The sequence below is a fragment of the Hydrogenophaga sp. genome, assembly GCF_050250835.1.
Taxonomy (GTDB): Bacteria; Pseudomonadota; Gammaproteobacteria; order Burkholderiales; family Burkholderiaceae_C; genus Hydrogenophaga.
In genome coordinates, this window is sequence record NZ_JBFWNX010000014.1 from 1 (window position 1) to 56,446 (window position 56,446).

At 66.1% G+C, this 56,446-nt stretch carries 50 protein-coding genes (1 of these 50 cut by a window edge); 20 read left to right on the forward strand and 30 right to left on the reverse strand.

Features of this window, described 5'->3' with window-relative positions; genetic code table 11:
• Positions 1-1,818, reverse strand: a 1,818-nt coding sequence (locus AB7F11_RS16345) for an Ig-like domain-containing protein (protein WP_428290985.1), incomplete at its 3' end; no start/stop codon positions are given.
• A gap of 406 nt (positions 1,819-2,224) precedes the next feature.
• Between AB7F11_RS16345 and AB7F11_RS16350 the strand changes: the two genes are divergently transcribed.
• The 7 genes from AB7F11_RS16350 (at position 2,225) to AB7F11_RS16380 (ending at position 11,817) form a co-directional block, all read left to right on the forward strand.
• The gene (locus AB7F11_RS16350) at positions 2,225-3,649 is read left to right on the forward strand and encodes an STAS domain-containing protein (RefSeq protein ID WP_428290986.1); all 1,425 of its coding nucleotides are present in this window, start codon (positions 2,225-2,227) and stop codon (positions 3,647-3,649) included.
• A gap of 160 nt (positions 3,650-3,809) precedes the next feature.
• A complete protein-coding gene (locus AB7F11_RS16355; RefSeq protein WP_428290987.1) occupies positions 3,810-5,120 on the forward strand; it encodes a TolC family protein in 1,311 nt (436 codons plus the stop codon).
• Positions 5,121-5,136: 16 nt separating this feature from the next.
• On the forward strand, positions 5,137-7,350 hold the full coding sequence (locus AB7F11_RS16360) for a type I secretion system permease/ATPase (RefSeq protein WP_428290988.1): 2,214 nt from the start codon (positions 5,137-5,139) through the stop codon (positions 7,348-7,350).
• Complete coding sequence (locus AB7F11_RS16365; protein WP_428290989.1) at positions 7,347-8,624, forward strand: HlyD family efflux transporter periplasmic adaptor subunit; 1,278 nt, start codon at positions 7,347-7,349, stop codon at positions 8,622-8,624. The genes AB7F11_RS16360 and AB7F11_RS16365 overlap by 4 nt, the downstream gene beginning before the upstream one ends.
• A 115-nt stretch (positions 8,625-8,739) precedes the next feature.
• Positions 8,740-9,498, forward strand: coding sequence for a LytR/AlgR family response regulator transcription factor (locus AB7F11_RS16370; protein ID WP_428290990.1), 759 nt, complete (start codon positions 8,740-8,742; stop codon positions 9,496-9,498).
• The gene (locus tag AB7F11_RS16375; RefSeq protein ID WP_428290991.1) at positions 9,479-11,311 is read left to right on the forward strand and encodes an ATP-binding protein; all 1,833 of its coding nucleotides are present in this window, start codon (positions 9,479-9,481) and stop codon (positions 11,309-11,311) included. Before AB7F11_RS16370 ends, AB7F11_RS16375 begins: the two co-directional genes overlap by 20 nt.
• A gap of 56 nt (positions 11,312-11,367) precedes the next feature.
• Positions 11,368-11,817 (forward strand): toxin-activating lysine-acyltransferase, encoded by a 450-nt coding sequence (locus AB7F11_RS16380; RefSeq protein ID WP_428300793.1) that lies wholly within the window; start codon positions 11,368-11,370, stop codon positions 11,815-11,817.
• On the opposite strand, the gene hutG is transcribed toward AB7F11_RS16380, so the two are convergent.
• The 4 genes from hutG to hutU are packed head-to-tail and all read right to left on the reverse strand — an operon-like array spanning position 11,803 to position 17,262.
• Positions 11,803-12,759: a formimidoylglutamase gene (gene hutG / locus AB7F11_RS16385; protein WP_428290993.1), complete on the reverse strand. Its 957-nt coding sequence runs from the start codon at positions 12,757-12,759 to the stop codon at positions 11,803-11,805. The two genes, AB7F11_RS16380 and hutG, sit on opposite strands and share 15 nt — an antisense overlap.
• Positions 12,756-13,967, reverse strand: coding sequence for an imidazolonepropionase (gene hutI / locus AB7F11_RS16390; RefSeq protein ID WP_428290994.1), 1,212 nt, complete (start codon positions 13,965-13,967; stop codon positions 12,756-12,758). Before hutI ends, hutG begins: the two co-directional genes overlap by 4 nt.
• A 38-nt stretch (positions 13,968-14,005) precedes the next feature.
• Positions 14,006-15,550 (reverse strand): histidine ammonia-lyase, encoded by a 1,545-nt coding sequence (hutH, locus tag AB7F11_RS16395; RefSeq protein ID WP_428290995.1) that lies wholly within the window; start codon positions 15,548-15,550, stop codon positions 14,006-14,008.
• Positions 15,551-15,564: 14 nt separating this feature from the next.
• Positions 15,565-17,262 (reverse strand): urocanate hydratase, encoded by a 1,698-nt coding sequence (hutU, locus tag AB7F11_RS16400; RefSeq protein ID WP_428290996.1) that lies wholly within the window; start codon positions 17,260-17,262, stop codon positions 15,565-15,567.
• Positions 17,263-17,425: 163 nt separating this feature from the next.
• Here hutU and hutC point away from each other — a divergent pair, with 163 nt between their 5' ends.
• Positions 17,426-18,130 (forward strand): histidine utilization repressor, encoded by a 705-nt coding sequence (hutC, locus tag AB7F11_RS16405; protein WP_428290997.1) that lies wholly within the window; start codon positions 17,426-17,428, stop codon positions 18,128-18,130.
• A gap of 5 nt (positions 18,131-18,135) precedes the next feature.
• Here hutC and AB7F11_RS16410 read toward each other — a convergent pair whose 3' ends face one another.
• From AB7F11_RS16410 to AB7F11_RS16420, 3 genes are all read right to left on the reverse strand, one after another.
• Positions 18,136-19,950 (reverse strand): ATP-binding response regulator, encoded by a 1,815-nt coding sequence (locus tag AB7F11_RS16410; protein ID WP_428290998.1) that lies wholly within the window; start codon positions 19,948-19,950, stop codon positions 18,136-18,138.
• A 12-nt stretch (positions 19,951-19,962) separates the two neighbouring features.
• Positions 19,963-21,819 carry an ATP-binding protein gene (locus tag AB7F11_RS16415; protein WP_428290999.1) on the reverse strand — a complete coding sequence of 619 codons (1,857 nt, stop codon included), beginning with the start codon at positions 21,817-21,819 and terminating at the stop codon, positions 19,963-19,965.
• A gap of 160 nt (positions 21,820-21,979) precedes the next feature.
• On the reverse strand, positions 21,980-22,972 hold the full coding sequence (locus AB7F11_RS16420; protein WP_428291000.1) for a LysR family transcriptional regulator: 993 nt from the start codon (positions 22,970-22,972) through the stop codon (positions 21,980-21,982).
• Between the two features lie 140 nt (positions 22,973-23,112).
• On the opposite strand from AB7F11_RS16420, the gene AB7F11_RS16425 reads away from it, so the two are divergent.
• Positions 23,113-24,318, forward strand: a complete 1,206-nt coding sequence (locus AB7F11_RS16425) for a Bcr/CflA family efflux MFS transporter (protein WP_428291001.1) — start codon at positions 23,113-23,115, stop codon at positions 24,316-24,318.
• Position 24,319: 1 nt separating this feature from the next.
• Here the strand turns inward: AB7F11_RS16425 and AB7F11_RS16430 are convergent, their stop codons facing one another.
• The 6 genes from AB7F11_RS16430 to AB7F11_RS16455 all read right to left on the reverse strand — a co-directional run bounded on the left by AB7F11_RS16430 (position 24,320) and on the right by AB7F11_RS16455 (position 30,318).
• On the reverse strand, positions 24,320-24,754 hold the full coding sequence (locus AB7F11_RS16430) for a hypothetical protein (RefSeq protein WP_428291002.1): 435 nt from the start codon (positions 24,752-24,754) through the stop codon (positions 24,320-24,322).
• Positions 24,755-24,771: 17 nt separating this feature from the next.
• Complete coding sequence (locus AB7F11_RS16435; RefSeq protein WP_428291003.1) at positions 24,772-25,245, reverse strand: acyl-CoA thioesterase; 474 nt, start codon at positions 25,243-25,245, stop codon at positions 24,772-24,774.
• Positions 25,246-25,255: 10 nt separating this feature from the next.
• Positions 25,256-26,932 (reverse strand): SulP family inorganic anion transporter, encoded by a 1,677-nt coding sequence (locus AB7F11_RS16440; protein WP_428291004.1) that lies wholly within the window; start codon positions 26,930-26,932, stop codon positions 25,256-25,258.
• 70 nt (positions 26,933-27,002) lie between these two features.
• Entirely contained in the window at positions 27,003-28,334 is a 1,332-nt protein-coding gene (locus AB7F11_RS16445; RefSeq protein ID WP_428300157.1) for a sulfatase family protein, read from the reverse strand.
• Positions 28,335-28,342: 8 nt separating this feature from the next.
• Positions 28,343-29,308 (reverse strand): Bug family tripartite tricarboxylate transporter substrate binding protein, encoded by a 966-nt coding sequence (locus AB7F11_RS16450; RefSeq protein ID WP_428290344.1) that lies wholly within the window; start codon positions 29,306-29,308, stop codon positions 28,343-28,345.
• Positions 29,309-29,352: 44 nt separating this feature from the next.
• Positions 29,353-30,318, reverse strand: coding sequence for a Bug family tripartite tricarboxylate transporter substrate binding protein (locus AB7F11_RS16455; protein WP_428290343.1), 966 nt, complete (start codon positions 30,316-30,318; stop codon positions 29,353-29,355).
• A gap of 108 nt (positions 30,319-30,426) precedes the next feature.
• Here AB7F11_RS16455 and AB7F11_RS16460 point away from each other — a divergent pair, with 108 nt between their 5' ends.
• From AB7F11_RS16460 to AB7F11_RS16475, 4 genes are all read left to right on the forward strand, one after another.
• Positions 30,427-30,957 carry a MarR family winged helix-turn-helix transcriptional regulator gene (locus AB7F11_RS16460; protein WP_428290342.1) on the forward strand — a complete coding sequence of 177 codons (531 nt, stop codon included), beginning with the start codon at positions 30,427-30,429 and terminating at the stop codon, positions 30,955-30,957.
• Between the two features lie 290 nt (positions 30,958-31,247).
• A complete protein-coding gene (locus tag AB7F11_RS16465) occupies positions 31,248-32,777 on the forward strand; it encodes a BCCT family transporter (RefSeq protein ID WP_428290341.1) in 1,530 nt (509 codons plus the stop codon).
• Positions 32,774-33,454, forward strand: a complete 681-nt coding sequence (locus AB7F11_RS16470) for a MarC family protein (RefSeq protein ID WP_428290340.1) — start codon at positions 32,774-32,776, stop codon at positions 33,452-33,454. Before AB7F11_RS16465 ends, AB7F11_RS16470 begins: the two co-directional genes overlap by 4 nt.
• A gap of 71 nt (positions 33,455-33,525) precedes the next feature.
• Positions 33,526-35,601: an ATP-binding protein gene (locus AB7F11_RS16475; RefSeq protein WP_428290339.1), complete on the forward strand. Its 2,076-nt coding sequence runs from the start codon at positions 33,526-33,528 to the stop codon at positions 35,599-35,601.
• Between the two features lie 3 nt (positions 35,602-35,604).
• On the opposite strand, the gene katG is transcribed toward AB7F11_RS16475, so the two are convergent.
• The 4 genes from katG to AB7F11_RS16495 all read right to left on the reverse strand — a co-directional run bounded on the left by katG (position 35,605) and on the right by AB7F11_RS16495 (position 39,426).
• Positions 35,605-37,800 (reverse strand): catalase/peroxidase HPI, encoded by a 2,196-nt coding sequence (gene katG / locus AB7F11_RS16480; protein WP_428290338.1) that lies wholly within the window; start codon positions 37,798-37,800, stop codon positions 35,605-35,607.
• Positions 37,801-37,930: 130 nt separating this feature from the next.
• Positions 37,931-38,539 (reverse strand): DNA-3-methyladenine glycosylase I, encoded by a 609-nt coding sequence (locus AB7F11_RS16485; RefSeq protein WP_428290337.1) that lies wholly within the window; start codon positions 38,537-38,539, stop codon positions 37,931-37,933.
• A gap of 23 nt (positions 38,540-38,562) precedes the next feature.
• On the reverse strand, positions 38,563-38,853 hold the full coding sequence (locus AB7F11_RS16490) for a GNAT family N-acetyltransferase (RefSeq protein ID WP_428290336.1): 291 nt from the start codon (positions 38,851-38,853) through the stop codon (positions 38,563-38,565).
• 9 nt (positions 38,854-38,862) lie between these two features.
• The gene (locus AB7F11_RS16495; RefSeq protein WP_428290335.1) at positions 38,863-39,426 is read right to left on the reverse strand and encodes a GNAT family N-acetyltransferase; all 564 of its coding nucleotides are present in this window, start codon (positions 39,424-39,426) and stop codon (positions 38,863-38,865) included.
• Positions 39,427-39,461: 35 nt separating this feature from the next.
• Here AB7F11_RS16495 and AB7F11_RS16500 point away from each other — a divergent pair, with 35 nt between their 5' ends.
• Positions 39,462-39,947, forward strand: coding sequence for a hypothetical protein (locus AB7F11_RS16500; protein WP_428290334.1), 486 nt, complete (start codon positions 39,462-39,464; stop codon positions 39,945-39,947).
• A gap of 172 nt (positions 39,948-40,119) precedes the next feature.
• On the opposite strand, the gene AB7F11_RS16505 is transcribed toward AB7F11_RS16500, so the two are convergent.
• From AB7F11_RS16505 to AB7F11_RS16530, 6 genes are all read right to left on the reverse strand, one after another.
• The gene (locus AB7F11_RS16505) at positions 40,120-40,947 is read right to left on the reverse strand and encodes an ABC transporter permease (protein ID WP_428290333.1); all 828 of its coding nucleotides are present in this window, start codon (positions 40,945-40,947) and stop codon (positions 40,120-40,122) included.
• Between the two features lie 5 nt (positions 40,948-40,952).
• Complete coding sequence (locus tag AB7F11_RS16510) at positions 40,953-41,768, reverse strand: ABC transporter ATP-binding protein (protein ID WP_428290332.1); 816 nt, start codon at positions 41,766-41,768, stop codon at positions 40,953-40,955.
• 7 nt (positions 41,769-41,775) lie between these two features.
• Positions 41,776-42,801 carry an ABC transporter substrate-binding protein gene (locus AB7F11_RS16515; protein ID WP_428290331.1) on the reverse strand — a complete coding sequence of 342 codons (1,026 nt, stop codon included), beginning with the start codon at positions 42,799-42,801 and terminating at the stop codon, positions 41,776-41,778.
• A gap of 135 nt (positions 42,802-42,936) precedes the next feature.
• The gene (locus tag AB7F11_RS16520) at positions 42,937-43,701 is read right to left on the reverse strand and encodes a class II glutamine amidotransferase (RefSeq protein ID WP_428290330.1); all 765 of its coding nucleotides are present in this window, start codon (positions 43,699-43,701) and stop codon (positions 42,937-42,939) included.
• Positions 43,702-43,706: 5 nt separating this feature from the next.
• Positions 43,707-45,209 carry an MFS transporter gene (locus AB7F11_RS16525; RefSeq protein WP_428290329.1) on the reverse strand — a complete coding sequence of 501 codons (1,503 nt, stop codon included), beginning with the start codon at positions 45,207-45,209 and terminating at the stop codon, positions 43,707-43,709.
• Positions 45,202-45,435: a cysteine-rich CWC family protein gene (locus AB7F11_RS16530; protein WP_428290328.1), complete on the reverse strand. Its 234-nt coding sequence runs from the start codon at positions 45,433-45,435 to the stop codon at positions 45,202-45,204. The genes AB7F11_RS16525 and AB7F11_RS16530 overlap by 8 nt, the downstream gene beginning before the upstream one ends.
• Before the next feature lie 97 nt (positions 45,436-45,532).
• Between AB7F11_RS16530 and AB7F11_RS16535 the strand changes: the two genes are divergently transcribed.
• On the forward strand, positions 45,533-46,276 hold the full coding sequence (locus AB7F11_RS16535) for a GDSL-type esterase/lipase family protein (RefSeq protein ID WP_428290327.1): 744 nt from the start codon (positions 45,533-45,535) through the stop codon (positions 46,274-46,276).
• Here the strand turns inward: AB7F11_RS16535 and AB7F11_RS16540 are convergent.
• Positions 46,221-47,360 carry an acyltransferase family protein gene (locus AB7F11_RS16540; RefSeq protein ID WP_428290326.1) on the reverse strand — a complete coding sequence of 380 codons (1,140 nt, stop codon included), beginning with the start codon at positions 47,358-47,360 and terminating at the stop codon, positions 46,221-46,223. The two genes, AB7F11_RS16535 and AB7F11_RS16540, sit on opposite strands and share 56 nt — an antisense overlap.
• Before the next feature lie 32 nt (positions 47,361-47,392).
• On the opposite strand from AB7F11_RS16540, the gene AB7F11_RS16545 reads away from it, so the two are divergent.
• On the forward strand, positions 47,393-48,202 hold the full coding sequence (locus AB7F11_RS16545; protein WP_428290325.1) for a crotonase/enoyl-CoA hydratase family protein: 810 nt from the start codon (positions 47,393-47,395) through the stop codon (positions 48,200-48,202).
• 126 nt (positions 48,203-48,328) lie between these two features.
• Positions 48,329-49,117, forward strand: coding sequence for a M48 family metallopeptidase (locus AB7F11_RS16550; RefSeq protein WP_428300156.1), 789 nt, complete (start codon positions 48,329-48,331; stop codon positions 49,115-49,117).
• On the opposite strand, the gene AB7F11_RS16555 is transcribed toward AB7F11_RS16550, so the two are convergent.
• The 5 genes from AB7F11_RS16555 to AB7F11_RS16575 all read right to left on the reverse strand — a co-directional run bounded on the left by AB7F11_RS16555 (position 49,059) and on the right by AB7F11_RS16575 (position 53,530).
• A complete protein-coding gene (locus tag AB7F11_RS16555; RefSeq protein ID WP_428290323.1) occupies positions 49,059-49,382 on the reverse strand; it encodes a hypothetical protein in 324 nt (107 codons plus the stop codon). The two genes, AB7F11_RS16550 and AB7F11_RS16555, sit on opposite strands and share 59 nt — an antisense overlap.
• The gene (locus AB7F11_RS16560) at positions 49,355-51,562 is read right to left on the reverse strand and encodes a malate synthase G (RefSeq protein ID WP_428290322.1); all 2,208 of its coding nucleotides are present in this window, start codon (positions 51,560-51,562) and stop codon (positions 49,355-49,357) included. The genes AB7F11_RS16555 and AB7F11_RS16560 overlap by 28 nt, the downstream gene beginning before the upstream one ends.
• 62 nt (positions 51,563-51,624) lie before the next feature.
• Positions 51,625-52,323: a haloacid dehalogenase type II gene (locus tag AB7F11_RS16565; protein WP_428290321.1), complete on the reverse strand. Its 699-nt coding sequence runs from the start codon at positions 52,321-52,323 to the stop codon at positions 51,625-51,627.
• An 86-nt stretch (positions 52,324-52,409) separates the two neighbouring features.
• Positions 52,410-52,610, reverse strand: coding sequence for a hypothetical protein (locus AB7F11_RS16570; protein ID WP_428290320.1), 201 nt, complete (start codon positions 52,608-52,610; stop codon positions 52,410-52,412).
• Positions 52,611-52,783: 173 nt separating this feature from the next.
• On the reverse strand, positions 52,784-53,530 hold the full coding sequence (locus AB7F11_RS16575) for an IclR family transcriptional regulator (protein WP_428290319.1): 747 nt from the start codon (positions 53,528-53,530) through the stop codon (positions 52,784-52,786).
• Between the two features lie 100 nt (positions 53,531-53,630).
• Here AB7F11_RS16575 and AB7F11_RS16580 point away from each other — a divergent pair, with 100 nt between their 5' ends.
• The 3 genes from AB7F11_RS16580 to AB7F11_RS16590 all read left to right on the forward strand — a co-directional run.
• Positions 53,631-54,587, forward strand: coding sequence for a hydroxymethylglutaryl-CoA lyase (locus AB7F11_RS16580; RefSeq protein WP_428290318.1), 957 nt, complete (start codon positions 53,631-53,633; stop codon positions 54,585-54,587).
• A 113-nt stretch (positions 54,588-54,700) separates the two neighbouring features.
• A complete protein-coding gene (locus AB7F11_RS16585; protein WP_428290317.1) occupies positions 54,701-55,891 on the forward strand; it encodes a CaiB/BaiF CoA transferase family protein in 1,191 nt (396 codons plus the stop codon).
• Positions 55,892-55,954: 63 nt separating this feature from the next.
• Positions 55,955-56,446 carry the 5' portion of a LysR family transcriptional regulator gene (locus AB7F11_RS16590; RefSeq protein ID WP_428300155.1) on the forward strand. The gene runs 441 nt beyond the window's last position, so the window shows 492 of its 933 coding nt (coding positions 1-492); it begins with the start codon at positions 55,955-55,957; its stop codon lies off the right edge, out of view.

Consider the following 56,446-nt stretch of genomic DNA (forward strand, 5'->3'; position numbering starts at 1 on the left):
GCTGATGCCGTTGGTGCCGAGCGCGGTGTAGTCGACGCCACCAATGGTCATGCCGGTGACGACACCATCGGCCAGGGTGATGACGACGTCGTTGCCGGTCACGTCCTGGCGGGAGACGTCTGTGGAGATGTTGCTCAAGGTCCAGCCGGACGTACCCATCATGTCGAGGATGCGGATCTGGCCGTCGCTCAGGCTGATGTCCTGGTTGAAGTTGAGCACCAGCGCGGACTTGACGTCGAGGTTGGTCACGCCGTTCAGCGATGTGGTGAGCGCGAGCGGGGTTTCTTCGGACGCGGCCTCGACGACCAGGGTCCGGTCCTCGGCGGTCGCGGCGACGTTGCCAGCCAGGTCGACGAGGTCGGCATCGAGCGTATAGGTGCCGACGGGCAGCGTGGTGCCGGTGTAGTCGAAGCTCCAGGCGCCATCGCCATCGACGGTGGTGTAGCCGACGATGTTGCCGTTCACCTTGACGGCGACGTGGGAGCCAGTATCAGCAGTGGATTCGCCGTAGATTTCCAGCGTCTGGTCGGTGGTGGTGAGGTCGCCCGCCGTGCCGGTGTCATCGGTGACGGCATAGACGGTGATTTCCGCATTGGCGAGGGGATCGGGATCGCCGTTTTCGTCTTCGGTGCCACTGGTGTCGATCACCAGGCTCTGATCGGCGGCGCTGACGGCGACGTTGCCGGCGAGGTCGACCAGGTCGGCGTCGAGCGTGTAGGTGCCGATGGCCAGCATGGTGCCGGTGTAATTGAAGCTCCAGGCGCCATCGCCATCGACGGTGGTGTAGCCGACGATGTTGCCGTCCACCTTGACGGCGACGTGGGCGCCATCGGCCGCCGTGGAGGTGCCGTTGATGACCAGCGCCTGGTCGTTGGTCACGAAGTCGTCGCTGTATGGGCCCGTGTCGTCGCTGATGCTGGAGACGGCGATCTCCTCGTCGGCGATCGGATCGGGATCGCCGTTTTCGTCTTCGGTGCCACTGGTGTCGATCACCAGGTTCTGATCGGCGGCGCTGGCGACGATGCTGTCTTCCGCATCCAGCAGGTCGGCACCGAGCGTGTAGTTGCCATCCATCAGCTCGGTCTCGTACACGAAGGACCAGGCGCCACCCATGACGGTGGCGGTGCCGACGACCTCGTCGTTGACCTTGACTTGCACGGTGGCGCCGTCAGCGGCATTGGAGGTGCCGGAGATGGTCAGTGTCTGGTCGCTGGTGACGAAGTCGTTGTCGTACCGACCGCTGTCGTCGGTGATGCTGGTGATCGCCACTGCCGAAGCAGGAGGGGGGGCGGGCGGCGGGGGAGCGGCTGGACCGCCCCACGAATCCCAATCGTTCATGGCGATCAACGCGCCTGCGCTCAGCAGGCCCCAGTCCCAGAGGTAGAGGAGAGCGTCGTCGTCCTCATCCTCTTCTTCTTCGTCCTCGTACAGTTGTTCGATTTGCGCCCCCTGCAAGTCGCTGCCTTCCGGGGCTTGCGCCAGGTACACGTCGGACATCGCATCGGGTGCCGCGCTGCCCACGGGGGCTTCGGCCACCTGCACGGGGGACTCCGCGCCTTGCTCATCCTGGGTTGCGAGTTCGTCTTCGTCGCCCGGGTCTTTCTCGTCGAGCGCAAGCGTCTCTTCCTGCGATTCATCTGCTGCCGGCAGTTCGCGCTCGGCGGCTTCTTGGGCATTGGATGAAGCATTCGTGGGGGCCGTCGCTGGAAGGTTCCTGGCGATGGGTTCGCTGCCCTGTGCATCCACGTGGACCAGAGCAGCGACCTGCTCGATGTCTTGTTGTTGCAGGCTGCCAGTTACATTGGACTGAGTGCTCATGGGGGTTCCTTTGCTGTGGATGCTCCGTTCCTCGGGAGCGACGGATTTAGGCTTGCAATGTAAGCAGGCGTGTGCTGGCACAAAGTGCAAATTCGCCAGTGGGGCTGTGGGGGTGTCCAGATGTAGGGTCCCGGGAACGAGGCGGGCTGCGGCCTTGCGCCTTGATGCATGAAGAGGAGGGCGGCCAGGCTGTCGTCGTTGAAGCTGCCTGCCCGCGAGACCGCTCCAGCGCTGGCGTCGCCTGCCGCCGGCAGCGTCGATGAGGAATCGGCCCCTGGCTGCGCCTCGTTTCCTCACGCTGCCGATTCGTTCAAAAAAACCTCGCTTTGAATGCCGCGCGTGATGGAGCGGCGGCGCACGCTGTCTACTGCGCCTTGTCGGCAAACCACTTTCCCATCACCCACCCATGGCCCTGAACCTGAAATCGCGCATCGGCGAAGCGTTGCAGGTTCGGTCTGCGGGCTCGGCGGGGGACGCGCAGGACAGCGAGTCGCTGGCGCTGAAGCGGCGGCAGCAGGACGAGGCGCAGAAGCTCTACATGAGGCGGTTGCTGGTCAGGCGCAATCGCGAGCTGGACGAGCTTCGGGTCATCATGTCGCGGCGCCAGAACAGTCCCCAGAGCACCAAGGACAACGGTCGCCACAAGGGTGGCGCGCCCACCCGGCCACCCGGCCTGACCGACGGCGCGCAACTGGTCAGCCTGATCAACGAGCTGGAAGTGAAGGTGCTCTCGGAGCCGATGGGCTTGACGGGATTGCCTCCCCTTCAGGACCCGCTTCCCGTGGATGTCGTCAGAGACAAAGGCTGGCGGTCTCACAGCGGGTCTTCGACCGCGCATCCCATGGACGACGTGGCCCTGATGGTGGCTGCCCAGCGCTGGGGACATGCCGCTGACTTGCTGATCAAGGCCATTCACGCTGGTGATGTGCCCCGTGGGACGGACTGGGCCACGCGCTGCGCCATCGACCTGCTGGAGCGAAGCGGCCAGACCGAGCGCGTGGCGGCGATGCGGCTTCAGTACCTGAAAACCCGTGGCCGCGAGCCGGGCCGAATCGTGCCCCCGAAGCTGAGCGCAGCCGTGTCGGGGCGGGTGCAGGTGGGCGCGCCCGTGGCCTGGACGTGTCCGGCCGACATCGACTCGCAGGTGCCTGTGGCGATGGGCGCGCTCCTGGCAAGCGGCAACGCGGGCGTTCCCGTGGTCATCGACTGGACGCACGTGGTCTCCATCGACGAGGGCGCGGTGGCTGTATTGCATGCGTGTTTCGAGCAAGCCCTGAGTTCGCGGAACGTCTTCGTCCACCTGGGGCTCCCGACGCTGATTCGTGTTGTTCAGCAAGCGCTCCGAAAGCAGGCTCAATCGCATGAAGCCTGGAGCCTGTGGCTCACGCTGCTGAACTGGACCGGCTTTCGCCATGCCCATCGCTCGGCCGTGACGGCGTACGCCAGGGAGTTTCAGCAGGCACCCGCCCAGGGCAGCGTCCGGTGCGTGAGTCAGCCCTTGAGCCTGCCCGCCGGTGGAGTGACGAGTGATCTGGTGTGCGCAGCGCGGTTTCAAGGCGAACTCACGCGGGAGCATGTCGAAGAACTGGACCGGCTCGAGGGTCGCGCTGCCATGGCAGGCCGCCTGGTGATCCTGGATCTTCGGATGCTGGCCTCGCTGGATTTTTTCTTTGGTGCAGACCTTCTCAACTGGGCCATCCGGCGGCATTCCAGGGGCGAGACGGTGGCGGTGGCCTACGCCCACCCGCTGCTGGCGCATTTTCTGCAAATGCTCGGCCTGCACCAGTACGCCAAGCTGCACGGCCCGTCTCTGGTGCACACCTCGAGCTAGGCCAGGGCTGTCCTGATTTTGGGAACAAGTTCAATTCGTTCCCGAAATATGCAGTTGGTGGCAAAAATTCGTTGATTGATGACGCGTTAATTTACGAATGCGTCATTGCCGCGAGGATTGAGGCCATTCAAGCGCCCACATGATCCAGCCGCCCACATCCATGTCCTCCCTTCGTGCTGCTCCACACCCGATCCGTCGCAGGCTGGCGGTGCCCGCTTTTTGCAGGACGGTGCTGTTTCTGATCGCCGGAGCGCTGACCTGGCAAGGCGCTCAGGCCCAGGCCCTGGAGCAGGTGGTGAGGGTTGCACTGGACAAGCACCCGCGCATGGCGGAGTTGCGCCAGGCGGTTGAAGCGGCCCGGGCCGAGGTCGAGATTCCCCAGACCAGTCGAAACCTCCAGATGTTCCTGGAAGGCGGCGTGGGCAGTCAGCACACCAAAGACACAGGCACCTCTTCGCTCGTGAACCCGGCCTTGCGCCTTCGCAAGATGGTGCACGACTCGGGGCGCACCGACGGGGAGGTGCGGTTGCGCGAGGCGCGGCTGGGCGGGGTGCGGAGCACGCTGGAGGCCGGCCAGGAAGACCTGGCGCTGGAAACCGTGACCGCCTATGTGCAGGTGGCTCGCGCCAACGACACGCTGGGCGCCGCACGGGAGTGGCTGGAGGGCCTTCGGGCCATTGCATCCATGACCGAAGAGATTCAGCGCATCGACCGCGGCCGCCAGTTCGACAATGCCCTGGCGGGTAGCCGGGTGCAGCGTGCCAACGCCGAAATCCTGGCTCACACCACTTCGCTGGCCGACGCACGGGCCCAGCTGGTGGGACTGGTCGGGGCGCCGGTCGATGTGGTTTTGCCGCTGCCTGGCTGGGCCCCCAGCCAGGCAGATGGTGCCGGCGCCAGTGTGGCCACGCATCCCCGCATGCGGATCGCCGGCGCGACGATCGAGGTGGCGCGGGAGCAGGCTTCCCTGGATCGGTTGTATGACCGCCCCACGGTGTCGGTGGAGGCATTTGCCGCCAGCGGCCGCGACATGTGGGGTCGTTTCCGCCCGGTGAACAACCTGGGCGTGCAGTTCGTGGGCAATGTGGCTCTGCTGGACGGGGGTACGGGTGCCGCCACCTCCAAGGCCAGCCTCGTGCGCATGCAGGAGGCCGAGCGTGCACGGGAGGCCACGGAGGTGGAGTTGCTGACGGCCCTCTCGCGGCTGAGGTCCTTGCTGGAGGGTCGCGAGGACCGCCGCAAGTCGTTTGATCTGGCCCACAGGCAGGCCGTGGAACTGGCTGCCCGCATGCGCGAGCAGTTCCAGGCGGGCCGCCGTCCGCTGGTGGACCTGCTTTCGCAGGAAACGGAGATTTATCAGACCAGACTGAGCGAGCTGGGGGAGCACTACGACGCGCTCCTGGCTCAGGCCCGCATGGCCCATGCGTCGGGGCGGCTGCTGGCGGCCTTGCGCATTGAGGCACAACCCTGAACCCATGGAGTCGCAATTGCTGGAAGAACTACCTGGCGCTGTGACGCGCGAATCGGATGGGAAGGCCAAAGGTCTGGCGGTGGTTCAGACGACGGTGACGCTGGCTCGGCTCCACGGCGTGTATGTGACTCCCGCCATGCTGCTGGACGAGGCGGGGGTCGCGCAGGACAATTTCGCCTTTCTTCATGCGGTTCAGGCGTTGAAGGGTCTGGGTTTCAAGTGCTCCTGGGCGCAGGCCGATGCCACGCATCTGAGCAATGCCTTCTGTCCACTGGTGCTGGAAATGGCGCCGGACGAAGAGGGCGCCTCCCGAAGCCTGATTGCTACCGCCATTCGGGACGATTTCGTGACGGTGATCGATCCGACCACGCAGGCCGAGAGCGACTTGCGGCTGGCCGAGATCGGAACGGTGGCGCGCATTCTGCTGGTGGCTCCGCCACCCTTGAAGGCCCGGTCGGTCGACTGGATTGATCGCATCCAGGGTGCCGACTGGTTTTGGGGCAGCTTGTTGCGGCACCGCCGCACCCTGCTGGAGGCGGTCATGCTCACGGCGGTCATCAACGTACTGGCCATCGGCATGTCGGTCTTCACGATGTCGGTCTATGACCGGGTCTTGCCCAATTCTGCATTCACCACGTTGTGGGCCCTGGCCCTGGGCGTGAGCATCGCCATGGTGTTCGAATTCGCAGCCCGGACGGTGCGCACGCATGCACTTGACCGCGTGGGCAAGAAGATGGACCTGACGCTCGGGTCCATTGTGTTCCGCCAGGTGCTCATGCTTCGGCTGGAGAAGCAACAAGGCAGTTCGTCGGGCTCGATGGCGCAGGTGATCCGCGAATACGAGTCGGTGCGCGATTTCGTCACGTCGCTGTCCCTCACCGTGCTGGCCGACCTGCCTTTCATGCTGTTTTTCTTCGCGGTCATCTCATACATCGGCGGGCCTCTGGCCTATGTGCCCATCGCTGGGGCGGTTGTTCTGATGGTGACGCTCATCGCCATGCAGTACCCGCTGCAGAGGCTCATGAGTGAACAGATGCGCCAGGGTGCTGCGCGCTCGGGTCTGGTGGTGGAGTCGATCGCAGCGCTGGACTCGTTGAAGTCCTTGCGTGCGGAGGCGCTGATCGTGCGCCAGCATGATCGACTGGCGGCGGAGAGTGCCCAGATTGGTCTGCGGACCCGGATGATCACCAGCTTTTCCACCCATTTCTACGGCCTGATCCAGCAGGTATGCACCGTGGCGCTGCTGGCCTGGGGTGTGTACCTCGTGTCAGAGGGCAAGGCCACCTCGGGCGTTCTGATCGCCAGTGTGATTCTCATGGGACGGGCCATGCAACCGCTGGGCATGGTGGCTTCGCTGGCTTCGCGTTTTCAGGGGGCGCGGACCGCCTTGACGGCCCTCAACAAGATCATGGAGAGCCCTCGCGAGCGTGAGCCCGGACTGAGCTATTTCCATCGCTCGCACTGGGAGGGACGCCTGGAGTTGCGCGATGTCTCGTTCAAGTACTCGAACGAATTGCCCGACGTGGTGCAGAAGTGCACGCTGGAGATCAAGCCCGGCGAACGGGTGGGCGTGATCGGTCGCATGGGCGGCGGCAAGTCCACCCTGCTGCGCCTGATGGCGGGCCTCTACCAGACCACCGGTGGCGAAGTGATGATGGACGGGCAAGACCTGCGCCATGTCGATGTGTCCGATGTGCGCCGGTGCATCCGCATGCTCACCCAGGACGTGCGGCTCATGCGCGGCACGTTGATGGAGAACCTGCGACTGGCGGCTCCGCACGCGGGCGATGACGTGCTGATGCAGGCCGCTCAGGACGCCGGCGTGGCAGATTTCGCCAGAACGCACCCGCTGGGCCTGAACATGCCGGTGGGAGAAGGTGGGCAGATGTTGTCGGGCGGGCAGCGGCAGGCGGTGGCATTGGCGCAGGTGTTGCTCGCCGACGCGCGGTTGCTTTTGCTCGACGAGCCCACCGCATCCATGGATCAGTACAGCGAGAACGCCATCTACAAGGCATTCGAGCAGGCAAGCAAGGGACGTACGCTGGTGCTCGTGACGCACAAGGGCAGCCTGCTCGGCCTGGTGGATCGCCTGGTGGTGATGGATCAGGGCCGGATCGTGATGGACGGACCGCGCGACGAGGTGCTCAAACGGCTGGCCGGGGCGGCGGCTCAGATGCCCGCGCACCCCGCACCGGTGGTTCGCAAGCCCGTTGCGGAGGCCGCACCATGAGTGAAATTCTCGCCACCCCTGTGCCCAGCGCGGCGTCTCCCGCAGCGCGGCGCGTTCAACTGCCGCCGGAGCATCTGGCGCCTTCAACCAGATCACTTCCTTTTGCCGATCCGGTGCTTGAGGCTTCTCAGGACGACCGGTCCAGAGGCTGGCTCCTGTCCGCCGGTCTGATGGTGGCGTTGCTGATGTGTCTGAGCGTCTGGGCGTACTACGCGGTGATTGAGCAGGTGGCTTCTGGCCCCGGGCGTGCGATTGCGGCGCAGCGTGAGCAGGTGATCCAGTCGCTGGAGGGTGGCATTCTCGCGGAGATGCTGGTGCGTGAGGGGGATCATGTGAATGCCGGTGATCCGCTCGTGCGGCTGGACCCGATTCGCGCGAAGTCGTCCTTTCGTGAGGGGCGCAGCAAATTGCTGGCGCTCAAGGCCACGGCCGCGCGGCTCTTGGCCGAAGCCAACGACCGGTCCGTGGTGGATTTTGACGACGATGTGCGTGCCGACAAAGCGTTGGTGGCGCGCGAGCTCTCGACTTTCGAGGCCAGACGGCAGACGATGCAGCAGGTGGTTTCATCGCAGCGCCGCACCCGGGACCTGTTGCAGCGGGAAATTGCCATCACCGAGCCCATGGTCAACCAGGGGCTGGTTGCAGAGGTCGAGTTGTTGCGCCTCAAGCGCCAGAGCAGCGAGATCGACGGGCAGGTGGCCGAGCGATTGAACCGCTTCAAGTCTGAGGCGTATTCGGAGTTCATCAAGGTGATGGGTGAAATCTCGCAGGTCTCGGAGGTGCTCGTGGCCAAGCAGGACCAGGTGGAGCGCACCCTGGTGAAGGCGCCGATTCGTGGCACGGTGAAGAACATCCGGATCACCACGCGTGGCGGCGTGATCCAGCCGGGCCAGGACATTCTGGAGATCGCGCCCACGGGCGACAACCTGCTGGTGGAGGCCAAGATTCGCCCTTCCGATATCGCCTTCATGCAGGTGGGCCAGAACGCCACGGTGAAGATTTCGGCCTACGACCCACAGATTTACGGCTCGCTGCAGGGCAAGGTGCAGTTCATCAGCCCGGACACCCTGCTGGAGGAGCGGAGCCAACAGCAGGAGACCTACTACAAGGTGATTGTGAGGACCGACACGGCGGTGCTGCACCACAATGGCAAGGAGCTTCCCGTGTTGCCGGGCATGACCGCCACCGTGGACATCAAGACCGGCACCACCACGGTGGCGAACTCGTTGCTCAAGCCGGTTCTGCGCTTGAAAGACGCACTCCGGGAGCGTTGAAGAGTTTTGGGGGGACCACGCATCATGCAACCAAGGAAACCCGAGCACCTGATCCCGGCACGCACCATGCCGATTCGTCTGAGATTCCAGGCCTATGAAGTTCAAGGAGTTTGAAATGGGCGCCATCCGTACCGTCATTGCCGAAGACGACATTGTCCAGGCCGAAGGCATCGCGGCCCTGGTCTCGCAACTCAGACCGAGCTGGCAGGTTCAGAACCTCGTTCACGACCGGGCGCAGCTTGCACAGGCGTTGGAGGAGATCGTTCCCGACATCCTGCTGCTCGATCTGCACATGCCGCAGCAGGCTTCCCATTCCAAGAGCGTGCTGGAAATGGTGCGCTCCGCTGCGGCGACACCGGTGGTGATCCTGATCACCGGCGATCCGTCCAAGGCGCTCGAAGCCTACGAGAGTGCGGTGGCCGACTACGTGGTCAAGCCAGTTCGGCCTGCGCGGCTCTCGCAAGCGCTGGAACGCGCAGAGGGCATGCTGTATGCCAGGCGTGCCGGCCAGACTGGCCTGGCGATGATGGCCAAGAACACCGCCGAATCCCCGAGCCGCTGGCTGAGCGGGTCGCGCGGGCGCGACATGGTGATGATCGAGCCGACCGAAATCGTCTACCTCCAGGCTGAGCGCAAGTACACCATGGCGGTGCTGCCCGATGGACCCGTGCTCATCCGTTATGGCATCACCGAAATCGAGGTCAAGCTCGATCCCACTGCCTTCCTGCGGATTCATCGAAGCACGATCGTCAATTTCAAGCGGATTGATTTTCTGCGCCGCGACGAAATGGGTCGGCTGCGCATCCACATGAAGGGACGACCTGAAGGCTTGATCGTGAGCAGGACCTTCGAGTATGTCTTCAAGGGCATCTGAGTCGCAGCCCAGCCTGTCGAGCCTGTCAAGCCTGTCAGGGCATCTCTCACTGCCTGAACTGCCGCCGTCGTCGCTCCTGCACACCCGGGAGCCGGCCGATCAGGCGCTGGTTCTGGCGGGCGGCCAGCTGTTCAGTGTTCTTTTGATGCTGGTGGGCCTGGTGACTTCGCCAGCGCCCGATGCCTCTGCGTTGAGCCGCATCCTGTGGCTTGCAGTGGTGACCTGCATCGTTTGCTTCACCGTCTGGACGTCCGGGCTCGTGAAGCACACCTTGAGCACGACCCTGAACCCCGCGCCCTCGAAGCCGCGGTTTCCTGTCCTTCTGGGCCTGACGGTTCTGTTCGGCCTGGCCTGGGCCGTCCTGGTTCTTCTGCTGCTCAGGTTTGCGCCCGGTACCAGCCTGGAGGCCTTGACCTGGACGGTGCTGGTCTCGCTGCTGTTGTCGTCGCACTACCACGCTCATGGCCCCCTGAAGCGCCCGGCCTGGGTACTGCTCACCCTGCAAACCATTGTGCTCGCCGTGGCCTGGATGCTGCTTCGCACCTCCTTTCAGGCGCACTTCGAGGCGGTGGCACTGATCACGGTGCATTTGTTGTCCTATTCGCTGTCCAAGGTGCGTGAGCGCGAACATGAGTTCATTCAGCGCCGCGCCAGCGAGCGCGTGGAGGAGAAGCGCTGCCTCATGCAGCAGATCGCGTACCTGCAGGAGGCGCATTCTTCCAAGGCCCGTCTTCTGGCGATGGTGAGCCACGATCTGCGTCAGCCTGTGCATGCCCTGGGGCTCATGCTGGGCCGCTTCAGGCAGGACACTTCGTCGTCCATGCGCATCGAGATCGAAGCCGTCAATGACGTGGTCAACTCGCTGTCCAAGTCGTTGACGATGCTGATGGCGGTCACCCGGCTCAATTCGGGACAGGTCGTCGCTCTCCCGGAGGCCGTTTCTCTGGAGCGTCTTTTTCGCTCGTTGGCCAACGAGATGGAGGAGACTGCCACGGCCAGCCGCCTGCAGCTGCAGTTCAGGTCGAACCGGCTGAGTGTCAACACCGATCCCAACCACCTTCGCACCATTCTGGCCAATCTGATCTCCAACGCCATCAGATACACCCCTCAGGGCGGCGTTCAGGTCGTGGCCAAGGTGTGCAACCCGGAGACGGTGAGCATTGAAGTCCGGGACAGTGGCATCGGAATTCCAGAGCAGGAGATCTCTCACATCTTCGAGCCTTTCGTGCGGCTTCACTTTCGCAAGACCTCGGAGGACGGTATCGGGCTGGGCCTGGCCATCGTCAAGCAGACGGCCGATCTCATCAAGGCGCCCATCCGGGTGGAGTCCGTGGTGGGCACCGGCACCACTTTCACGATTGAATTGCCGCTGAGCCAGCAGATCAGCTCGGCCGGGGCGCCGATGCCTGACACCTACCTGCGCGGCCTGAGGGTGGTGGTGGTGGACAACGACAAGACGGTGCTCGACAGCATGGCCAGGACCATGGAAGAGTGGGGCTGCCGCGTGATCGTGGCGGCCGGTTGGGAGGAGCTGGATGTCAAACTGGGCATGACCGTGAGCCCGATCGACCTGGTCGTGACCGACTTTCACCTCGATGGCGGATTCTCCGGCTACGAACTGATCAAGCGCTTGCGCAAGAAGTTGCGCACGCGCACGCCGGCCATTTTGCTGACTGGTGACGTGGAAATCCGGCATGGGCCCGAAAGCACGGCCACTGCGGTGGTGATTGCCTACAAGCCCCTGTCCCGCGAGAAGCTGGCATTGCTCATCTATGACACGGTGTCCACGAACGCCGCGCAGCCTGCGTCATGACCCAAATGCCATGGCAGTTTGAGGCCCCCTGGGTGCAGCACACCGAGCCCCGGACCATGCAGGTCCTGGGTTCGGCGGTCTGGCTGTGGATGCACGACCGGCAACACGGGTCGCACACGCTTCGGGATGTGGAGCATCGTTTGCTGGCGCCCATCGAGGCGGGCCAGTTCATCGTGGCTCGCCAGGCGGACGCGCCCGCCCATCCCCTGGCGTTGCTGCTTTTCGCGCGTTTTGACGCTCGTTCCGAAGCCCGGTACCTGGCCGATCCCGCCCTGAAGATCGCCTATCGGGATTGGCGAAGCGGAGATCGAATCTGGCTGATCGACTGGGTGGCGCCGTTCGGACATGGTCTGGCGCTGCGGCGGCCTCTTGCCGCTTTTCTGGCGGGTCGTCGCGTCAGCCATCTTTGCCGATCCGGCCGCAGAATCTTCGTCAGCGACGAAGAGGAAGCGCAATGGCCTTCGGGCCAGAAGGCCGCACCGAAGCTGGTATCAGCCCTGGGGTGAGCGTGCGCCCCTGGCGATGCGCGCGGCCAGGCGGGCGGCGACGCGTGCGGTCAGGTCGTCGCGGTCCTTGGAGGGATTGAGTTCGGCGATGTCGGCGGCGATCAGCCGGCCTGAGGCCAGGACCTGATCCATCAGCGTCTCGACCTGGTGCAGAGGCACGCCCAGCGGGGCGGGGCCGGAGACGCCTGGCGCCAGGCTGGCGGGGAGAACGTCCAGGCACACCGTGAGGTACACCGCGTCGCAGGCGTCCAGATCGGCGGCCAGCGCCTGTTGGGCGGCCTGGAGTCCTGCCGTGTCCTGAAGGTCTTCGTCCAGCCAGTAGCGTGCGCCGATGGCCTGTGCCCGATCGAACAGGGCTTGTGTGTTGGCGAATCGGCTGACGCCGAAGACGCGGTAGTTGAAGGGCAGTGCCTGGGCTTCGCACCACTGGTGCATCTGTCGCAACGGGGTGCCCGAGTTGCCCACGCGGGCCACGCGCAGATCGAAGTGCGCGTCCAGGTTCACCACCAGCAGGCGCTTGTGCCGTGGCAGTTCCCTGACGATGCCTTGAAAGGTGCCCCAGGCCATCTCGTGCCCACCGCCAAACACCAGGGGCAGGCTCTGGCGTTGCAGCACCTCGGCCACAACGCTGGCCAGGGTCGCCTGGGCCACCTCCAGGTCGCCGTCCCGGCATTCCACGTCGCCGGCGTCGAACAGTTCCGGTTCGCCGAAGGTGGGTATGTTGGTCAATGCGTCGCGCAGGGCTCGCGGCCCTTGCGCCGCGCCCACACGCCCGCCGTTGCGTCGCACGCCTTCGTCTACCGCGAACCCGATCAGCGTGACGCCGCCCCGGGCGCCAGGATGCAGGGCTTGCACGCGCTGATGCCATCGCGTGCTGGGCCCGATCTCTTCGACGTCGATGCGGCCTTGCCAGGGGTAGGGATCGGTCGGCGGGGGGGTCATGGCTGTGCCTGGCCAGACCGGATGGTGCGCAGCATGGCGCTGTGCCCGAACCAGTAGGCCAGTTCGTTGGGGTGGTCGAGGCTCCAGGCGACGAAGTCGGCGCGCTGACCGGGTGCGAGCTGGCCGCGATCGCGCAGGCCGAGTGCCAGCGCGGCGTTCACCGTGATGCCGCGCACGGCTTCCAGTGGGGTGAGGCGGAACAGCGTGCAGGCCATGCTCGCCATGAGCAGCAGCGAAAGGCAGGGCGAGCTGCCGGGATTGTGGTCGGTGGAGACCGCCATGGGCACGCCGGCTGCGCGCAGGGCCGCCACGGGCGGCACCCTGGTTTCCTGCAGGAAGTAGAAGGCGCCGGGCAGGAGCACGGCCACCGTGCCGCTGCGCCGCATGAGTTCGATGTCGGCCTCGCACAGGTGTTCGAGGTGGTCGCACGACATCGCGCCCAGCGAGGCTGCCATGGCCGAGCCGTTCATGTTGGAGAGTTGTTCGGCGTGCAGCTTGATGGGCAGCCCGAGTGCGCGGGCGGCTTCGAACACGCGGCGGGTGTTCGCGGTGGAGAACCCGACGGTGTCGCAGAAGGCGTCCACGGCGTCGACCAGGCCTTGGGCGTGCAGCCTGGGGAGCCATTCGCAGACGGCGTCGATGTAGTCGTCCGGGCGGCCTTCATAGTCGGCGGGCACGGCATGGGCACCCAGAAACGTGGTTTTCACGCTCAGGGGCAGTTCGCGTCCCAGCCGGCGTGCCACGCGCAGGCAGCGTGTCTCGGCTTCGAGCGACAGGCCGTAGCCCGACTTGACCTCCAGCGTGGTGACCCCTTCGGCCATGAGCCTTCGAGCGCGCCACGCGGCGTCGTCGAACAAGGCTTGTTCGGTGGCCGCTCGCGTGTCGCTCACGGTGGAGCGGATGCCGCCCCCGGCCTTGGCAATGTCTTCATAGCTCGCGCCGCGCAGGCGCATTTCGGCCTCGTGCGCGCGGTTGCCGGCGTACACCAGGTGGCTGTGGCAGTCCACCAGGCCGGGCGTGATGAGGGCTGGCCCCAGGTCGTGTTCGGCCACCACCCGTTGCCGCAGGTTGTCGGGCATGTCGCTCACGGGCCCCACCCAGACGATGTGCTCGCCCTCCACGAGCAGCGCGCCGTGGTCGATGAGGCCCCAGCTCTTGCCCGCCAGGGTGGACATGCGCGCACTGCGCCACAGGACCAGGTTCTTCATGTGCATGTCGATCCTTCAGGTGGGTGTTGCCAGCGGCGTCAGCCGGTCCAGACGGGGGTGAACAGGTCTGCGCAGGGCGCGCTGGCCGCGCCCTCGCACACGAGCTTTCTGGCCGCTTCGATGTCGGGCGCGAACAGCCGGTCCTGTGCGTAGTGGGGCACGCGTTCGCGCAGTTTGGCGTGGGCGCGCGACAGCTGCGGCGAAGTGGCGAGCGGGCGGTGGAAATCCACGCCCTGGGCGGCGGCCAGCCATTCGATGGCCAGGATGGTGGCGGTGTTCTGTGCCATTTCATCGAGCCGGCGGCCGGCGAACGTGGCCATGCTCACGTGGTCTTCCTGGTTGGCCGAGGTTGGCAGGCTGTCCACGCTGGCCGGGTGGGCGTGCGCTTTGTTTTCTGAGGCAAGGGCGGCGGCGGTGACGTGCGCAATCATGAAGCCGGAATTCAGTCCCGGGTTGTCCACCAGGAACGCCGGCAGGCCGGAGAGCGAGGCGTCGATCAGCAGGGCGATGCGGCGTTCGGACAGCGCGCCGATCTCGGCGATGGCCAGGGCCAGCGTGTCGGCGGCGAAGGCCACGGGCTCGGCGTGGAAGTTGCCGCCGGAGAGCACTTCGTCGGTGTCGGTGAACACCAGCGGGTTGTCGGTGACGGCGTTGGCCTCGATCAGCAGCGTGCGGGCGGCTTGCACGATGAGGTCTCGACAGGCGCCCATGACCTGGGGCTGGCAGCGCAGGCTGTAGGGGTCCTGCACGCGCTCGTCGTTTTCCAGGTGCGAACGTCGGATGGCGCTGCCCTGAAGGAGTTGGCGCATGACCTCGGCCATGGCGATCTGGCCCGGCTGGCCGCGCACGGCGTGGATGCGGGGATCGAAAGGCGCATCGCTGCCTTTGGCGGCGTCCACGCTCAGCGCACCGGTGACGGCGCCGGTTTCAAGCAGGCGTTCGGCCATGAACAGGCCATGCAGGGCCAGTGCCGTCGACACCTGCGTGCCGTTGATGAGCGCCAGGCCCTCTTTGGCGGCCAGTTTCAATGGCGCGATGCCGGCCTGGCGCAGCGCGGCGGCGGCGGACACGAGCTGGCCACCCATGCGCACATCGCCTTCGCCCATCAGGGCGAGCGTCATGTGAGACAAAGGCGCCAGATCGCCCGAGGCACCCACCGAACCCTTGACGGGAATGAGGGGCACGATGCCGGCGTTCTGCACCGCCAGCAAGGTGTCGATGACGACAGGCCGCACGCCCGAGAAGCCGCGCGCCAGGCTGCTGGTCTTCATGGCCATCACCAGGCGCACGGTTGCATCCGACATGGGCTCGCCGGTGCCGACCGAGTGCGAGAGGATCAGGTTGCGTTGCAGCAGTTCGAGCTGGTCGTCGGGGATGCGGGTCTTGGCGAGCTTGCCAAAACCGGTGTTGATGCCATAGGCCGCATCGCCTTGGTCAACGATGCGCTGGATGGTGGCGGCCGAAGCTTCGATGCTGGCACGGGCGCTGGCGGGCAGAGCGATCGGGAGAGCGTGCGCCCAGAGCAGGCGCAGATCGGCCAGGGTCATCTGGCCGGGGTTCAGGGTGAGAGGCTTCGTGTTCATCTTTCTGGATTTCCTCAGCCGATCATGGGCAGTTTCAGACCGTGCTTCTTCGCCGTGGCCACGGCCAGCTCGTAGCCGGCGTCGGCGTGGCGCATCACGCCCGAGCCGCAGTCGTTGACCAGCACGCGCGCCAGCCGCTCGGCCGCGGCATCGGTGCCGTCGGCCACGATCACCATGCCCGAATGCTGCGAGTAGCCCATGCCCACGCCACCGCCGTGGTGCAGGCTGACCCAGCTGGCGCCACCCGCCGTGTTGAGCAGGGCATTGAGCAGCGGCCAGTCGCTGACGGCGTCGGAGCCGTCCTTCATGGCCTCGGTCTCGCGGTTCGGGCTGGCCACGGAACCGGTGTCGAGGTGGTCGCGTCCGATCACGATCGGGGCCGAGAGCTCACCGCTGCGCACCATCTCGTTGAACGCCAGGCCGGCCACATGGCGTTCACCCAGGCCCAGCCAGCAGATGCGTGCCGGCAGGCCCTGGAAGGCGATGCGCTCGCGTGCCATGTCGAGCCAGCGGTGCGTGTGCGTGTTGTTCGGAAACAGTTCCCTGATCTTCGCGTCGGTCTTGTAGATGTCCTGCGGATCGCCCGAGAGCGCCACCCAGCGGAACGGGCCCTTGCCCTCGCAGAACATGGGGCGGATGTAGGCCGGGACAAAGCCGGGGAAGTCGAACGCGTTCTTCACGCCGTGGTCGAAGGCCACCTGGCGGATGTTGTTGCCGTAGTCGACCGTGGGCACGCCCATGGACTGGAAATCGAGCATGGCTTGCACATGTTGGGCGCAACTGTGCGCAGCGGCCTGGGAGAGGTGCGCATGCTGAGCCGGGTTGCGCTGCGCATGGCGCCATTGCTCCAGTGTCCAGCCGGCAGGCAGGTAGCCGTTGATGAGGTCGTGCGCGGAGGTCTGGTCGGTCACCAGATGGGGCATGAAGCCACTGGCGCGGCAGCGGCGAACCAGCTCGGGCATCACCTCGGCGGCGTTGCCCAGCAAGGCGATCGACACCACTTCCTTTCGGGCGGTGTGCTGCCGCACGAGCGCGAGGGCCTCGTCGATGTCTCTGGCCTGCTTGTCCACGTAGCGGGTGCGCAGGCGAAAGTCGATGCTGCTTTGCTGGCACTCGATCGTGAGCGAGACCGCGCCAGCCAGCGTGGCGGCCAGCGGCTGCGCACCGCCCATGCCGCCCAGACCGGCGGTGAGGATCCAGCGGCCGGCCCAGTCGTTGCCATGATGTTGTCGGCCGGCCTCCACAAAGGTCTCGAACGTGCCCTGCACGATGCCCTGGCTGCCAATGTAGATCCAGCTGCCGGCGGTCATCTGTCCGTACATGAACAGGCCCTTGCGGTCCAGTTCGTTGAAGTGTTCCCAGTTCGCCCATTTCGGCACGAGGTTGGAGTTGGCAATCAGCACGCGCGGGGCGTTGGCGTGGGTCTTGAACACGCCCACCGGCTTGCCGGACTGCACCAGCAGCGTTTCGTCTTCGTCGAGTTCGCGCAGCGAGGCCAGGATCTGGTCGAAGCAGGCCCAGTCGCGGGCCGCCCGGCCGATGCCGCCGTACACCACCAGGTGCTGGGGGTTCTCGGCCACCTCGGCGTCCAGGTTGTTCTGCAACATGCGGTAGGCGGCTTCGGCCACCCAGTTCTTGCACGACAGCGTGTTGCCGCGAGGGGCGCGCACGCTGCGAGTGGGGTCCAGGCGAGGGTCGGTGTTGGTGTTCATGGCAGGCGGCGGCTGGTGTAATGCTTGAGGTCTAAAACACTGTACAAATCTTAGGGTGTTTCCCTAGAGACGTATATACATTATGGCCACAGCTTGTGTGGTTCGTAAATACAATGGCGGTGGTTTTCGGCTTGGTGAAAACCCGCATGCGAAAGGAAACCCGTTGTCACGCGTCCAGGTACCGGCCTATCAGCGCATCAAGGCACATGTCCTTGCCCATATTCATAGCGGGCACTGGAAAGAGGGCGACCTCATTCCAGGCGAGGAGGCGCTGGCGCGGGAGTTCGGTGTTTCGCGCATGACGGTGAACCGCGCCATCCGCGAACTGAGCGACGAACAGACGGTGGAGCGGATCCAGGGCTCGGGCACTTACGTGGCCCAGCAGAAGTACCAGTCCACGCTGGTGGCGATCCGCAACATCGCCGACGAAATGGCCGCGCGTGGGCATGTGCACCGCAGTGACCTGCAGCGACTGGAGCGCGTGAAGGCGCCAGAGGCGCTGGCGCGCCGCTTTCGCATGCCGTCCGGTCATCCTCTGTTTCATTCGATCGTGGTGCATCTGGAAAACGAGAAGCCCATCCAGGTGGAAGACCGTTATGTCAACCCGAAGGTCGCCCCCGACTACATGCAGCAGGACTTTTCCTGTCTCACGCCCAACGCCTACCTGATGCGAGTGGCTCCGCTGCAGGGCGTGGAGTTCGCCATCGAGGCCCGCCTGCCGCCGGCCGACGTGCGCGACATGCTCCACATGCCGGATGGGGAACCTTGTCTCGTGCTGCATCGCCAGACCCAGTCACAAGGCCAGGTGGCCGCTGTTGCCACCATGTGGCACCCTGCTTCGCGCTATCAATTCACCGGTAGCTTCTGACGCGCTCAGGCGCTCGCCAGCATGCCCGAAAGCACCTCGCGCAACCGGGCTGGCCGAATGGGCTTGTGTTCGAGGCGCACATTCTCGGTGGCGGCACGCTGCTGGTGAACGGGGCTGATGTCTCCCGTCAGCACCACCGCGGGCACATGCGTCACACCAGCGATGCGCCGCAACGATTCGATGGCTTCGAAGCCTGTTCCGGCGATGCCCAGGTGCAGATCCGACAGGATCAGGCGTGGCGTGAGTTGCTTCTCTTCCAGCAGTCCCTGCACCAGATCCGGCGTGGGGCCGGCCACGGGCTGGCAACCCCAGTCTCGCAGCATTTCGATCAGGCCTTCCAGGATGATGGGGTCGTTCTCGATGACGGCCACGACACCACTGAGGTCTTCCGCGTTGGCGATCCCAATGGATACCGCGGCATCGAGGGCGACAGGTTCACCCATGTGGATGGAAAAGCGACTGCCAATACCCGGCTCGGAAACCACGGTGACTTGTTGATCCAGCAGCTTTCCACAACGGCGCACGATGCCCAGCCCGAGCCCGATGCCCATGTCAAACCGGACCGCATGCGCGTCGGACGTCACGTAGTCCCTGAAGATGTCCTCGATGTGCTCTGGAGCGATGCCGACGCCGGAGTCTTCCACTTGCAGCACCACCTGGCCGTTCCGTTCCACGACGCGCACTTCTATCGCCCCGCGGTCGGTGTACTTGATGGCGTTGGAAATCAGGTTGAAGAGCATGCGGCGTGTCAGATGGGGATCGGTGCGAACGAACACCGACGTGTGGTTGAACCGCAGAGCCAGCTTCTTGTGGCGTGCCATGGGGGCAAAGATCCGCCCGCAATCGTCGAGCAATTCCTGCAAAAGGACGATGCGCTGGGTGACCGGGAAGTTGCTGCTGTCCATGCGAGAGAAGTCCAGCAGATTGCTCAGCATCTCAGAGAGCGAATCCACGCACTGGTTGGCCATGACCAGGCGTCTTTGCAGGGTCCGGGGCTGCACCGGGCGCTGCAGCGTTTCCATGAGCAGACCCAGGGCATGCACTGGCTGGCGCAGGTCGTGGCTGGCGGCGGCCAGCAGCAGGGTGCGGGCTCGGCTGATTTCTTCCAGCGTGCTGTTGCGCTGGGCCAGCATTCTGGCCAGATGGGCGTTGCGCAGCTGCAGTTCAAACTTCTCACGCAAGCCCCGGTGGTAGTGGCGTGTCATGACCATGAACAGGCCCCCAAGCAGGATCAGGGTGATGGCCATGGGCATGCCCAGCCAGCCGCCCCAGAACAGCCACGGCGTGGTGCCGAGAGCCTGCAAGGCTATCAACAGCGCCACAAACTGAGGCATGGTGAGCAGCCGTGGCGCTCCGGCCACCAGCATGACATGGGCAAGCGTCCACAAGAGCTTGATCTCCAGGGGTGAGCCGGGAAAAGCGATCATGCCCGCAGAACCCCAGAGCCCGCCGAAGACCGAAGAGGACGCGATCATGATGCGGTGCCACGAGCGGTGACGCCGTTTGCGCTCTTCAATGCTCCAGGCTGCGTAAACACGATTTATCTGTCGGCGCGCCAGAATGTAGAAACTGAAGCTGAGCGCCCACAGAAGGCAGGCCGCAGGCGGGGAGAAGGGCAGCATCAGCGCCAGCAGGGCGAAGAGTATGACGATGTAGGGAACGACGACCCCTCGGGCTCCTGCCATCGACTGGTCGATGTCCAGATACTCGAGCTCCGTGGCGAGCTCGGAGTTGCTGAGGCCGAACTGCTGAAGAGCGCTCGCATCGTCAAGGCCCTGGGTCTCAATGGCCTTGAGCGAAGCTGGCTGCGTTGGGGACATGGCGCCAGTTCTCTAAATGACTGGCGGCTCGCGCTGGCTGTTTGTAGCGAGCGGATGAGCTGCTTGCGAGGCCAGCATGGTTTCACCCAGCATTTCGCGCAGGCGAGCGGGTCGCAGGGGCTTGTATTCCAGCCGGATGCGCTCGGCCTTGCATCGCCGCTGAGGGTCGTGGCCGAGGTCGCCCGTGATCATGATGGCGGGCAGTTGCGAAGCGCCTGGCAGGTTTCGAAATGCCGAGATCGCCTCGAAACCATCGGCTTCCTGGCCCAGGTGAAGGTCCACCACGATCAGCTGTGGTTGCAGCTCCAGCGCGTTGAGCATGCGCTGGACCTGACTGGCTGATGCGGCCGCCACGGGGACATAGCCCCAGAGTCGCAACATCTCCACCATGCCTTCCAGGCTGGCTGCGTCGTCGTCGACGAGGGCGACAACCTGATGTTGCTGAGAGAAAGGGGGAGAGGCGCCAGACGCTCGAATGGGGACGGATTCCTGCCCCAGGTGAACGGAGAAGCAACTGCCCTGGCCCAGGCGGGAGCGCACGGAGACCCGATGGCCCATCAGATCGGCGCTGCGGCGGACGATGCCAAGACCCAGACCATGGCCCCGATCAGGGGGCAGAGATTCTGTGTCACCCGTTGCATCGTCTCGAAACAGGGCCTCCAGTCGATCTGGCGCGATGCCGACACCGGTGTCCTTGACGTGGACGGTGATCTCCTGGTCAGCTTGCTCCACCTGAATGTCGATATCTCCGTTGTGGGTGTACTTGATGGCGTTGGACACGAGGTTGAACAGCAGCCGGCGCAGCAGGTAGGGGTCTGAGTGGGCTTGGACCGGACTCTTCAGTGGATGGACCCGCAGGCGCAATGCCTTCTGACGTGCAACGGGTTCGTACATCCGGGCCACTTCGTCCAGGATGCCCTGCAAGGAGGTGGGCTGCATCTTCACGGGAAGCGCGTCGTCTTCCATGCGCGCGAAGTCCAGGAGGTTGGTCAACATGTCGGAGATCACGGCGACGTTCGATGTCGCCAAGTCGTGGCGGCGTCGCAAGGTCTTGGCATCTTTGCTTTGCTTGACAGCCTCCATGAGCAAACCCAGTGCGTGCACGGGCTGGCGCAGATCGTGACTGGCGGTGGCCAGCAGCAGATTTTTTTTCCGCGCCATCAGCTCCATCGCGGCGTTCTGGCGGGCCAGGTCGGCGGTGAGCTGCTCATGGCGGATGTGCAACTCGAACGTATTTCGCTGGTCGCGGGCAAAGTGCCTGGCCAGGAGGAGAAAAGGCACCGCCAGCATGACGAGCGCGGCGGCCATCGTGGAACCCGGTTCGTCGCCCCAGTTCAGCCACGCCACGCAGAGCAACGCCAGGGGTGGAGAAGCCAGCGCGACGAACTGGGGAAAAATGACCAGGCGGGGCGCGGCCGCCACCACCAGGGTCAGGATCAGGGTCCAGAGCAACCGGACCTCGAGCGGAGAGTCGGGAAAGGTGAAGAGCGCGGCGGTGCCCAACAGACTGCCAAAGACGAAGGCGTTGGCCACCGCGACACGGCGCCAGTGCGGGGCATGGGCTTTGCGCTCGGCCACACTGCGCCGGGCGTATTGCGCGTTCATCTGCACACGCACGGCCAGAAAAAGCGCAAAGCCGAGAGTCCACAGCACGCTGGCCCAAGGCGGTGCGTATGGCAACATGAGCCAGAGAAACGCGACCAGCACCAGCAGGTGGGGAACGACCACCCCCCGGGAGAGCGCCATGGCCTGGTCGTTTTCCAGGTACGTCAGCTCCAGTTCCATGGCACCCCGCTCGCGAACAGGAGCGGATGGTCTGTCGGCTTCAAGGGTGAGGCTCGACCATGCGTTGCGGGTGCCGGTGGGCATGTGGCGCGTCTCCTTTGACCAGAAACGACCCTGTGTTTTTATGGCTGTTTCAGGTACCTTTCACCCCTGCTCGATACTCTAGGGCCTATCGTCGCCGGGGCCTAGTAGGGGAAATACCTCAGGGCGGCCCTGGCCCTGTGCTCGATGCCGCGGTAGTCTCTCAGCTGACTTCGGCCATTTCCGGGCGGGTGCGCCGCAGGCCCGCTGCCGCACCATTGGCCGCGACAGCGTTGAACTGGCCGCCCGGCCCGGCGTGCAGGTGGTTCCAGAACCGGTGCGCCGCTGTCTCCTGCACCGACCCCGGTGCAGGACGCCGGCGCAGCAGCCGGACTTCAAGCACCATGTCGAGGTCATCGCCCGCCTGCACGAGCAGACCTTGGTCGAGCTCGGCGCGCATGTACTGTTCAGGAAGGATGGCGATACCCGCGCCGGCCAGCGCCATGGCCTTGAGCGTTTCGAGCGAGTCGGATTCGAACACCCGTTGCAGCTGCGCAGCCTGCGGCTGCCGCCTCAGCGCCGACTCGATGGCGCGCGCCAGCGCGGTGTCGGTTGCGTGGGCCAGGTAGGCCTGGGGCTGGCTTGAATGGCGGGACAGGGCGTGGGTGGGTGCTCCGCAGGCCTGTGGGCGGGAGCATGGCAGCAACCGTTCATGGTCAAGCGAGAGAAATTCGCAGTCGTCGGCTTCACGGGCCCCGGGCAGGTCGTTGCCCGCGTGCGCGAGAAGCAGGTCGCAGCCGCCGTCGAGCAGGTGCTGGAGCCCTGCGCAGGGCTCCAGCACGGTCAGGCGCGTGCCCGCGCCCTCCAGAGCACTCGCCAGGCTGGTGATCCACGCAGGAAAGAAGCCACTGGCGAGGGAGGGCGATGCGGCGAATGCCAGTGTGCCGCGGTGCGACGGCGCACGGGCTGCGAGCAAGGCGTGTGTGCGCCGCAAGGCTTCAGTGAGCTCGGGGATCTTCTTGAGCAGCTCCTGCCCGGCCGGGGTGAACAGCAGCGGCTGGCGGCCGCGCTCGACCAGGGTGGCTTCTGCCCAGTTTTCCAGTGCACGGATGCGGCGCGAGAACGCGGGCTGCGTGATGTGGCGCAACTGGGCGGCGCGGCTGAAGCTGCGGGTCTGCGACAGCGTCAGGAAGTCGGTCAACCATTCGGTCTGCATGGGTCGGCCAGCTTATCGCCGTGCCGGCTATGCGGGCCGCTGGTTCATAAGTTGCACTCCAGCGGCTCCCAGCGAATGCTTTGAGGCCACGCAAGGTGACCAGGGCGTCTGCACACGTCTGCCAGAATCGCTGTCTGCCCATGACCACTTCCACCGCGCTCCCCCGTGCATCGCACGGCGCCCTCGTTGCCAACCTGCTGGCCCAGCTCGCCTTTGGTCTGGTGGCCATGACGATCTGCATTCCTTCCATGCAGGAGTGGGGCGCGCAGTTCGGCTCCAGCCAAGCGGCGGTGCAGCTCACCTTCAGCGTGTACGTGGCGGCCTACGGAGGCTTCCAGTTGATTTACGGCCCGCTGTCGGACCGGCTGGGGCGCAAGAGGGTCCTGCTGTTCGGCCTGGCGCTGACGGGCCTGGGTTCGGTGCTGGGCGCGCTGGCCGCCGATCTCACGCAGCTCATGGCGGCCCGGCTGCTGCAAGGCGCGGGCAGCGCCGCGGGCATGGTGGTGGGGCGAGCGATGGTGCAGGACCTCTTCGAGGGCCCCGAGCGCACGCGCGTCATGGCCTACGTCGGTATGGCCATGGGGCTGAGCCCGCCGCTGGCCACCATCGTCGGCGGACAGTTGCATGTGCAGCTCGGATGGCAGGCGAACTTCGTGCTCATGGCCGTGCTCGCCGGGCTGCTGTGGGTGGCGGCCTGGCGCGGCCTGCCCGGTCACGCGCCCACCACCAGCGCGCAAGCGCACTGGCTGGGCGCCATGCTGGCGGCCTACGCGCGGCTGGCGCGCGAGCCAGCCTTTTTGCTGTACGTGACCATTCTGGCCATGACCACCGCCACGTTCTATGCCTTCCTGGCGGGCGCGCCCATCGTGCTGGGCAGCTACGGCGTGGGGCCAGACCGCATCGGTTACTACATCATGTGCGTGCCGCTGTCTTATATCGTGGGCAACTACCTCATCACCCACATGGCGCACCGCGCCGGCACCCGCACCATGATGCGCCTGGGACAGGCCTCCACCGTCAGCGGGCTCTCGCTCATGCTGGTGCTGGGGCTGGCGGGCGTGGACACGCCGCTGGCGTTTTCGCTGCCGCTGATGTTGCTCGGCCTGGGTCATGGCCTGCTGGTGCCGGCCGCGCTGGTGGGCACCGTGGGCCTGCTGCCAGCACTGGCGGGTTCGGCCGCTGCCGTGGCTGGCCTGGCGCAACAGGTGCTGGGCGCGTTCAGCGGCTATGCCGTGGGGCTGGTGCCGCACGATGGCGCGGTCAACCTGGGCTGGATCATGCTGGGCTTCGCGCTGTGTGCCGCCGTGGCCCAGCTGCTGTTGCACCGCCGCCCGGTGGCGGCCTGAGTCACTGCCACTCGAGGTCGAGCAGTTTCCATGCGTCGCCCTCGCGCCGCCAGCGCAATGTGACGGTGTAGGGCGCCACGCGCTCGGGAATCAATCCCTGAGCACCCGACAGCAACACCTGCGCCTCGGTCTGTCCCGACAAGGGCGTGGCGGGGTCCACCTGGCTGCGGCGCGTCACGCCGACCACCTTCACGCTGGGGTAGCGCAGGAACAGCAGCGTCATGGTGCGCTGCGCCCATTCGCGGTCGAGCTCGGCCTGCGCGCGAAAGCGCGAGTGCAGCATGTCCATCACTGCGCCGGTCTTCCTGGCCTCGATGTGGTCCTGCAACTGCTGCACCGCCGCTTCGAGCGAAGCTTTCGGATCGTCCCGGGTGCAGCCCGCGAGCAAGAACGCCGCGCTCAGCGTCATCACGGCAGATCGGCGGGTGAAGCTCATCGAAGGTTCCTTCTGGCTCAGCGGATGGCGGAGTAGCGTTGTTCCATGTCCTGGCGCATGGCCCGGCGCAACTCGGCTGCGGCATGACGCCGGTGTTCGTCGGGCGTGGCAGGCTTCAATGGCGGCACCGGCGTGGGCTTGCCCTGCGCGTCCACCGCCACCATGGTGAAGAAGCAGCTGTTGACGTGGCGCCTGGCCTGTGTGCGGATGTGCTCCGCGATGACCTTGATGCCCACTTCCATCGACGAGGTGCCGGTGTGGTTGACCGAGGCCAGAAACGTCACCAGCTCGCCCACGTGGATTGGCTGGCGGAACATCACCTGGTCCACGCTGAGCGTAACCACATAGGCGGCAGCGTAGCGGCTGGCGCAGGCATAGGCCACCTGGTCGAGCAGCTTGAGGATGGTGCCGCCGTGCACCTTGCCGGAGAAGTTGGCGGTGTCCGGTGTCATCAGCACCGTCATGCTGAGTTGGTGGCTGGGCAGCTCCATGGGATGCCTTTCAGGGGGAAATGGGCGCGGATTCCTGGGCGGCCAGCGCATCGGTGGCCCGCAGTGCCTCGGCCTCGGTGCGGTACAGGTGCAGCCGAGGGCTCTCGCCCAGGTGGCCGGCGAGCTGCAGCACCTTTTCCACCGGCAGCTTGATGCCGACGAGGTGCAGTTCAATGCGTTGGTCGTCGAGCTGCTCGCGCAGGCGCCCGAAGGCCTCTGCGCCGGTGGCGTCGATCCAGTTGATGGGATGGGCGATCAGCATCACGTGACGCGTGTCCGGGTGCGCGGTCACGTGTTCGGCCACCGCGCGCTCGAAGCCGGCGGCGGTGGCGAAGTCCAGCGCCGCGTCCATGCGCAGCGCGTACAGGTGCGGAGCCAGTGGTGGCAGTTTCCAGAGGTGGCGGTCGCGCAGGCTGCCGTCGGCGTGCAGGCCCACTTCGATGATGCGAGGGTGAAGGCGCAGGTAGAGAAAGTGCGAGAGCGCCATGAGCACACCGGCGATCACGCCCCAGTACAGGCGCGGCGCGGCCAGTACCGTGACCGCGAAGGTGATGGCCGCAATCACCGCTTCGACGCGCGAGAGCTTCCACAGATGCGTGAAGGAGCGCGGCTTGATCAGGCCCATCACCGCCACCAGCACGATGGCCGCCAGCACCGCCAGGGGGACGTGGTGCAACACCGGCGTGAGCAGCAGCAAGGCGAGCAGCACCACCGTCACGGAAAACACCGTGGCCCACCCGGTCCGGGCGCCGGCATACAGATTCAGTGCCGAGCGCGAGAACGAGGAGCTGGTGGGAAAGGCGCCGCTGAAGCCCGAGGCCAGCTTGGCCAGGCCCTGGCCGATCAGGTCCTGATCCTGGTCCCAACGCTGGCCGCGCTGCCCGTTGTCGACCTTCGCGCTGGAGGCCGTCTCCAGAAAGCTCACGAGCGTGATCACCAGGGTGGGCACGATGAGTTGGCCCAGCGTGGACCAGCCTGGCCAGGCCGGCAGGTACGGCACGGGCAGCCCCTGCGGCAACGTGCCGATGACCGCGCCGCCTCGCGCTTCGAAGCCCGCGGCATAGCTGATGGCGGCGCTGCCCACCACCACGGTGAGCACGGTGGGAAAGCCCGGACTCAGCCGGCGTGCCAGCACCAGCATCGCGAAACTCACCACGCCGAAGGCCATGGCAGGCCAGTGCGCCTGGGGCTGCGAGAACAGCACATCCCAGCCCGGGAAACCCAGCAACGCAGGCAGCTGCGACGCGATGATCAGCACCGCTGCGGCCTGCGTGAACGCCATGAGCACGGGCGAGTTCACCAGGTTGAGCAGCCAGCCAAACCGTGCGAAGCCCAGCACGATCTGCAACAGGCCGGTGAGCAGTGCCAGCCACACCGCCAGCGCGATCCACTGGGCGCTGCCCGGCTCGGCCAGCCCGGTGAGCGAGGCGCTCACCAGCAGGCATGTGAGCGCGGTGGGGCCGACCGAGAGCCGGGGCGAGGCGCTGAACAGCACCGCGATGAGCGCCGGCAGCAATGAAGCGTAGATGCCGGTGATGAGGGGCATGCCAGCCAGCGCGGCATAGGCCACGCCCTGCGGAATCACCATCAGACCGACGGTAAGCCCGGCCATGGCTTCGCCGCGCAGCAGTGTCGCATCGGGGCGAGGCCACGAGAGGAACGGGAACAGGCGTTTCAGGCGCGACATGCCCTGATCGTACTTGGGCCGGTGAAAGGGACGCGAGAGAGCGGGAAGCCGCGCAGCGGCGCGGGGGTGCCTATCTGCTCGGCATGTCTTTGACCGAGTAGCCCAGGCTCACGGTGGCGTCCGCGGGAATCGGCGGCACGCTGTCGTTCCACGCCAGCCACTGCGCGCGCATGCGCTCCAGCCGCTCGGGTTCGCGGGCGGCCAGGTTGGCGCGTTCGCGCTCGTCCCTGGCAATGTTGAACAGGTACTCGTGGCCGTCCACCTGCAGGTACTTCCAGTCGCCCTCGCGCAGCGCCCGCTGACCCCGGTGGTTCATGCGCCAGTACAGCGCACGTTCGAAGCGCTGGGCCGGATCGCGCAGCACGGGGAGCAGGCTCACGCCGTCCAGCGGCCAGTCCGGGTCGGCGTGGCCGCCACCGGCATCGAGCAATGTGGTCGACCAGTCCATCGTCATGCAGTGCTGCGTGCTCACCGTGCCGGCCGGGATGGCGGCGGGCCAGTGCGCGATCCATGGCACGCGGATGCCCCCTTCGGTCAGGTCCATCTTGCCGCCCACCAGGGGCCAGCTGTCGGAGAAGCGCTCGCCGCCGTTGTCGCTGGTGAAGACGATCAGCGTGTTTTCTTCCAGCCCTTCTTCGCGCAGCGCAGCCATGAGCTGGCCGATGCCTTCGTCCATGTGGTGGATCATGCGGCGGTAGGTGTGGATGTCCCCGCCGTGCAGGTGAAACAGGTTCTTCGCCACCTCGGGCGCCACATGCGCGTCGTCGCGCGTTTCCCAGGGCCAGTGCGGTGCGGTGTAGTGCAGGCTGAGCAGAAAGGGTTGGCCCGCTTTCGCATCGGCTGCGCGCTGGCGCACATGGTCCACCGCTCGCTGTGAAAGCACGTCGGTGAGGTAGCCCACCTCGTGGTGCTCGTCTTCGTCGATGTAGAGGTCGTGCTCGCCGCTGGACGAACAGTGGGTGAAGTAGTCCACGCCGCCGGCCATGATGCCAAAGAACTCGTCGTACCCCGAGCGCCGTGGCCCGAACGAGGGCGGGTAGCCCAGGTGCCATTTGCCAATGAGCGCGGTGTGGTAACCCGCCCTCTTCAGCAGCGAGGGCAGCGTGGGCACTTCGGGCGGCAGGCCCAGCGTGGTGCTGCCCTTGCTGCGGCTGTTGATCGGCTCTTCCATGGCGCCGCGCAGCCGGTACTGGTAGCGCATGGTGATGAGCGCAAAGCGCGTGGGCGAACACACGGGTGAGTTGGAATATCCCTGGGTGAACTTCATGCCACCGGCGGCCAGGCGGTCGATGTTCGGCGAAACCGCGCCGAAGTCCGCCTCGCGCCCGCCGTAGCAGCCGAGGTCTGCGTAGCCAAGGTCGTCGCAGACGATGTAGATGATGTTGGGGCGTGGGTTCGACATGGACAAGCTCACTCCACCTTCATGCCCGTGGCCTTCACGATCGGACCGTAGCGGTTGTAGAGCGCGTCCATGCGCTGGCTGGCCGCCGTGCCGGCGAGACCTTCAAAGAACAGATCCAGATTGCTCATGCGGGTCTGCACGTCGGGCCGCTTGAGCGCGTCGACGATGCCTTTCTGCAAGGTCTGCACGGTCGCCTCCGGCGTCGCTGTGGGCACCATCACGATGTAGAGCACCTCCTGCTCCAGGCTCTTGAGGCCGGCTTCGGCCACGGTGGGCAGTTCGGGCGCCAGGCGCGAGCGCTGTCGGCTGGTCACGGCCAGTGCGGTGATCTTCCCCGTCTGCACATGGGGCAGCATGCCTGGCGTGGCCAGCACGCCGCCGTCCACCTCGCCAGAGAGCACGGCGGTGACGGCGGGCGTGTTGCCCCGGTATGGCACGTGCGTGATCTTGGCCTGGGTGGCTTCCTTGATCACCTCCACCGCGAGGTGGCCCGGGCTGCCGCTGCCAGCGGAGCTGAAGTTGAGCCCTTTGCCCTTCGCCGCCTCCACCATGCCCGCCAGGTTCTTGATGCCGGTGCCCGGGTTCACGCCCATCAGCAGGCCCGAAGACGCCATCACCACCACCGGCTTGAGGTCGGTGCGTTTGAACGGCATGTTCGGATACAGGTGTGGATTCACGGTGAAGGTGGTGTCGATGCCGAATAGCACGGTGTAGCCGTCGGGCGCGCTCTTGGCCACGTCGGCCGCGCCGATGTTGCCGCTGGCTCCGGCTTTGTTCTCGACCACGAAGGGTTGCTTCATCGTCTCTTGCAACACGGCCGCCACCGAGCGGGTCAGCAGATCCGAGGGGCCGCCGGCGGGGAAGTTGTTGACGAAGCGCACCGGCTTGGACGGGTACGTGTCCTGAGCAGCGGCCAGGGGAACGGCAGTGGTGGCGAACAGGGCGAGGACGATATGGAGCGCAGAGATCTTCATGGGAGGGAGGTCGGGAAAGAAGGAACGAAAGAAAGAAAGAAGGCTCAGGGCTGGTAGCCCGACTTTTGCACCACCGGCGCCCATTGCGCGCGGTACGCCGCAATGGATGCGCGGGTCTGTGCCGGGGTGCTGGCCACCGGGCGCATGCGGGCTTCGTTGAAGCGTTGTACGGTCTGCGGGTCCTGCATCACATCGCGGATGGCCAGGCCCAGTTGCTCCACACGGGCTGCCGGGGTGCTGGCCGGTGCGAAGAAGGTGTTCCAGCCGTCGGCGCTGAGGTTCAGGCCTGTTTCGACGAAGGTGGGAATCGCGGGTGCGAAGGGTGAGCGTTTCGCGCTCGACACCGCGAGGATGCGGATCTTGCCCGCCTCGTGCTGGGGCAGCAGCGTGTCGAAGGTGTCGAACGCCACCGGTACCTGGCCACCCATGAGGTCGGAGAGCAGCGGGCCTGAACCCCGGTAGCCAATCACCTGCGCCTTCACGCCGGCCTTCTCGCCCACCATGAGGCCGAAGAAATGCGGCAGGCTGCCCGTGGCGGGAACGCCGAAGTTGGCCTGCTCCGGGTTGGCACGCAGCCAGGCCAGCAGATGATTGAGCTCGCGCACCGGTACGCCAGCCCCCACGGCCACGCCGAATTCGTAGGCGTTCGCCTGCGACACCGCCTGGAAGTCCTTGTCGGGGTCGTAGCCCGTGTCCTTGAACACGAGCGGCGCCACCACCATCAAGGCGGGGTTGGCCATCAGCAGCACGTTCTGGCTGGCTGGTGCGCCGCGCAACTGCTGCGCTGCCAGGCGCCCACCAGCACCCGTGCGGTTCTCCACCACCACCGTGGTGCCCAGCCTGGGGCCGAGCTTGTCGGCCACCAGCCGCGCCACGCGGTCGGTGGAGCCACCCGGTGCGTACGGCACCACGATGCGCAGGGGGCCATCCGGCGCCTGCGCGCGAATGGGTAGGGCGGCGGTGGCGGCCATGGCGGCGGTCGCTTTGATCCACAGTCGGCGTGTTGTCATGAAGTCTCCTTGAGGGCTCGGGGTTTCCCGGTGTGGCTCACCATGCTATGCACGCACAATCAATTGCAGAAATCAATCAATGCGGGTGTTTTCCCTAGGACCTGACCGATGTCGGATGCAAGCCCACACGACCGCCTGGCCGCACCGCGCCATCAGGCCGACCTGCTGCTCTACCGCCTCTACCGCATCCACGTCACGGCGGGTCGACTGGTGGTGCACATGTGCGAGACCGACTACGGCATCACACGGCGCGAGTGGCGCATTCTTTCTTTTCTGGCCGAGCGCGAAGGGGCGCTGTCGTCCCAGCTCGCCGAGCACGCCATGCTGGACCGCGCTCGCACCTCGCGCACGCTGACTTCGCTGGCGGCCAAGAAACTCGTCTCGCGACAGCCTCGCCCGTCGGACCGGCGGGAGGTGCATGTTTTCCTCACCGAAGAAGGTCGGCGACTGTATGGCGAGATCTACCCGCGCGTGGCCGCCATCAATCGCGAGATTGTTTCCACATTGAGTGCGACCGAGCGCGCCGTGCTTGACGCTGCCGTCGACACCTTGCAGGCCGAGGCCAGCCGCATGGTGGCGGCCCACAGGAATCTTCCACCGCCTGTAGACGGCGCGGATGGATCAGGCCTGCGGGCCTGAGCATCCCGGGCAGATTGGACCTCTCCATGCAACGGACATGGGCGATAATGCAGGCCCTCATCGACGGCACGGCTGGCGCTCCTTCAAGGCGCTGGCGGTGCCGGCCCTTGCTGCCAGACCCGCGCCAGTGCGGGTACACCTGACACATCGGGCCACCGCCGCCGTCGTTTCCCTCACCATCGAATCAGTGCCACCGCAGCCACCCGCGCCCGATCAGGGCCGGGCGCATCGACCGTCTTCCAAAGACGGCGCTCGGGCCAGGTCACCCATTCTCCTGGAGGAGTCATCTCATGCAACTCATCGTCTCGGCCAGCCTCATCCTGGCCATCGTCATCTGGGGTGTTCTTGCCCCGGATTCCCTGGCCTCGGTGTTCGACACCGCACTGGCCGCCACCACGCGCGATTTCGGCTGGTTCTATCTTTGGGTGGTGCTCGGCCTCGTGGTGTTCGCACTGGTGCTCGCGTTCAGTCGCTATGGCGACCTGCGGCTCGGCGGCGAGGACGACGAGCCCGAGTTCTCCCTGGGCTCCTGGTTCTCCATGCTGTTTGCCGCCGGCATGGGCATTGGCCTGGTGTTCTGGGGTGTGGCCGAGCCCATTTCTCATTACGGTGCGCCGCCGCCCGGCATTGCGCCCAACACGCCCGAGGCCGCCAACGCCGCCATGCGATACAGCTTCTTTCACTGGGGCCTGCACCCATGGGCGGTCTACAGCGTGGTGGCGCTGGCGATTGCGTTCTTCCAGTTCCGCAAGGGCGGCTCCGCGCTGGTGAGCACCTCGGTGCAAAGCCTGCCCTGGGCGCCCATGAAGCGTCTGGGGCCTGTGGTCAACGTGCTGGCCGTCATTGCCACCGCCTTTGGCGTGGCTGCCTCGCTGGGCATGGGTGCCCTGCAGATCAACAGCGGCCTGAACGCGCTGTTCGGCCTGCCGGTGGGCGATGCGTCGCAGGTCGGCATCATCGTGGTCACCACGGTGCTGTTCCTGGCGTCGGCCGTCACCGGCGTGACCAGAGGCATCAAGTGGCTCTCCAACATCAACCTGGCCCTGGCTTCGCTGCTGGCACTGGCGGTATTTGCGTTTGGGCCCACGGTGGCCATCATCGACACCTTCACCACCACGCTGGGCAGCTACGTGAGTGAGTTCGTGCGCATGAGCCTGCGCATGACGCCTTTCCGCGACAGCGGCTGGGTGAGCGGCTGGACCATCTTCTACTGGGCCTGGTGGGTGAGCTGGTCGCCGTTCGTGGGTCTGTTCATCGCACGCGTCTCGCGCGGCCGCACCATCCGCGAATTCGTGCTGGGCACCATGCTCGCGCCCACGCTGGCCGCATTCGTCTGGTTCTCCGTGTTCGGCGGCACCGCGCTTCACCTGCAGATCATGCAGGGCCTGCCCATGGCAGATGCCGTCGGTGCCGATGTGTCCACCGCGCTGTTCTCCCTTTTTGACGCCCTGCCGATGGCCGGTCTCATGTCCGGCATCGCCACCATTCTTGTCATGCTGTTCTTCGTCACGTCCGGCGATTCCGCCACCCTGGTGCTGGGCATGATGAGTTCAGGCGGGAGCGAGAATCCGACCGCCCGCGTGAAGATCGTCTGGGGCGTGCTGATCTCGGGCATTGCCATCAGTCTGCTGCTGGCCGGTGGGCTCAAAGCTGTGCAGACCGCCACCATCGTGTTTGCGTTGCCGTTCACGGTGGTGATCGTGCTCATGGCGGTCGCCCTGTGGCGCGGCGTGCGCGACGACCACGCCGAGGACCGCCGCCGCGAGCGCGAGCTGCGCCGCCGCATGCGCAGCCTGGTGGAGCCGCCGCCTGCGCCATGACGTTCGAACTGCTGCTCGCGCTGGGCAAGAGCTTCCTGTTCGTGTTCGCCGCGTTGTTGCCGATCCTGAACCCCGCGGCCACGGCGCCCATCTTTCTCGGTCTCACCGAAGGCGCCTCGCCGTCCACCCGCGCGCTGCTGGCGCGCCGTATCGCCCGCAACATGGTTTTTCTCATGGTGGGCTCCATGCTGGTGGGCAGCTATGTGCTTGACTTCTTCGGCATCTCGCTGCCCATCGTGCGGGTGGGTGGTGGCCTCATCGTGGCGTCGGCCGCCTGGCGCCTGCTCAACACCAGCCATGCCAGCGACGACCGGCGCACGGCGCTGGCCGAGGCCTTCACGCCCGAGCAGGCGCGGCGCCAGGCCTTCTACCCGCTCACCTTTCCCATCAGTTGCGGTCCCGGCTCGATCGCGGCAGCCATCACCGTGGGCGTCGCCCTTCACGACCAACGCCTGGCCCTCTCGTTGGCGCGCCTGGGTGGTGGCGTGCTGGCGGTGCTGGTCGTTGGCGTCGTGCTGTACCTGGCCTTCCGGTACGCCCAGCGTTTGCTGCGCCCGCTGGGCGAGGCGGGTACCGTGATCTTCCTGCGCCTTTCCGCTTTCATCCTGCTGTGCCTGGGCGTTCAGATCGTCTGGGACGGTCTGAGCGAGTTGCTGCGAAGTCTGCTGGTCTCCTGACGCCATCCCCCCTTCCTGTGTCCGGTGTCTGCACATAGACTGGACAGCCGATCCATCGAGAAAGGTCCGGCATGAGAAGGCGAACCCGGCTGCTGCTCGCGCTTGTGGCGCTGCTCACGCTGCTCTCGGCCAGCTTTCTCTGGTGGCAGTCGGAACGCTCGCGCAACCTGTTGCGCCAGCAGGTGCTCTCGCAGGCGGACCAGCGCAGCCTGCAACTGGCCGACGCCATGGCCAACCAGGTGGGCGCCCTCATCAGCGTGCTCGATCTGGAGCTCACCGGCCTGCGCCGCGAATGGGCGCGCGACCCTGCGCAATTTGATGCGGAGGCGCAGGCGATGCTGGCCGCTCTGCCGGTGGGCTTCGTGACCCACGTCTCGGTGACCGACGCGCAAGGCTACATGGCCTACAACAGCAGAGGCGTCCCGGAGCGCATTTACGTGGGCGATCGCGAACACTTCCAGGCCCAGCAGAGGTCCAACACGGACCGCCTGCTCATTGGCCGGCCGGTGTACTCGCGCGTGGTCAATGAATGGGCGTTCGTGATCAGCCGGCCCGTGCTGCGCAACGGGCGCTTCGAGGGCACGGTGCAGTTCCTGGTGTCCTCGGATTTCATCTCGCGCCGGCTCGCGGCCTTGCAACTCTCGCCCAGGGATGTGGTCGCACTCATCCACGTCGACGGCACCTTCATGGCGCGCAGCCGCGACAACGCCAGCGCCATGGGACAGAGCGTGCCGGCCGACCGGCCTTTCCTCGCGCCCGGGAGCACCGAACAGGGTGGCATCTTCCATGTGGAGGGCGTGCTGGACGGCACGCCGCGCACCTACGGCTGGCGCCGCCTGCCGGACCACGGGCTGGTCGTCGCCATCGGGCTGGAGAAGGCGTCGGTGCTGGAGCCGGTAGAGGCGGGCCTGGCCAGCAGCAGAGTCATCACCGGTGTGCTGGCCCTGCTGCTTCTGCTCTGCGGTGGCCTCATCGTCTGGCTGCTGCTTCGCGCCGAACGATCCCAGGTGGCGCTGAAGGAAAGCGAAGCGCGGCTCAAGGAAGCCCAGAAGCTCGCGCGGCTGGGGAGCTGGCAGCTGGACCTGCATGACAACCGCGTCACCTGGTCCGACGAGGTTTTCCGCATCCTCGAAGTGGACCCCGCTGCGCAAGAACCCTCGTACCAGAACTTCATCCATGCGGTGCATCCGGATGACCGCGCCTTCATCAACCACACGTACAGGACGTCGGTGGAAGTCCGAAAGCCCTACGACGTGGTGCACCGTCTTCAGATGCGCGACGGCCGTGTGAAGCACGTGCGCGAGGCCGGCTTCACCCAGTTCGAGGGCGAGCGAGCCACACGCAGCGTGGGCACCTTGCAGGACATCACGGAAGTGCATCGGGCCGAGGAAGCCTTGCGCAAGCTCAATGAAGAACTGGAATTGCGTGTGGCCGACCGCACGCGCGAGCTCTCCATGGTCAACCGCGAACTCGAAGCCTTCGCCTACAGCGTCTCGCACGATCTGCGAACGCCGCTGCGCACCATCGACGGCTTTGCCCGCATCATCGAAGAAGAAGATGGCGACCAACTCAGCCCGCAGGGCCGCGGTCACCTGCGCCGGATCATCGCTGCGGTGCACCGCATGGGCCGCCTCACTTCCGATCTGCTCGCGCTGGCCCAGATCAGCCGCGCTGAACTGCACCGCGAGCGGGTGGATCTGAGCGCGATGGCGCGCACCGTGGCCGATGAACTGGCGCGCAGCGACGCGGGCCGCACCGTGGCCTGGCACATTGAAGCCGGCTTGCAGGCCACCGCAGACCCGGGCCTGATGCGCGTGGTGCTGGAGAACCTGCTGGGCAATGCCTGGAAGTACACCAACCAGGCGGCGCAGGCGCGCATCGAATTCACGCGCGGTGCAGGCCGCGCCGAAGACGGATCACAGGAGTTCTGTGTGCGCGACAACGGCGCCGGCTTCGACATGGCCTATGCAGCCCAGCTCTTCGAACCCTTCAAGCGGCTGCACCGCCAGCAGGAGTTCGAAGGCACCGGTGTCGGCCTGGCCACGGTTTACCGCGTCATCGAGCGGCACGGAGGGCAGGTGCGCGGTGAGGGTGTGGTGGGTCAGGGCGCGGCGTTTTACTTCACGGTCGCCTCGCCGGTCCCCTGAACATCAGGCGAGGTCGAAGCGGTCCAGGTTCATGACCTTGGTCCAGGCGGCCACGAAGTCGCGCACGAAATCCGCCTGCGCATCGCTGGCCGCGTAGACCTCGGCGAGGGCGCGCAGCTGCGAGTTCGATCCGAACACCAGGTCGACCACCGTGCCCGTCCACTTGAGCGCTCCGCTGGTGCGATCACGCCCCTCCAGCACGCCGGGTTCGGTGGCGGACTTCTGCCACTTCGTGCGCATGTCCAGCAGGTTCACGAAGAAGTCGTTGCTGAGCGTTTCGGGCCGCGTGGTGAACACGCCATGCGCGGTCTGGCCAGCGTTCGCATGGAGGGCGCGCAGACCACCGATGAGCACCGTCATCTCCGGCGCAGTCAGCGTGAGCAGGTTGGCCTTGTCCAGCAAGCGCTCTGCCGCCGCGCTTTCCAGTCCTCGGGTTGCGAAATTGCGGAAGCCGTCTGTGGCGGGCTCCAGTACAGCGAAGGCTTCCACGTCGGTCTGCGCTTGCGAGGCGTCCGTGCGGCCGGGCGAGAAGGGCACGGTCACGCTGTGTCCGGCCTTCTTCGCGGCCGCTTCCACGGCGGCACCGCCCGCCAGCACGATCAGGTCGGCCAGCGAAATCTTCTTGCCGCCCGATGACGCACCATTGAAAGCCTTCTGGATGGCTTCCAGCTTTTGCAGCACCTTGGCCAGCTCGGCCGGCTGGTTCACGGCCCAGTCCTTCTGAGGCGCCAGGCGGATGCGGGCACCGTTGGCGCCGCCGCGCTTGTCGGAGCCCCGGAAGGTGGAAGCCGAAGCCCAGGCCGTGCGAACCAACTGGCTGATGGACAGGTCGCTGGCCAGCACCTGTGCCTTGAGCGCGGCCACATCGGCGTCGTTGACCAGCGGGTGGTCCACCGCCGGCACCGGGTCTTGCCAGAGCAGTTCTTCCTGGGGCACCAGCGGGCCAAGGTAGCGCGAGCGCGGCCCCATGTCGCGGTGCGTGAGCTTGTACCAGGCGCGGGCGAAGGCGTCGGCAAATGCCTGCGGATTCTGATGGAAGTGCCTCGAGATCTTTTCATAGGCCGGGTCCATGCGCAGGGCCAGGTCGGCGGTGGTCATCATGGGTGCGTGGCGCTTCGACGGGTCGTGCGCATCGGGCACAAGCGTGGCCGCGGCCGGGTCCCTGGGCTTCCACTGGTGCGCTCCGGCGGGGCTCTTGGCGAGTTCCCATTCATGGCCGAACAGGGTGTCGAAATAGCTCATGTCCCACTGGGTGGGGGTCGGCGTCCATGCGCCCTCGATGCCGCTGGTGATGGTGTTCGCGCCATGTCCGGCGCCGAAACTGTTGGCCCAGCCCAGGCCCTGTTCTTCCAGCGTGGCGGCTTCGGGTTCCGGACCCATGTACTGGCCCGGGTCGCCCGCACCATGGCACTTGCCGAAGGTGTGACCGCCGGCCACCAGCGCCACGGTTTCCTCGTCGTCCATGGCCATGCGGGCGAAGGTTTCTCGGATGTCGCGCGCCGAAGCCACCGGGTCTGGCTGGCCATTGGGGCCTTCGGGGTTCACATAGATCAGGCCCATCTGCACGGCGCCCAGCGGGTTCTCGAGGTCGCGCTCGCCGCTGTAGCGCTTGTCGCCCAGCCACTCGGCCTCGGGACCCCAGTAGATTTCTTCCGGTTCCCACACGTCGGGGCGGCCGCCGGCAAAGCCGAAGGTCTTGAAACCCATGGAGTCCAGGGCGACGTTGCCCGCCAGGATCATCAGGTCGGCCCAGGAAATCTTTCGGCCGTACTTCTGCTTGATCGGCCACAGCAGGCGGCGCGCCTTGTCCAGGTTGCCATTGTCCGGCCAGCTGTTGAGTGGGGCGAAGCGCTGCGTGCCCGAACCGGCGCCGCCGCGCCCGTCGGCAATGCGGTAGGTGCCGGCGCTGTGCCAGGCCATGCGAATGAAGAAGGGGCCGTAGTGTCCGTAGTCGGCCGGCCACCAGTCCTGCGAATCGGTCATCAATGCGTGCAGGTCCTTGATCACGGCGTCCAGGTCCAGGCTCTTGAACGCCTGGGCGTAATTGAATTCATCGCCCATGGGGTCGCACAGCGGGGAATGCTGGTTGAGCAGCTTCACATTGAGCTGGTTGGGCCACCAGCTTGCATTGCTGGGGGCGCTGGCGATGGTGTTCCTGGGAATGCCGCCTGAGAAGGGGCATTGGGCTTCGTTGGACATGGTGCTCTCCATTGCAGGTTGTTGTGGTGTGGCGGGTGATCTGGCAGTCTAGGTTCTGCCGGTCGATCGTTCAACGAAGTTTTGCCAATGGCGGCCATAGCCCCGAACGCCACCCGGTCTTTGCGGGGGCTCAGATGGGGCGCAGGAACGCCGCTCGCGCTTTTTCCACGTGGGCCCGCGTCACGCATTCCGCGGCGTGGTCGTTGACGAGTCCCATGGCCTGCATGAAGGCATACACCGTGGTTGGTCCCACGAACTTCCAGCCACGCTTCTTCAGTTCCCGGGACAGGGTCTGTGATGCGGCGGTGATGGACACGGTCTGCGGTGCGTCAAGTGAAGAGGCATCCGGCTCATGGCGCCAGAAGTACGCCGCCAGAGAGCCTTCATCTGCCGCAAGTTCCTGCGCCCTGCGCGCGTTGTGGATCACCGCCTCGATCTTGCCCCGGTGGCGCACGATGCCCGCATCACCGAGCAGGCGCTGCACGTCGCGCTCGCCAAAACGGGCCACGCGCTGCACGTCAAACCCCTGAAAAGCGGCGCGGAAATTTTCGCGCTTGGCGAGGATGGTTCGCCAGCTCAGGCCAGACTGGAATCCTTCCAGGCACAGCTTCTCGAACAGGCGCTGGTCGTCCTTCACCGGGAAGCCCCACTCCGTGTCGTGGTAGCGGAAGAACTCTGGCGCTGCCGCGCACCAGCGGCAACGCGGCAGGCCATCGGGGCCGGGAATGGTGTTGCTCATGGCGGCCTGGTCCGTGCCGGCGTTCAGTCACGCAGCACGTCGCTGATCGAAGGGTCCTTGTCGAACTGCGATTTGGCGAAGGGGCAGAGCGCAATCACCTTGGTCTTGGTCTCCCGGGCCCACGCCACCAGCGCGTCGAGCAACTGGCGCCCCACACCTTGCCCTTTCAGGCTTTCGTCCACCTCGGTGTGGTCGATGACGATGAGCGCCTCGTTGACGCGGCTGTAGGTCATCTCGGCCAGGCGCTTGCCTTCGTGCTGGAACACGAACGCGCCCTTCGATCCTTCTTCCTGTTGTCGAATGGGGTGGGTCATGGGTTCTTTCTATTTTCGGGCCAGCACGTCGCGGATCGACGGATCCCGATCGAACTGCAGTTTCACATACGAACACACCGGCACGACCTGGGTGGCATTCTCGCGCGCCCAGGTCACCATCGCGTCCTGCAACTGGCGCGCCACACCCTGTCCGCGCAGGCTCGGGTCCACAAAGGTGTGGTCCACCACGATCAACGAAGGATGGGTGCGGGAGTAGGTCATTTCGGCGATGCGCCGGCCATCGCGCTGGATGACAAAGGCGCCACGCGAGCCGCTCTCCTGATGCTGGATATCTTGCGTCATGGGCAATTCCGGGTGGTCGGGCAGGGTATTGGCTCCCATTCTCCGACTTTCTCCGACTTTCCCCGACGGCGCGGCGAGGATGAAGCGGCCGTCCTCGTCGTCCTCGTCGTCATCGGATTCGTTCTGAGTTTCTTCGGCCTGGGCTGCCTTGGCCTCTTCGAGCTTGCGGACGGTCTCGGGGGAGTTTCTGTACCTGTATGCCAGCTCGGCTTCTAGAGCGCGTCGAGCCGTGCAGGAGATGGCGCAACGTTGCGCCTTGCGGTCGGGCACGGCATGATTCGCTGTCACAAAAAGGAAGCAAGTCCATGACACACCAAGAAGGCATTCCCTCCCTGCGCCATGTTGCGCGACGCGCTGCATGGGTCATGCTGCTCGCCGTGGGTGTGTGGGCCATGGCCTGGCCCGCCCTTTCACAGCCTCAGGCGTGCTCCACTCCCTTGCCTTCCGATGCGGTGATTCCGCCGCCAGCCAAAGCCGATGGAACTGACACGTTTCTCGGGCTCTGGGGCAACGGGAAGTGGCAGGGCGTGCTCTGCCACACACTGCTGGTCGAATCGCTGGCAGCCGATGGCACGGCATCCGTTGTCTACAGCCACGGCGTTCACCAGCCCTGGAACATCCGTGCCCCGGGATTTGTCCGAGTGACGGGCATGGTCAAGGATGGCACGCTCGCGCTGACCTTGCCCAATGGAAGAAACGGGGCTGAGTACAGGCTGGTCGATGGCGCGCTGCAAGGCACTTACCTTACTCAGGGTCGGCCCGTGGCCTACGTCAAGCTCACACGCCATTAGCCTGCCTGGGCCGCCGCCACTTCACGCCGGTCCTTCTCGACCACTTCGTCGTTCCGTCCAGAGATCTCGTCGCTGCGGCCCAATGGCCTGGACCGATGCTGGGTGTGCCCTGGGCGGCACAAGCCACCTTCGGGCCATGCTCGCCAGCATGATCGTCAACGGGCACGTCCCCTCACAGTTTCTCCGTCTCCCCCACCTTCGGCTGCCACTTCATCAACCGCTTCTCGATCTTGCCCACCACCGCGTCGAGCACCAGTGCAAACAGGGTGAGCACCACGATGCCGGCCATGACGGTGTTGATGTCGAAGCTGCCTTCGGCCTGCAGGATGAGGTAGCCCACGCCCTGGCTGGAGCCGAGGTATTCACCCACCACCGCGCCCACGAAGGCCAGGCCCACGCTGGTGTGCAGGGAGCTGAACACCCAGCTCGTGGCGCTGGGCAGGTAGACGTGACGCAGCAGCTGGCGCTGGCTGGCGCCGAGCATTCGGGCGTTGGCCAGGATCACGGGGCTCACTTCCTTCACGCCCTGGTAGACGTTGAAGAACACGATGAAGAACACCAGCGTCACGCCCAGTGCCACCTTGCTCGCGATGCCCAGGCCGAACCACACGGCGAAGATGGGCGCGAGGATGATGCGCGGCATGGAGTTCATGGCCTTGATGTAGGGCTCCAGAATGGCCGATGCCATGGGGCTGAGCGCGAGCCACAGGCCGCCGAGCAGACCGCCGATGGCGCCGATGGCGAAGGCCAGCAGCGTCTCCGTGAGGGTCACGCCCAGGTGCTGGTAGATGTCGGCGTCGGTGACGAACCAGGTCCAGATGCGCTCGGCCACGCGCACCGGCTCACCGAAGAAAAAGGCGGCCTGGCGGTCGTTCTCGAACATGAAGGGCGGTATGAGACCGGGCGTGGTCATCAGGTACCAGAACACGATGAGGGCGATGAGCAGGCCCAGTTGCCACAGGCGCAACGTGCTGGGCTGCGGTTTGATCAGCTTCCACATCTCGTTCAGGCCGCTTTCTGCAATTGCTGCTGGTATCCCTTGAGCACTTCTTCCCGCATCACGGCCCAGATGGCGGCATGCAGCTCAATAAAGCGCTGGGTGGTCTTGATTTCGGCCACGTCGCGCGGGCGCGGAATGTCGATCGCGAATTCGCCAATGGGATGGCTGGCGGGCCCCGCGCTCAGGATGACCACGCGGTCGCTCATGGCAATCGCTTCATCCAGGTCGTGGGTGATGAAGAGCACCGCCTTCTTTTTGGCAGCCCAGAGGTCGAGCACCTCGTTCTCCATCAGTTGGCGCGTCTGGATGTCCAGCGCGGAGAAGGGTTCGTCCATCAGGATGATGTCGGGGTCGAGCACCAGGGTCTGCGCCAGGCTGGCGCGTTTGCGCATGCCGCCGCTCATCTGGTGCGGGTAGCGGTCTCCAAAGCCGCCCAGGCCCACGCGGCGCAGCCATTCCTCGGCCTGCGCTTTCGCATCGGCTTCAGCCACGCCACGGAACGACAGGCCCGCCATCACGTTGCCCAGCGCGGTGCGCCAGGGCATGAGGCTCTCGGTCTGGAACATGTACCCGGCGCGGGTGTTGATGCCCTTCAACGGTTCGCCAAACACCTCCACCGAACCGGTGCTGGGCGCCAGCAGCCCGGCGGCCACGTTCAGCAGCGTGCTCTTGCCGCAGCCTGTGGGGCCGACCACGCTCACGAACTCGCCCGCGCCCACGGTCAGCGTCACGTTGCTCACGGCGGTGTAGCGCTGGCCGGGGTCGTCCTTGCTGATGAAAGTGCAGGCAACGCCCTGCAGGTCGATCGCTGGACTCGTCATCGGGACTTCAGCCCTTCGGGTATTTTGCGTTGGCCTTCTGGGCGAAGCTGTTGGTGTAGACGGCGTTCAGGTCGAGCTTGGCGGCTGCCAGCTTGTCGTCCACGCTGGCCAGCGCGCGGAAAGCGGTGTCCGAGCCCTTGGCGGGGAACATGCCATCCTTGGAGAGCGCGCCTTTGGCGGCCATGAAGGCGTCGATGTAGACCGCGCGGTCGCCGAGCAGGTAGCTCTCGGGCACGGCGTTGATGATGTCGCCTGGACCGGCGGCCTGGATCCATTTGTTCGCGCGCACGATGGCGTTGGCCATGGCCTGCGCGGTGTTGGGGTTCTTGTCCAGGAACGGCTGCGGGGCGTACAGGCAGCCAGCCGGCATGGGGCCGCCGAACACCTTCTCGGCTTCGCTCACGATGCGCGTGTCGGTCACGATCTTCAGATCACCCGAGCGTGTGAGCAGCGTGATGACGGGGTCGAGGTTGCTGATGGCGTCGATCTGGCCCGAGCGCATGGCGGCCACGGCGCCGTTGCCCGCACCCACGCCGACGATGCTCACGTCGCTGGGCTTCAAGCCTGCCTTGGCGAGCACGAAGTTCACCACCACGTTGGTGGAGCTGCCTGGCGCGGTCACGCCGATTTTCTTGCCCTTGAGGTCAGCCACCGACTTGAAGTTCGGCATGGTCTTGGGGTTGATGCCCAGCACGATCTGTGGCGCCAGGCCCTGCAGCGCAAAGGCGCGCATGGGCTGGCCCTTGAACTGCATGTTCACGGTGTGTTCGAACGCGCCTGAGACCACGTCGGCACTGCCACCCACCACGGCCGCCAGGGCGCGCGAACCGCCGGCGAAGTCCACGATGGTGAGGTCCAGCCCCTCGGCCTTGAAGTAGCCCATTTGTTCGGCAATGGTCAGCGGCAGGTAATACAGCAGGTTCTTGCCGCCCACGGCAATGGTGGCCTTGGGTTTTTCCAGGGTCTGCGCAAACGTGAAGCTGGGCAGGGTGGCGGCGGCCAGGCCGCCTGCGATGAGGTGTCGTCTCTGCACGGTGTTGTCTCCTGAGTTGAAGCGAAGCGTCTGGCGAGGCACATCGGTGGCGCCACGGCGAGCCATGATAGTAGGCCCTGACTTTGACCCGATTGCCACCCGGGTCATCCCCGAGTGCAGGCACGGTGAATGGCCTCAGGCCAGGGGGAGGCCGTCGACGAACACCTTGAGCTCGTCGGGCTCGAAGGCGGCCCATTGCTCGTTGCTGGTCAGCGGAGTGGTCACCACCACGGCGGCGCGGTCACCGGGGTGGTTGAGGTCGGCGAAGTTCACCGTCCAGTCGCGGTCCATCAGCGTGGCCTGCGCGAAGGGGTGCTGGCGCACCAGCCAGTGCAGCTTGGTGCTGCAGTGCGCCCAAAGGGCCTCACCGTTGGAGAGCAGAAAGTTGAAGGTGCCAAAGCGGCGCACCTGCGGCAGCAACTCGCGCAGGGTCAGGGTGAGCTCTTGCACGTCGGGCAGGCTGGCGTGCGACTTGGCCAGCTCCTGCATCAGCCAGCAGAAGGCGCGTTCGCTGTCGGTGCTGCCCACCGGGCGAAACAGGCTGTGCAGCGGCGGGTGGTAGTCCTTCAGATCGCCGTTGTGGGCAAACACCCACTGGCGGCCCCAGAGCTGGCGCACGAAGGGGTGTGCGTTCTCCAGCGCCACTTCGCCAATGGTGGCCTTGCGCACATGGGCAATGATGTTGCGACTCTTGAGCGGGTAGCTCTGCAGGAACTCGGCCATGGGCGAGTTGGCGGCGCTCTGGTGGTCCACGAACAGGCGCAGGCCCTTGCCCTCGAAGAAGGCAATGCCCCAGCCGTCGGCGTGGTGGTCGGTGTTGCCGCCGCGCTGGCAGAAGCCGGTGAAGCTGAACGAGGCGTCGGTGGGTGTGGCGCAGTTGAGGCCTAGGAGCTGGCACATGAAGGCTATTTTGCCCCTTCAGTGGAAGGTGCTGCCCGCAGCTTGAGCGCCGCCACGATCGCCAGCGCACAAATTGCTGCCAGCATGAGAAAAGTCTCGTTGAACGCGTCCATGCGTTCGGCGCCGGTGGCCCCGGATTCGAGTTGCGCTCCATGCGCGGCCAGACGCCATTCGAGCACGATGCCGCACAGGCTCACGCCTGCCGAGCCACCGAGCATGCGCAAAAAGTTGATGACGCTGGCACCCTGCGGAATGTGCATGCGGTCCAGGCCGCGCATGGCGCCGATGTTGAGCGAGGGCAGGATGAAGCCCAGGCCGATCCGCCCCAGCACCGCCCAGATCACCAGCAGCGGAATGACATGCGTGGGCCGCTCGGGGCTGACAGTGATCATGAGTGCGAACGAGGCGGCCAGCAGCACCAGGCCAATGGTCACAAGCCGGTGCGTGGGCTGCTTGTCTGCCAGGCGGCCCACGAGCGCGATGCACAGCGCCAGCACGATACCGGCGGGCAGCAGGATGGTGCCCACGTAAGAGGGTGAGAGGCCCAGGCCCATCTGCATGTACACCGGCAGCAGGTAGGTGGAGCCAAACAGCGCGATGCCATAGATGAAGGCGACGATGCTGCCCATGGCGAAGCGCCGGTCGGTGAACAGCGAGAGGTTCATCAGCGGATCAATGCTGTGCCCGTGGCTGTGCTGCCGTTTCTTGAGGGTTCGGCGCTGCAGCCACACAAACACCAGCAGCAGCGCCGCCGCCGCGCCGAGCAGTGAACCTGCCGCAATGGCGGTGCCGCCGTGCAGTTCGACCAGGCCGTTGAGCAGGCACAGCGTGCCGGCAGTGGCCAGCAGCAGGCCGCGCCAGTCCAGCGCGGCACCGGTGCGGTTGGCCGCCACGCCGCCGGGCGCGGTGGTGGGCACGTAGCGCCGCGCCAGCCACAGCGACACCAGGCAGAACGGCACCACCATGAAGAAGATGGAACGCCAGCCGAAGCCGTCGACCAGCAGGCCGCCAATGCTGGGGCCGAGCGCGGGCGCCAGCACCACGCCCATGCCGAAGATGCCGCTGGCTCGTCCCTGTTCGTTCGACTCGAAGGCGCGCAGGATGATGATGGCCGGAATCGGTTGCACCACGCCGGCGGCCAGGCCCTCGGCCACGCGCGCGGCCAGCACCAGCGGGTAGTGGTTGGCGAAGCCACCCACCACGCCACCGACCAGCAGCACCCACATGCAGCCCATGTAGGTGCGGCGGTAGCCGTAGCGCGAGAGCAGCCAGGGGGTGGTCAGCATGGAGACGGTCATGGCGGCCATGAAGCCGGAGGACACCCACTGCGCGCGCTCCTGGCCCAGCGCGAAGTGCTGGCTCAGGTCCGGAATCGCCACGTTGATGATGGTCGAGGACATGATGGACGCGACCGTGCCCACCATCACCACGAACAGCAGCAGCCAGCGGTAGCGCGGGCCGTGGCGCGCCTGCAGTGCGGGCAGGGAGTTGTCGCGCAGCTCAGCCATGTCCGGCTTCCAGCGCGGCAGCCACGCAGGCGGCGCACACGCAGGCCTGGCCGCGCGCGGCCTCGGGCACCTGCTCCAGCAGGGCCGGCAAAAACGTCGCGCTCATGCACCAGCAGGGCGGTTGGGAGACGCCGGTTTCGCGCTCGATTTCCAGGGCGCAGCGGTTGTCTCCACCGCAGAGGGGGCAGCGCGTGGGGTCGAGGGCGGGCGGTGTGGGCGTAGGCATGGGGGCTTTGAAGTGGGCGTGCGGTTGCCCGCTGCAGGCTATGTTAGTTTCAAAGCCGCCGTCACGGCCTTGATCTTTCTCATACCTCTTGCGCGACATGACCTCACCTTCTTCCTGGCCCTGGACCCTGCTGCTCGCCGGCCTCGTGGCGCTGGCGCTGCTCGCGGTCTCGGGTTGTGCGGTGTGGCGCATCGGGCAGGCAGGAGATCTGGCGCGGCGCAGCGAGCCGCTGCAACACACGCCGGCCCGCCCGGCGCTGCGCCTGCTGATCGTGGGCGACAGCACGGCGGTGGGTACCGGGGCCAGTGCGCCGCAGGCCAGCCTGGCCGGATGGCTGGCGCGTGAATACCCGCGCCTGCGCATCGACAACCGCGCGCGCGACGGCGCCACGTTCGCCGAAGTGGCCGAGCAGCTCGGCGGCCAGGAACGCCACGACCTCGTGCTGGTCCAGGCTGGTGGCAACGACGTGATTCGCCTGCGCAACATGGACTCGGTGGCTGCCGACATCGAACGCGTGCTCGTGCTGGCCAAGGCGCGGGCCGATCGCGTGATCCTCATGCCCGCTGGCAACGTAGGCAACGCGCCCTTTTTTGACCCGCCCGTGTCGTGGTGGATGAGCTCGCGCGCCCGCACGCTGCACGAGCTGGTGCGCGAGGCAGTGCAGCGCCACGGCGCGGTGTATGTGAACCTGTACAAGGAAAAGGCCGAGGACCCGTTTGCGCAGCAGCCCGGGCTGAACGCGGTGGACGGCCTGCACCCGAGCGATGCCGGTTACCGCGTGTGGTTCACGGAGTTGATGACCCAGGCGGCACTGGCACCGCTGCTGGCACCGGCGCGCTGAACGCCGGGCGAGGCGAACGCCCCAGGCGGCTCAGGGGTTGCTCCACCGCGTGGTGAAAGGCGGCGCCGGCCAGGTTGCACGCCAGCCAGGCCAGCAACACGCCCAGCGTCTGCACCAGCGGGTCGGCGCTGCCGTAGCGCGTGAACAGCGCATTGACCACCAGCGCCACCGGAAAGTTGAGCAGGAACACCGAGTAGGAAATGCGTCCCAGGTAGGCCACGGCGCGACCGCGGGGCCAGGTGGTGAGCCAGCCGTGCAACTGCGCCGCCGCCAGCACCGCGCTGACCACCAGCGCCAGCGCAATGCGCGCGCGAAAATCCAGCGCCAGGGCCAGGAACACCAGCGCGAGCAGCGCGGCCATGGGCCAGCGGCCCTCGCGCCACGCGGCCGGGTTGCGTGTGGCCCAACCGGAGAGCACACCCATGCCGTAGGCGCCGAAGAAATACAGCGCCCAGGCGTCCCAGTCGGCATCGAGGTTGAAATGGAACAGCGAGGCCAGCACCCCCACCGCCACCAGCACCTGCGGCCAGGGGCCACGCACGCCGCGCGAGATCCACAGCAGACCGAGCAGCAGGGCGTAGAGCTGGAAGTCGATCGCCACGTACCACACGCCAGCCGAGAGCGAGCCCACGTCCAGCAGGGTGTGCAGCAGCAACGCATGCCACACGAACGGCCAGAATTCGGCCCGCTCGGGCAAGGAGTCGTGCTCCATCCACTGCCGCGCCAGCTCGGTGCACAGCATGGCCACCAAGAGCGCTGCCGTGTAGGGCAATGCAATGCGCGCGTAGCGTTGCCACAGCAGGCGTGCCGGCGAGAGTGTGGGAGCCAGAACGCCATTGGGCGCAAGGCTGCGCGCCGCCAGGAAACCGGCCACCACCAGAAACACCTGCACGGCCATGCGCGCGTCCTGGCTGAACCACGCCACCAGGTCGGGCACGAGGCGGTGCGTCCAGTCGGACATGGGGCCGTAGAACGCCAGATGGTGCAGCACGATGAGCTGCGATGCCACAGCCTTGAAGGCGTCGATCAGCATCAGGCGCCGGGGCGCGCCTTCGGGGGGGCTGATGGGCAAAGGGTGGGACATGGGTGCCTGTGGGTACGCGGTATGGTAGCGACATGAACACCACCACCACGCCCCCCGAAGGTCGCATCCTCACCGAGGTGCGCGAGCACATCTTGCTGATCGGCATCGACCGGCCGGCCAAGCGCAACGGCTTCACGCCCGCCATGTTGCAGGCGCTGGCCGAGGCCTACACGCGGCTGGACGACGACCCCGCCCTGCGCGTGGGCGTGCTGCACGCCACCGGCGACCACTTCACCGCCGGGTTGGACCTGCCCGCCTTCGCACCGCTGATGCAGCGCGGCGAGCGCGCCATCACCCCGGGGCTGGTCGATCCCACGGACGTGGGCTACCCCGCCTATCGGCGCCGCGACAAACCGGTGGTGGTGGCGGTCAAGGGCATCACCTACACCATCGGCATCGAGCTGATGCTCGCGGCCGACGTCGTGGTGGCTGCGGACGATGGCCGCTTCTCGCAGCTCGAAGTGCAGCGCGGCATCATGGCCACGGGCGGCGCCACGTTGCGCATGGCCGAACGCGCGGGCCTGGGCAACGCCATGCTGCACCTGCTCACCGCCGACGTGTTCGACAGCGCCGAGGCCCTGCGCCTGAACTTCGTGCAACGCGTGGTGCCCACCGGCAGCGAACTCGACGAAGCACTGCGCATCGCCGGCCAGATTGCGCTGCAGGCTCCCCTGGCGGTGGTGGCCACACGGCGCAACGCGCGCAAGGCGGTGGAAGAAGGGCCGCCAGCGGCGGTGGCGGAGTTTGAGGCCACGCAGCAACGGCTCTCGCAAAGCGAGGACGCACGCGAAGGTGTCCTGTCGTTCCAGGAGCGGCGCGCGGCGCGGTTCCACGGACGATAGGCGGGGGCGCACCGCGAGGCACCGCAGAGGTGCCGTTCATCGCTCCGGGGAGTTCCGCGATGACGCGGGGGCTGGTGGCCGCCGGGATAGTGGCGTACAACAGGGCCAGGAAACGGTATGAACGGTATGGCTCGTTTTTCCCTTCGCGCCCTGCAACTGCTGGTGTGCCTGCTGGTGCCCGTGGCGGCTCACGGCGCCTGCGTGGATGACCCCGCCCGCGCCCACGAGCTTCGTGTGCTTGACGAGGCCCAGGTCATCGACCTGATGGAGCAGCATCCGGTTGTTGCGGCACCCGAAAAGTTGCACCGCATCATGGCCAGCCTGATCGCCGCCTCGCCGCGCCTGCTCGGGGGGGCGAGCATCCACCTGCTGGCATACGAAAACGCAGAGCTCAACGCCTACGCCGCCGACCACGGCCTCGTCATCCTCACCAGCGCCATGTGGAGCGAGCAGCAGGCCCTGTCCGACGACGAACTGGCGGCCGTGATCGCGCACGAGCTGGCCCACATCGAAGGCCGCGATTCGCTGGTGGAAGCCTGCTCGAACCTGCAGCGCCTCGGTGATCCGGCGCTGCGAATCGAAGACGCCAGGGACCGCATGGCGCTGGAGATGTTCAACCCCCGCTCACCGGCCGCCCGCGCCGCGCGCGAGGAACTGCACGCGCAGGAACACGCCGCCGATGTGCGCGGCATCGAACTGCTGCGCCGGATCGGCCGCGATCCTGCGGCCATGGTGAGCGTGCTGGCCAAGATTCACGGTACCGAGGCCAGTGGTTTGAATCTTCTGATGGGGTCCTCGCACCCGGATGTGAAGGAGCGACTGAGAAAGGCGAGGGAGGCGGCGCAAGGGGCCGGCTTCAAGACGGACGGTCAAGACCCGCCATCAGCGCTTCGCCCCAGTCCCAGGGCCCCGTGATCGTCAGCGTCACGGTGGTCCATTCCCCTTCCACCGTCACCAACCGATCGGCGTCCCACGCGCCCCCTTCGTCCAGTGGCCCGCGCGGGCCAGGGCTGTGGCCGTCGGCCCAGGCCAGCACGGCCCGCACCTCCTGCAGCACCTCAGGCAACTGTGCTGCCCGCACGCTGGCCATCGCTTCCCACGTGCCGGTGCCTTCGCCGTCGTCGCTGGCGTCAAAGATCAGGTAGTGCAGGATCAGCCCGCCTTCACCTTCAATCGCCACGCATGCAGCAGCGGCTCGGTGTAGCCGCTCGGCTGCGCCTTGCCCTTGAACACCAGGTCCAGCGCGGCCTGGTAGGCCATGCTGGTCTTGAAGTTGCCCGCCATCTTCTGGTACAGCGGGTCGTCGGCGTTCTGGCCGTCCACCACCGCGGCCATGCGCTCGAAGGTCTTGATCACCTGCGCTTCGGTCACGATGCCATGGTGCAGCCAGTTGGCCATGTGCTGGCTGGAGATGCGCAGCGTGGCGCGGTCTTCCATCAGGCCGACGTTGTGGATGTCGGGCACCTTGGAACAGCCCACGCCCTGGTCGACCCAGCGCACCACGTAGCCCAGGATGCCCTGGGCATTGTTGTCCAGTTCCTGCTGCTTCTCGGCCTCGGTCCAGCTGGGGTTGCTGCTCACGGGAATGGTGAGCAGCCCGGTGAGCAGGTTGTCGTGCTCGGCGTCGGCGTCGATCTTCTCCAGGTCTTTCTGCACGTCGCTCACCAGCACCTGGTGGTAGTGCAGCGCGTGCAGCGTGGCGCCGGTGGGGCTGGGCACCCAGGCGGTGTTGGCGCCGGCCTTGGGGTGGGCGATCTTCTGTTCCAGCATGGCCTTCATGAGATCGGGCATGGCCCACATGCCCTTGCCAATCTGCGCTTTGCCGCGCAGGCCGCACGAGAGGCCCACCAGCACATTGTTTTTCTCGTAGGCCTGAATCCAGGCGCTGGCCTTCATGTCGCCCTTGCGCACCATGGGGCCGGCCAGCATGGCGGTGTGCATCTCGTCACCAGTGCGATCCAGGAAGCCGGTGTTGATGAAGGCCACGCGGCTGGCGGCGGCGGCAATGCAGGCCTTGAGGTTGACGGAAGTGCGGCGCTCCTCGTCCATGATGCCGAGCTTGACCGTGCTGTCCTTGAGGCCCAGCACCTTTTCCACGCGGGCGAACAGCTCGGCGGCAAACGCCACTTCGCGCGGGCCGTGCATCTTGGGTTTGACGATGTAGACCGATCCCTTGCGCGAATTGCGGATGGCGTCTTTCTTCGTGCGCTTGAGGTCGTGCAGGGCGATGGTGGTGGTGACCACCGCGTCCATGATGCCTTCGGGAATTTCCTTGCCCTCCGGGCCCCAGAGGATGGCCGGGTTGGTCATGAGGTGGCCCACATTGCGCACGAACATGAGTGAGCGCCCATGCAGACGCACCGCGTTCTTCTTGCCGTTGGGCGCGGTGTATTCGCGGTCGGCATGGAGGCCGCGCGTGAAGGTCTTGCCTCCCTTGCTCACCGACTCGGTCAGCGTTCCCTGCAAGATGCCGAGCCAGTTGCGGTACGCCAGCACTTTGTCTTGCGCGTCCACGGCGGCCACCGAGTCTTCCAGATCGAGGATGGTGGAGAGCGCAGCTTCGACCACGAGGTCGCTCACGCCAGCCGCGTCGTTCTGGCCAATGGGCGTGCGGCGGTCGATCTGGATGTCCAGGTGCAGACCGTTGTGTTGCAGCAGCACGGCGCTCGGTGTCCTGGCCTCGCCCTGGTAGCCGACCAGTTGCGACTTGTCCACCAGCTTGCTGGTGCCTCCATCGGCCAGCGAGACCACCAGGTCGCCGTCCTTGATGCGGTAGCCGGTGGAGCCCACGTGCGAGCCCTTCCTGAGCGGTGCGGTCCGGTCCAGCACATGGCGCGCGTATTCAATGACCCTGGCGCCGCGTCTGGGGTTGTAGCCGCCCTTGGGTCCCACCTTGCCGCAACCCTTGTCTTCGGCGATCACGTCGGTGCCATACAGCGCGTCGTACAACGAGCCCCAGCGCGCGTTCGCGGCGTTCAGCGCATAGCGAGCGTTCAGGATCGGCACCACCAGTTGCGGGCCGGCCTGCACGGCCAGTTCGTCGTCCACGTTGCGGGTCGTGGCCCTGGCGTTTTTGGGTGGGGTCACGAGGTAGCCGATGGTCTCCAGGTACTTGCGGTAGCCGGCCATGTCGCGGATCGGGCCCGGGTTGGCTGCGTGCCAGGTGTCCAGTTCGGCCTGCAGGCGATCGCGTTCGGCCAGCAGCACCGCATTCCTGGGCGCCAGGTCGGCCACGATGGCATCGAAGCCCTTCCAGAACGTGGCCTGATCCACGCCCGTGCCGGGCAGCACCTGCTGGTTGATGAAGTCGAAGAGTTCGGTGGCGACTTGAAGGCCGTGGATGGCAGTGCGTTGTGTCATGGGGGCTCCAGCAAGAGACAGGGGAAAAAGAATGCAGGGACAACAATGAAATGGGAAAGCGTTCAGAAAAAGGCCAGCACGTCGCGCAGATGGTTGCCTGTGCGGCGGGGCTCGGCGCCCAGTTCTTCAAACGGCAGGTTCGTTCGGTTCACCCAGAGCGTCTGGTAGCCGAACCAGGTCGCGGCCAGTGCGTCCCAGGCGTTGCTGCTGACGAAAACAATGTGCGCGCGTGGCAGACCGGTGGCCTGTTCACCCAGCAGGTAGGCATCGGGATGGGTCTTGTATTTGCGGATCGGGTCCACGCTGATCACATGGTCCAGCAGGCCGTCAAGCCCGGCGCTGCGCACCGCAATCCCCAGCATGTCCGCGTCGCCATTGCTCAGGATGCCGGTGACCACGCCGCGCTCGCGAAGTGCCTGCAGCACTTCGCGGTTTTCCGGGAAGGCCGAAAGGTGGCGGTACTGGTTCATGAGCCGCGCCGCGCGCTCCTCGAATGCGGGCCAGTTGCTGCGTGCATCGGGCTCGATGGCCTTGATCGCATAGGTCAGTGCGTTCTGCGTGAGTGTCCAGAACGGCCGGTAGTGCGCGCCGTGATCGCTGGTGGTCACCAACCGCGTGTATTCGATCTGCTTGTCGCGCCAGAGGGTGGCAAGCCGAGCCCCGAGCCCGGGGAACAGCTGCTCGGCGAGCAAGCCGACGCTGTACACGTCGAACAGCGTGCCATAGGCATCAAAAAGAACGGCGCGGGGTTTGGGGTCCATGGGTGCACTGTATTCCACACCTGGGCGCGCATTGAACAGGTTTTTTGCGACTGATCTGTGACTTTGGTAGAGGTAATGAGTCGGAGTCATCCGAGGTGGGCGTTCGCGAGAAGAATCTCACGTGATGCGCCCTGCGCCGACCAGCTTGCATTTTCGCTGTCATGCCCGTGTGGCAGCATGAAGCCAGGCTTTGGACGACGCCCCGACAGGATCGGCACAGACCCGTGCAATTTTTCGATCTGCCAGCGGTGGCGGCGCATGGCCAGCGGGGAGTTTTGCATGTTCACCTACGTCATCTTCGGGGTGTTGCGCGGATCGAGTGAGGGGTTGCTCTTTCACAGCTGCGTGCCGGACCTCGGTCGCCATCCGGAACTCTGGGCGGACGAGTGCCCGTTTCCCATTGCCATCGGAGCGCCTGTGCGCATCGAACTGACGACGGGCCTTGCCCCTGCTGCCGCGGCTAGCCAACGCGGCCACTCAACTGCCGCGCCGCCACCAGCACCTTCGTCACATGCCGCTCATCGAACCGGTGCGCCGGCATCGTGAGCGTGAGTGAAGCGGCAATCGTCCCGTCCACATGAAACACCGGTGCCGAGATGCCCGCCACTTCGGCCAGCCGGTCACCCACGGCGGTCATGAAACCATCGGCGCGGATGCGGGCGTGCAGGCGCCTGTCGGCCTGTGTGATTCTGCGGCTGTCGTCGCCGGCACCGAACGCCGACAGCACGCGCCCGCCCGTGCCCTGGTGCAGCGGCAGCACGTCGCCAGCGCGAATGTGGTCGCGAACCGGATGCGGTGAGTCCACCCGGTAGAGGCACAGCCGCGTCTGGTTGGGCGCCTGTCCCTGGCGCACGTGGTAGGCCGCGCTCTCGCCGGTGACAGCGACCAGCTGGCGCAGCACCGGCATGACCACGCGGTCGAGCGAGAACGAGGCGGCGTAGATGCCGTGCAGCCGAGCGACTTCACCCCCGAGTGCGTAGCGGCCGTCGTCCAGCCGCTGCAGCAGGTGCGCGTGTTCCAGCGACGCGAGCAGGCGCAGCGCTGTGCTCTTGTAGAGCTGGGTGCGCCCGGCCAGCTCAGCGAGCGAGAGCGCTGCGTCGCCCGGCTGGAAGGCGCCGAGCAGTGACAGTGCGCGGTCCACGGCGGCGGTGCCACCGATGGCGGCATGCGTGTCGGCAACGGAGGGGGTCTGTGCTTTGCGGGGCATGGCGATGAACGTGGGTTGACAGTGCGGGGGTGATCTGCCATTCTTTTTAATAGAAAGAATATCGTTCTATCTGACAAAACACAAGCACACCCCTCGTTTCATGTCATCCACGCCCGAAGTCCTCATCAGCGAAGTCGGCCCGCGCGACGGTCTGCAATCGGTTCAGGCGATCATGCCCACGGCCGACAAACGGCGCTGGATCGACGCGCTCGTGGAGGCCGGCCTGCGCGAGATCGAGGTGGGCTCTTTTGTGCCTGCCCGTCTGTTGCCGCAGATGGCCGATGTGGTGGACGTGGTGCGCCACGCGTTGCGCCACCAGGGCATCACCGTGATGGCGCTGGTGCCCAACCGGCGTGGTGCCGAAGCCGCGCTGGCCGCCGGTGTGCACAAGTTCACCCTGCCAGTGTCGGCGAGCGAGGCCCATTCACTGGCCAACGTGCGCAAGACGCGGGTGCAGATGGTGGAGGCGTTGCGCGAGGTGCACGCGCTGCGGCGTGAAGCCGCGCCCGGTGTGGCGATGGAGGTGGGCCTGTCGACCGCGTTTGGCTGCACCTTGCAGGGTGCGGTGGACGAAGACGAAGTGATCCGTCTGGCCGTGGCCTGTGTGGAAGCCGGCGCGGACGAGGTCGGCCTGTCGGACACCACCGGCATGGCCAACCCGGCGCAGGTGCGCCGCCTGTTCAAGCGGCTGCGCGCCGAGATCGGCACGCGCGCGGGCGCAGCCCACATGCACAACACGCGCGGCCTCGGCCTGGCGAACTGCCTGGCGGCTTTCGACGTGGGCGTGCGCACCTTCGACGCCTCGCTCGGTGGCCTGGGCGGCTGCCCCTATGCTCCCGGCGCCTCGGGCAACGTGGTCACCGAAGACCTGGTGTTCATGTTCGAGGCCATGGGTGTGTCCACCGGCATCGACCTGGACAAACTCATGGCCGCCCGCGAACCGCTGAAGACCGGCCTGCCGCACGAGCCGGTGTATGGCATGACACCCGAAGCCGGTCTGCCCAAGGGGTGGCGGGTTCACCACCACCCGTCGAATCCTTCGACAAGCTCAGGATGAACGGAGATTGGTGCTTACTCACTCTCAGGATGAACGGAGATTGGTGCCTACTCACTCACCCACCTATCCGTTCTGGCTGAGCCTGTCGAAGCCTTCTCACGAACTGCATCACCATGACCCAACTTCCCCTGGACGGCCTTCGCGTCGTCGAATTCACCCACATGGTCATGGGCCCCACCTGCGGCATGGTGCTGGCCGACCTGGGCGCCGAGGTCATCAAGGTGGAGCCGCCCGCAGGCGACAACACCCGCCGGCTGCTGGGCTCGGGCGCGGGCTTCTACCCGCAGTTCAACCGCAACAAGAAAAGCCTGGTGCTGGACCTGCAGTCGCCCGATGGGAAAGAAGCGGTGCTCAGGCTGATCGCCACGGCCGACGTGGTCAGCGAGAACTTCAAGCCCGGCACCATGAAGAAGCTGGGGCTGGACCATGAGAGCCTGAAAAAACTCAACCCGCGTCTCATCCACGTGAGCCACAAGGGTTTCCTGCCCGGCCCCTACGACCACCGCACCGCGCTCGACGAGGTGGTGCAGATGATGGGGGGCCTGGCCTACATGACCGGGCGCCCTGGTGATCCGCTGCGGGCGGGCTCGTCGGTGAACGACATCATGGGAGGGCTGTTCGGCGCCATCGGCGTCATGGCCGCGCTCAGCGCCCGCGAAAAGACCGGCGAAGGCTGCGCGGTGCAGAGTGCGCTGTTCGAGAACAACGTCTTTCTCGTGGCCCAGCACATGATGCAGTTCGCCGTCACCGGGCAGCCTGCCGCGCCCATGCCCGACCGCATCTCGTCGTGGGGCATCTACGACGTGTTTCAGGTGGCCGATGGCGAGCAGATCTTTCTGGCGGTGGTCAGCGACACGCAGTGGGCGATCTTTTGCGATGCCTTTGGTTACCACGACCTCAAGGCCGACGCGCGGCTGCTGGGCAACAACCAGCGTGTTCGCGCACGCGAATGGCTCATTCCGCTGCTGCGCGAACGTCTGGCACTGCAGAAGGCGGCGGAGGTGGCGGCGGTGTTCGAGCGTCACGGCTTGCCTTTTGCGCCCATTGCCAGGCCCCATGAACTGCTGGACGACCCGCACCTGCAGGCCACTGGCGGCCTGGCTCCCATCACCCTGCCCGATGGCGCGCGTGCCGGCCAGACGGCGCAGACCGTGCTGCTGCCGCTCGCACTCGATGGGGAACGCCTGGGTGTGCGCCACAGCCCGCCGCGGCTGGGTGAGCACAGCCACGACCTGCTGACCTCGCTGGGCTACACGACCGAACAGGCGGCCCAGCTGAGTCGCACCGTGCTGAAAGCAGACTGAAAAGTCATCAATGCTTTCAGATCTTTCATGGGGCTGTGCCAACAAGTGGGGTAATCTGCCCCGGTGGACAAACTCAAACAACTCGAAACCTTCGTGGCCGTGGCCACGCGCGGCAGCCTCACCGCCGCCGCCAAGGCCGAGGGCGTGGCCCCGGCCATCATCGGGCGCCGGCTCGATGCCCTGGAAGCCCGCCTGGGCGTGAAGCTCATGGTGCGCACCACGCGGCGCATCACGCTCACGCACGAAGGCAGCGCCTTTCTGGAAGACTGCCAGCGCCTGCTGGTGGACATGGCCAACGCCGAAGCCAGCGTGAGCGCCGGCGGCGTCAAGGCCAGTGGGCATCTGCGCATCACCGCGCCGGCCGGCTTCGGGCGGCGGCACGTGGCGCCGCTGGTGCCTCGCTTTCGTGAGCTGCACCCTGAAGTGACGATCTCGCTGAACCTCAGCGATCGCGTGGTGGACGTGGCCGGAGAGGCCTACGACTGTGCCGTGCGCGTGGGCGACCTCCCGGATTCGTCCCTGGTGAGCGTGCGCCTGGCTGACAACCGCCGACTG

Excerpts from the sequence above, each read along its gene's own strand:
- hutG (WP_428290993.1), bottom strand. The coding sequence starts at position 12,759 with ATGACCCCCCCGCCGACCGATCCCTACCCCTGGCAAGGCCGCATCGAC.
- AB7F11_RS16410 (WP_428290998.1), bottom strand. The coding sequence starts at position 19,950 with ATGTCCCCAACGCAGCCAGCTTCGCTCAAGGCCATTGAGACCCAGGGC.
- AB7F11_RS16435 (WP_428291003.1), bottom strand. The coding sequence starts at position 25,245 with ATGGAGCTGCCCAGCCACCAACTCAGCATGACGGTGCTGATGACACCG.
- AB7F11_RS16420 (WP_428291000.1), bottom strand. The coding sequence starts at position 22,972 with ATGCAGACCGAATGGTTGACCGACTTCCTGACGCTGTCGCAGACCCGC.
- AB7F11_RS16500 (WP_428290334.1), top strand. The coding sequence starts at position 39,462 with ATGACACACCAAGAAGGCATTCCCTCCCTGCGCCATGTTGCGCGACGC.
- AB7F11_RS16580 (WP_428290318.1), top strand. The coding sequence starts at position 53,631 with ATGTCATCCACGCCCGAAGTCCTCATCAGCGAAGTCGGCCCGCGCGAC.
- AB7F11_RS16485 (WP_428290337.1), bottom strand. The coding sequence starts at position 38,539 with ATGAGCAACACCATTCCCGGCCCCGATGGCCTGCCGCGTTGCCGCTGG.
- AB7F11_RS16560 (WP_428290322.1), bottom strand. The coding sequence starts at position 51,562 with ATGACACAACGCACTGCCATCCACGGCCTTCAAGTCGCCACCGAACTC.
- AB7F11_RS16510 (WP_428290332.1), bottom strand. The coding sequence starts at position 41,768 with ATGACGAGTCCAGCGATCGACCTGCAGGGCGTTGCCTGCACTTTCATC.
- AB7F11_RS16525 (WP_428290329.1), bottom strand. The coding sequence starts at position 45,209 with ATGGCTGAGCTGCGCGACAACTCCCTGCCCGCACTGCAGGCGCGCCAC.
- AB7F11_RS16350 (WP_428290986.1), top strand. The coding sequence starts at position 2,225 with ATGGCCCTGAACCTGAAATCGCGCATCGGCGAAGCGTTGCAGGTTCGG.
- AB7F11_RS16465 (WP_428290341.1), top strand. The coding sequence starts at position 31,248 with ATGCAACTCATCGTCTCGGCCAGCCTCATCCTGGCCATCGTCATCTGG.
- AB7F11_RS16380 (WP_428300793.1), top strand. The coding sequence starts at position 11,368 with ATGCAGGTCCTGGGTTCGGCGGTCTGGCTGTGGATGCACGACCGGCAA.
- AB7F11_RS16535 (WP_428290327.1), top strand. The coding sequence starts at position 45,533 with ATGACCTCACCTTCTTCCTGGCCCTGGACCCTGCTGCTCGCCGGCCTC.
- AB7F11_RS16530 (WP_428290328.1), bottom strand. The coding sequence starts at position 45,435 with ATGCCTACGCCCACACCGCCCGCCCTCGACCCCACGCGCTGCCCCCTC.
- hutH (WP_428290995.1), bottom strand. The coding sequence starts at position 15,550 with ATGAACACGAAGCCTCTCACCCTGAACCCCGGCCAGATGACCCTGGCC.
- AB7F11_RS16415 (WP_428290999.1), bottom strand. The coding sequence starts at position 21,819 with ATGCCCACCGGCACCCGCAACGCATGGTCGAGCCTCACCCTTGAAGCC.
- hutU (WP_428290996.1), bottom strand. The coding sequence starts at position 17,262 with ATGAACACCAACACCGACCCTCGCCTGGACCCCACTCGCAGCGTGCGC.
- AB7F11_RS16565 (WP_428290321.1), bottom strand. The coding sequence starts at position 52,323 with ATGGACCCCAAACCCCGCGCCGTTCTTTTTGATGCCTATGGCACGCTG.
- AB7F11_RS16425 (WP_428291001.1), top strand. The coding sequence starts at position 23,113 with ATGACCACTTCCACCGCGCTCCCCCGTGCATCGCACGGCGCCCTCGTT.
- AB7F11_RS16540 (WP_428290326.1), bottom strand. The coding sequence starts at position 47,360 with ATGTCCCACCCTTTGCCCATCAGCCCCCCCGAAGGCGCGCCCCGGCGC.
- AB7F11_RS16365 (WP_428290989.1), top strand. The coding sequence starts at position 7,347 with ATGAGTGAAATTCTCGCCACCCCTGTGCCCAGCGCGGCGTCTCCCGCA.
- AB7F11_RS16575 (WP_428290319.1), bottom strand. The coding sequence starts at position 53,530 with ATGCCCCGCAAAGCACAGACCCCCTCCGTTGCCGACACGCATGCCGCC.
- AB7F11_RS16475 (WP_428290339.1), top strand. The coding sequence starts at position 33,526 with ATGAGAAGGCGAACCCGGCTGCTGCTCGCGCTTGTGGCGCTGCTCACG.
- AB7F11_RS16585 (WP_428290317.1), top strand. The coding sequence starts at position 54,701 with ATGACCCAACTTCCCCTGGACGGCCTTCGCGTCGTCGAATTCACCCAC.
- AB7F11_RS16455 (WP_428290343.1), bottom strand. The coding sequence starts at position 30,318 with ATGACAACACGCCGACTGTGGATCAAAGCGACCGCCGCCATGGCCGCC.
- AB7F11_RS16445 (WP_428300157.1), bottom strand. The coding sequence starts at position 28,334 with ATGTCGAACCCACGCCCCAACATCATCTACATCGTCTGCGACGACCTT.
- AB7F11_RS16370 (WP_428290990.1), top strand. The coding sequence starts at position 8,740 with ATGGGCGCCATCCGTACCGTCATTGCCGAAGACGACATTGTCCAGGCC.
- AB7F11_RS16460 (WP_428290342.1), top strand. The coding sequence starts at position 30,427 with ATGTCGGATGCAAGCCCACACGACCGCCTGGCCGCACCGCGCCATCAG.
- AB7F11_RS16550 (WP_428300156.1), top strand. The coding sequence starts at position 48,329 with ATGGCTCGTTTTTCCCTTCGCGCCCTGCAACTGCTGGTGTGCCTGCTG.
- AB7F11_RS16450 (WP_428290344.1), bottom strand. The coding sequence starts at position 29,308 with ATGAAGATCTCTGCGCTCCATATCGTCCTCGCCCTGTTCGCCACCACT.
- AB7F11_RS16375 (WP_428290991.1), top strand. The coding sequence starts at position 9,479 with ATGTCTTCAAGGGCATCTGAGTCGCAGCCCAGCCTGTCGAGCCTGTCA.
- AB7F11_RS16520 (WP_428290330.1), bottom strand. The coding sequence starts at position 43,701 with ATGTGCCAGCTCCTAGGCCTCAACTGCGCCACACCCACCGACGCCTCG.
- AB7F11_RS16490 (WP_428290336.1), bottom strand. The coding sequence starts at position 38,853 with ATGACCCACCCCATTCGACAACAGGAAGAAGGATCGAAGGGCGCGTTC.
- AB7F11_RS16355 (WP_428290987.1), top strand. The coding sequence starts at position 3,810 with ATGTCCTCCCTTCGTGCTGCTCCACACCCGATCCGTCGCAGGCTGGCG.
- AB7F11_RS16505 (WP_428290333.1), bottom strand. The coding sequence starts at position 40,947 with ATGTGGAAGCTGATCAAACCGCAGCCCAGCACGTTGCGCCTGTGGCAA.
- AB7F11_RS16430 (WP_428291002.1), bottom strand. The coding sequence starts at position 24,754 with ATGAGCTTCACCCGCCGATCTGCCGTGATGACGCTGAGCGCGGCGTTC.
- AB7F11_RS16440 (WP_428291004.1), bottom strand. The coding sequence starts at position 26,932 with ATGTCGCGCCTGAAACGCCTGTTCCCGTTCCTCTCGTGGCCTCGCCCC.
- AB7F11_RS16470 (WP_428290340.1), top strand. The coding sequence starts at position 32,774 with ATGACGTTCGAACTGCTGCTCGCGCTGGGCAAGAGCTTCCTGTTCGTG.
- hutI (WP_428290994.1), bottom strand. The coding sequence starts at position 13,967 with ATGAAGAACCTGGTCCTGTGGCGCAGTGCGCGCATGTCCACCCTGGCG.
- AB7F11_RS16545 (WP_428290325.1), top strand. The coding sequence starts at position 47,393 with ATGAACACCACCACCACGCCCCCCGAAGGTCGCATCCTCACCGAGGTG.
- katG (WP_428290338.1), bottom strand. The coding sequence starts at position 37,800 with ATGTCCAACGAAGCCCAATGCCCCTTCTCAGGCGGCATTCCCAGGAAC.